The organism is Phycicoccus sp. CSK15P-2 (assembly GCF_016888005.1).
Lineage (GTDB): Bacteria > Actinomycetota > Actinomycetes > Actinomycetales > Dermatophilaceae > Phycicoccus.
The window spans coordinates 1-55,496 of sequence record NZ_JAFDVE010000001.1; the positions used below are offsets into that span (position 1 = coordinate 1).

General features: G+C 71.8%; 55 protein-coding genes, 1 tRNA gene and 1 pseudogene (1 of these 57 running past the window's edge). 32 read left to right on the top strand and 25 right to left on the bottom strand.

The window, feature by feature from the left end; genetic code table 11:
* Both JQN72_RS00005 and JQN72_RS00010 read left to right on the top strand, forming a co-directional pair.
* A partial coding sequence (locus JQN72_RS00005) for an RICIN domain-containing protein (RefSeq protein ID WP_204133229.1) occupies positions 1-164 on the top strand: 164 nt, incomplete at its 5' end.
* Between the two features lie 11 nt (positions 165-175).
* Positions 176-1,417, top strand: coding sequence for a carbohydrate-binding protein (locus JQN72_RS00010; RefSeq protein WP_204133102.1), 1,242 nt, complete (start codon positions 176-178; stop codon positions 1,415-1,417).
* 198 nt (positions 1,418-1,615) lie between these two features.
* On the opposite strand, the gene JQN72_RS00015 is transcribed toward JQN72_RS00010, so the two are convergent.
* Positions 1,616-2,185, bottom strand: a complete 570-nt coding sequence (locus tag JQN72_RS00015; RefSeq protein WP_204133103.1) for a TetR/AcrR family transcriptional regulator — start codon at positions 2,183-2,185, stop codon at positions 1,616-1,618.
* A gap of 81 nt (positions 2,186-2,266) precedes the next feature.
* On the opposite strand from JQN72_RS00015, the gene JQN72_RS00020 reads away from it, so the two are divergent.
* On the top strand, positions 2,267-3,154 hold the full coding sequence (locus JQN72_RS00020) for an SDR family oxidoreductase (RefSeq protein ID WP_204133104.1): 888 nt from the start codon (positions 2,267-2,269) through the stop codon (positions 3,152-3,154).
* A gap of 74 nt (positions 3,155-3,228) precedes the next feature.
* Here JQN72_RS00020 and JQN72_RS00025 read toward each other — a convergent pair whose 3' ends face one another.
* From JQN72_RS00025 to JQN72_RS00035, 3 genes are all read right to left on the bottom strand, one after another.
* A complete protein-coding gene (locus JQN72_RS00025; protein ID WP_204133105.1) occupies positions 3,229-4,056 on the bottom strand; it encodes an ABC transporter permease in 828 nt (275 codons plus the stop codon).
* Complete coding sequence (locus JQN72_RS00030) at positions 4,053-4,952, bottom strand: ABC transporter ATP-binding protein (RefSeq protein ID WP_204133106.1); 900 nt, start codon at positions 4,950-4,952, stop codon at positions 4,053-4,055. The genes JQN72_RS00025 and JQN72_RS00030 overlap by 4 nt, the downstream gene beginning before the upstream one ends.
* A 163-nt stretch (positions 4,953-5,115) precedes the next feature.
* On the bottom strand, positions 5,116-6,660 hold the full coding sequence (locus tag JQN72_RS00035) for a potassium/proton antiporter (protein WP_204133107.1): 1,545 nt from the start codon (positions 6,658-6,660) through the stop codon (positions 5,116-5,118).
* A gap of 46 nt (positions 6,661-6,706) precedes the next feature.
* On the opposite strand from JQN72_RS00035, the gene JQN72_RS00040 reads away from it, so the two are divergent.
* Complete coding sequence (locus tag JQN72_RS00040) at positions 6,707-9,376, top strand: penicillin acylase family protein (protein ID WP_307812295.1); 2,670 nt, start codon at positions 6,707-6,709, stop codon at positions 9,374-9,376.
* A 74-nt stretch (positions 9,377-9,450) separates the two neighbouring features.
* Here JQN72_RS00040 and JQN72_RS00045 read toward each other — a convergent pair whose 3' ends face one another.
* On the bottom strand, positions 9,451-10,023 hold the full coding sequence (locus tag JQN72_RS00045; protein ID WP_239099884.1) for a 5-formyltetrahydrofolate cyclo-ligase: 573 nt from the start codon (positions 10,021-10,023) through the stop codon (positions 9,451-9,453).
* A 17-nt stretch (positions 10,024-10,040) separates the two neighbouring features.
* On the opposite strand from JQN72_RS00045, the gene JQN72_RS00050 reads away from it, so the two are divergent.
* The 6 genes from JQN72_RS00050 to JQN72_RS00075 all read left to right on the top strand — a co-directional run bounded on the left by JQN72_RS00050 (position 10,041) and on the right by JQN72_RS00075 (position 15,371).
* Positions 10,041-11,426 carry a UTP--glucose-1-phosphate uridylyltransferase gene (locus JQN72_RS00050; protein WP_204133109.1) on the top strand — a complete coding sequence of 462 codons (1,386 nt, stop codon included), beginning with the start codon at positions 10,041-10,043 and terminating at the stop codon, positions 11,424-11,426.
* Positions 11,426-12,643, top strand: coding sequence for a gephyrin-like molybdotransferase Glp (gene glp / locus JQN72_RS00055; protein WP_204133110.1), 1,218 nt, complete (start codon positions 11,426-11,428; stop codon positions 12,641-12,643). The genes JQN72_RS00050 and glp overlap by 1 nt, the downstream gene beginning before the upstream one ends.
* The gene (gene moaC / locus JQN72_RS00060; RefSeq protein ID WP_307812296.1) at positions 12,636-13,130 is read left to right on the top strand and encodes a cyclic pyranopterin monophosphate synthase MoaC; all 495 of its coding nucleotides are present in this window, start codon (positions 12,636-12,638) and stop codon (positions 13,128-13,130) included. Before glp ends, moaC begins: the two co-directional genes overlap by 8 nt.
* Positions 13,127-13,621, top strand: coding sequence for a molybdenum cofactor biosynthesis protein B (locus JQN72_RS00065; protein ID WP_204133111.1), 495 nt, complete (start codon positions 13,127-13,129; stop codon positions 13,619-13,621). The genes moaC and JQN72_RS00065 overlap by 4 nt, the downstream gene beginning before the upstream one ends.
* Before the next feature lie 65 nt (positions 13,622-13,686).
* Positions 13,687-14,292, top strand: a complete 606-nt coding sequence (locus JQN72_RS00070; RefSeq protein ID WP_307812297.1) for a GNAT family protein — start codon at positions 13,687-13,689, stop codon at positions 14,290-14,292.
* Positions 14,293-14,384: 92 nt separating this feature from the next.
* Positions 14,385-15,371, top strand: a complete 987-nt coding sequence (locus tag JQN72_RS00075; protein WP_204133113.1) for a hypothetical protein — start codon at positions 14,385-14,387, stop codon at positions 15,369-15,371.
* Between the two features lie 47 nt (positions 15,372-15,418).
* On the opposite strand, the gene JQN72_RS00080 is transcribed toward JQN72_RS00075, so the two are convergent.
* On the bottom strand, positions 15,419-16,711 hold the full coding sequence (locus tag JQN72_RS00080; protein ID WP_204133114.1) for an AI-2E family transporter: 1,293 nt from the start codon (positions 16,709-16,711) through the stop codon (positions 15,419-15,421).
* Between the two features lie 228 nt (positions 16,712-16,939).
* Between JQN72_RS00080 and JQN72_RS00085 the strand changes: the two genes are divergently transcribed.
* Positions 16,940-17,012, top strand: a tRNA-Ala gene (locus tag JQN72_RS00085).
* A 61-nt stretch (positions 17,013-17,073) separates the two neighbouring features.
* On the opposite strand, the gene JQN72_RS00090 is transcribed toward JQN72_RS00085, so the two are convergent.
* The 5 genes from JQN72_RS00090 to JQN72_RS00110 all read right to left on the bottom strand — a co-directional run bounded on the left by JQN72_RS00090 (position 17,074) and on the right by JQN72_RS00110 (position 20,877).
* Entirely contained in the window at positions 17,074-18,156 is a 1,083-nt protein-coding gene (locus JQN72_RS00090) for a tyrosine-type recombinase/integrase (RefSeq protein ID WP_204133115.1), read from the bottom strand.
* Entirely contained in the window at positions 18,153-18,368 is a 216-nt protein-coding gene (locus tag JQN72_RS00095) for an AlpA family transcriptional regulator (protein ID WP_204133116.1), read from the bottom strand. The genes JQN72_RS00090 and JQN72_RS00095 overlap by 4 nt, the downstream gene beginning before the upstream one ends.
* 38 nt (positions 18,369-18,406) lie before the next feature.
* Positions 18,407-19,900, bottom strand: coding sequence for a replication initiator (locus JQN72_RS00100; protein WP_204133117.1), 1,494 nt, complete (start codon positions 19,898-19,900; stop codon positions 18,407-18,409).
* Positions 19,901-20,284: 384 nt separating this feature from the next.
* Positions 20,285-20,569, bottom strand: coding sequence for a hypothetical protein (locus JQN72_RS00105; RefSeq protein ID WP_204133118.1), 285 nt, complete (start codon positions 20,567-20,569; stop codon positions 20,285-20,287).
* A gap of 47 nt (positions 20,570-20,616) precedes the next feature.
* Positions 20,617-20,877 (bottom strand): hypothetical protein, encoded by a 261-nt coding sequence (locus JQN72_RS00110; RefSeq protein WP_204133119.1) that lies wholly within the window; start codon positions 20,875-20,877, stop codon positions 20,617-20,619.
* A 114-nt stretch (positions 20,878-20,991) separates the two neighbouring features.
* Here JQN72_RS00110 and JQN72_RS00115 point away from each other — a divergent pair, with 114 nt between their 5' ends.
* Positions 20,992-21,321: a hypothetical protein gene (locus tag JQN72_RS00115; protein WP_204133120.1), complete on the top strand. Its 330-nt coding sequence runs from the start codon at positions 20,992-20,994 to the stop codon at positions 21,319-21,321.
* Positions 21,322-21,337: 16 nt separating this feature from the next.
* Here the strand turns inward: JQN72_RS00115 and JQN72_RS00120 are convergent, their stop codons facing one another.
* A complete protein-coding gene (locus JQN72_RS00120; protein ID WP_204133121.1) occupies positions 21,338-22,171 on the bottom strand; it encodes a hypothetical protein in 834 nt (277 codons plus the stop codon).
* 591 nt (positions 22,172-22,762) lie between these two features.
* On the opposite strand from JQN72_RS00120, the gene JQN72_RS00125 reads away from it, so the two are divergent.
* A complete protein-coding gene (locus tag JQN72_RS00125) occupies positions 22,763-23,206 on the top strand; it encodes an AlpA family transcriptional regulator (RefSeq protein WP_204133122.1) in 444 nt (147 codons plus the stop codon).
* 179 nt (positions 23,207-23,385) lie between these two features.
* Here the strand turns inward: JQN72_RS00125 and JQN72_RS00130 are convergent.
* The 4 genes and pseudogenes from JQN72_RS00130 to JQN72_RS00145 form a co-directional block, all read right to left on the bottom strand.
* Positions 23,386-23,946 (bottom strand): annotated as a pseudogene (locus JQN72_RS00130) (CaiB/BaiF CoA transferase family protein); the annotation flags it as partial.
* 146 nt (positions 23,947-24,092) lie between these two features.
* On the bottom strand, positions 24,093-24,770 hold the full coding sequence (locus JQN72_RS00135) for an SDR family NAD(P)-dependent oxidoreductase (RefSeq protein ID WP_204133123.1): 678 nt from the start codon (positions 24,768-24,770) through the stop codon (positions 24,093-24,095).
* A 107-nt stretch (positions 24,771-24,877) separates the two neighbouring features.
* Positions 24,878-25,513, bottom strand: a complete 636-nt coding sequence (locus JQN72_RS00140) for an NAD(P)-dependent oxidoreductase (RefSeq protein WP_204133124.1) — start codon at positions 25,511-25,513, stop codon at positions 24,878-24,880.
* A gap of 20 nt (positions 25,514-25,533) precedes the next feature.
* On the bottom strand, positions 25,534-26,571 hold the full coding sequence (locus tag JQN72_RS00145; protein WP_204133125.1) for a zinc-binding dehydrogenase: 1,038 nt from the start codon (positions 26,569-26,571) through the stop codon (positions 25,534-25,536).
* Between the two features lie 106 nt (positions 26,572-26,677).
* Between JQN72_RS00145 and JQN72_RS00150 the strand changes: the two genes are divergently transcribed.
* The 6 genes from JQN72_RS00150 to JQN72_RS00175 all read left to right on the top strand — a co-directional run bounded on the left by JQN72_RS00150 (position 26,678) and on the right by JQN72_RS00175 (position 30,160).
* Positions 26,678-27,172 carry a MarR family transcriptional regulator gene (locus tag JQN72_RS00150; RefSeq protein ID WP_307812301.1) on the top strand — a complete coding sequence of 165 codons (495 nt, stop codon included), beginning with the start codon at positions 26,678-26,680 and terminating at the stop codon, positions 27,170-27,172.
* Between the two features lie 81 nt (positions 27,173-27,253).
* Complete coding sequence (locus tag JQN72_RS00155) at positions 27,254-27,772, top strand: isochorismatase family protein (protein WP_204133127.1); 519 nt, start codon at positions 27,254-27,256, stop codon at positions 27,770-27,772.
* A 190-nt stretch (positions 27,773-27,962) separates the two neighbouring features.
* Entirely contained in the window at positions 27,963-28,472 is a 510-nt protein-coding gene (locus JQN72_RS00160; RefSeq protein ID WP_204133128.1) for an LLM class flavin-dependent oxidoreductase, read from the top strand.
* A gap of 183 nt (positions 28,473-28,655) precedes the next feature.
* On the top strand, positions 28,656-28,934 hold the full coding sequence (locus JQN72_RS00165; RefSeq protein WP_204133129.1) for a hypothetical protein: 279 nt from the start codon (positions 28,656-28,658) through the stop codon (positions 28,932-28,934).
* Complete coding sequence (locus JQN72_RS00170; protein WP_204133130.1) at positions 28,931-29,473, top strand: NADPH-dependent F420 reductase; 543 nt, start codon at positions 28,931-28,933, stop codon at positions 29,471-29,473. The genes JQN72_RS00165 and JQN72_RS00170 overlap by 4 nt, the downstream gene beginning before the upstream one ends.
* 165 nt (positions 29,474-29,638) lie before the next feature.
* Positions 29,639-30,160 carry an NAD(P)H-dependent oxidoreductase gene (locus tag JQN72_RS00175; RefSeq protein WP_204133131.1) on the top strand — a complete coding sequence of 174 codons (522 nt, stop codon included), beginning with the start codon at positions 29,639-29,641 and terminating at the stop codon, positions 30,158-30,160.
* Between the two features lie 112 nt (positions 30,161-30,272).
* Here JQN72_RS00175 and JQN72_RS00180 read toward each other — a convergent pair whose 3' ends face one another.
* The 3 genes from JQN72_RS00180 to JQN72_RS00190 all read right to left on the bottom strand — a co-directional run bounded on the left by JQN72_RS00180 (position 30,273) and on the right by JQN72_RS00190 (position 32,203).
* Positions 30,273-30,602 carry a type II toxin-antitoxin system PemK/MazF family toxin gene (locus tag JQN72_RS00180; RefSeq protein ID WP_307812303.1) on the bottom strand — a complete coding sequence of 110 codons (330 nt, stop codon included), beginning with the start codon at positions 30,600-30,602 and terminating at the stop codon, positions 30,273-30,275.
* Complete coding sequence (locus JQN72_RS00185; RefSeq protein ID WP_204133132.1) at positions 30,599-30,832, bottom strand: antitoxin MazE5; 234 nt, start codon at positions 30,830-30,832, stop codon at positions 30,599-30,601. The genes JQN72_RS00180 and JQN72_RS00185 overlap by 4 nt, the downstream gene beginning before the upstream one ends.
* Positions 30,833-30,958: 126 nt before the next feature.
* Positions 30,959-32,203: a D-arabinono-1,4-lactone oxidase gene (locus JQN72_RS00190; RefSeq protein WP_204133133.1), complete on the bottom strand. Its 1,245-nt coding sequence runs from the start codon at positions 32,201-32,203 to the stop codon at positions 30,959-30,961.
* Between the two features lie 111 nt (positions 32,204-32,314).
* Here JQN72_RS00190 and JQN72_RS00195 point away from each other — a divergent pair, with 111 nt between their 5' ends.
* On the top strand, positions 32,315-32,851 hold the full coding sequence (locus tag JQN72_RS00195) for a DinB family protein (RefSeq protein ID WP_307812304.1): 537 nt from the start codon (positions 32,315-32,317) through the stop codon (positions 32,849-32,851).
* A gap of 113 nt (positions 32,852-32,964) precedes the next feature.
* On the opposite strand, the gene JQN72_RS00200 is transcribed toward JQN72_RS00195, so the two are convergent.
* The 3 genes from JQN72_RS00200 to JQN72_RS00210 form a co-directional block, all read right to left on the bottom strand.
* Positions 32,965-33,645: a hypothetical protein gene (locus JQN72_RS00200; protein WP_204133134.1), complete on the bottom strand. Its 681-nt coding sequence runs from the start codon at positions 33,643-33,645 to the stop codon at positions 32,965-32,967.
* 105 nt (positions 33,646-33,750) lie between these two features.
* Positions 33,751-37,356 (bottom strand): bifunctional RecB family nuclease/DEAD/DEAH box helicase, encoded by a 3,606-nt coding sequence (locus JQN72_RS00205; protein WP_204133135.1) that lies wholly within the window; start codon positions 37,354-37,356, stop codon positions 33,751-33,753.
* Positions 37,357-37,397: 41 nt separating this feature from the next.
* Positions 37,398-38,966: a dolichyl-phosphate-mannose--protein mannosyltransferase gene (locus JQN72_RS00210; RefSeq protein WP_239099885.1), complete on the bottom strand. Its 1,569-nt coding sequence runs from the start codon at positions 38,964-38,966 to the stop codon at positions 37,398-37,400.
* A gap of 48 nt (positions 38,967-39,014) precedes the next feature.
* Between JQN72_RS00210 and rsmI the strand changes: the two genes are divergently transcribed.
* From rsmI to JQN72_RS00230, 4 genes are all read left to right on the top strand, one after another.
* The gene (gene rsmI, locus JQN72_RS00215) at positions 39,015-39,848 is read left to right on the top strand and encodes a 16S rRNA (cytidine(1402)-2'-O)-methyltransferase (protein WP_239099886.1); all 834 of its coding nucleotides are present in this window, start codon (positions 39,015-39,017) and stop codon (positions 39,846-39,848) included.
* A gap of 106 nt (positions 39,849-39,954) precedes the next feature.
* Positions 39,955-40,659: a succinate dehydrogenase cytochrome b subunit gene (locus JQN72_RS00220; protein WP_204133138.1), complete on the top strand. Its 705-nt coding sequence runs from the start codon at positions 39,955-39,957 to the stop codon at positions 40,657-40,659.
* Between the two features lie 11 nt (positions 40,660-40,670).
* Positions 40,671-42,680: a fumarate reductase/succinate dehydrogenase flavoprotein subunit gene (locus tag JQN72_RS00225; protein WP_204133139.1), complete on the top strand. Its 2,010-nt coding sequence runs from the start codon at positions 40,671-40,673 to the stop codon at positions 42,678-42,680.
* An 82-nt stretch (positions 42,681-42,762) separates the two neighbouring features.
* Positions 42,763-43,500 carry a succinate dehydrogenase/fumarate reductase iron-sulfur subunit gene (locus JQN72_RS00230; RefSeq protein ID WP_204133140.1) on the top strand — a complete coding sequence of 246 codons (738 nt, stop codon included), beginning with the start codon at positions 42,763-42,765 and terminating at the stop codon, positions 43,498-43,500.
* A gap of 156 nt (positions 43,501-43,656) precedes the next feature.
* Here the strand turns inward: JQN72_RS00230 and JQN72_RS00235 are convergent, their stop codons facing one another.
* A complete protein-coding gene (locus JQN72_RS00235; protein WP_239099887.1) occupies positions 43,657-44,400 on the bottom strand; it encodes a CPBP family intramembrane glutamic endopeptidase in 744 nt (247 codons plus the stop codon).
* Positions 44,401-44,749: 349 nt separating this feature from the next.
* Between JQN72_RS00235 and JQN72_RS00240 the strand changes: the two genes are divergently transcribed.
* Positions 44,750-45,325, top strand: coding sequence for a hypothetical protein (locus JQN72_RS00240; RefSeq protein WP_204133142.1), 576 nt, complete (start codon positions 44,750-44,752; stop codon positions 45,323-45,325).
* Positions 45,326-45,359: 34 nt separating this feature from the next.
* Here JQN72_RS00240 and JQN72_RS00245 read toward each other — a convergent pair whose 3' ends face one another.
* Positions 45,360-45,962 (bottom strand): DUF4126 domain-containing protein, encoded by a 603-nt coding sequence (locus JQN72_RS00245; RefSeq protein WP_204133143.1) that lies wholly within the window; start codon positions 45,960-45,962, stop codon positions 45,360-45,362.
* Between the two features lie 160 nt (positions 45,963-46,122).
* A complete protein-coding gene (locus tag JQN72_RS00250; protein ID WP_239099888.1) occupies positions 46,123-47,190 on the bottom strand; it encodes an RtcB family protein in 1,068 nt (355 codons plus the stop codon).
* 6 nt (positions 47,191-47,196) lie between these two features.
* Here JQN72_RS00250 and JQN72_RS00255 point away from each other — a divergent pair, with 6 nt between their 5' ends.
* From JQN72_RS00255 to JQN72_RS00285, 7 genes are all read left to right on the top strand, one after another.
* Entirely contained in the window at positions 47,197-47,985 is a 789-nt protein-coding gene (locus tag JQN72_RS00255; protein WP_204133144.1) for a GNAT family N-acetyltransferase, read from the top strand.
* Positions 47,986-48,043: 58 nt separating this feature from the next.
* A complete protein-coding gene (metG, locus tag JQN72_RS00260) occupies positions 48,044-49,843 on the top strand; it encodes a methionine--tRNA ligase (RefSeq protein ID WP_204133145.1) in 1,800 nt (599 codons plus the stop codon).
* Positions 49,844-49,847: 4 nt separating this feature from the next.
* Positions 49,848-50,702 carry a TatD family hydrolase gene (locus tag JQN72_RS00265; protein ID WP_204133146.1) on the top strand — a complete coding sequence of 285 codons (855 nt, stop codon included), beginning with the start codon at positions 49,848-49,850 and terminating at the stop codon, positions 50,700-50,702.
* Between the two features lie 335 nt (positions 50,703-51,037).
* On the top strand, positions 51,038-52,162 hold the full coding sequence (locus JQN72_RS00270) for a resuscitation-promoting factor (RefSeq protein WP_204133147.1): 1,125 nt from the start codon (positions 51,038-51,040) through the stop codon (positions 52,160-52,162).
* A 119-nt stretch (positions 52,163-52,281) separates the two neighbouring features.
* Positions 52,282-53,163, top strand: coding sequence for a 16S rRNA (adenine(1518)-N(6)/adenine(1519)-N(6))-dimethyltransferase RsmA (rsmA, locus tag JQN72_RS00275; protein ID WP_204133148.1), 882 nt, complete (start codon positions 52,282-52,284; stop codon positions 53,161-53,163).
* Between the two features lie 9 nt (positions 53,164-53,172).
* Positions 53,173-54,102: a 4-(cytidine 5'-diphospho)-2-C-methyl-D-erythritol kinase gene (locus JQN72_RS00280; RefSeq protein WP_204133149.1), complete on the top strand. Its 930-nt coding sequence runs from the start codon at positions 53,173-53,175 to the stop codon at positions 54,100-54,102.
* Positions 54,102-55,496 carry the 5' portion of an ABC-F family ATP-binding cassette domain-containing protein gene (locus tag JQN72_RS00285; protein ID WP_204133150.1) on the top strand. The gene runs 432 nt beyond the window's last position, so 1,395 of the gene's 1,827 nt are visible here — the first part of the coding sequence; the start codon lies at positions 54,102-54,104; the stop codon falls past the right edge of the window. Before JQN72_RS00280 ends, JQN72_RS00285 begins: the two co-directional genes overlap by 1 nt.

The following is a 55,496-nucleotide window of genomic DNA, read 5'->3' on the forward strand; positions in this document are numbered from 1 at the left end:
CGTCGAACGCGGCGCAGAAGTGGGTGCTCTCGAGTGCGGGTGACCTGGTCAACCCGCAGGCGAACAAGTGCCTGGACATCAAGGACTGGGTCAACAACAACGGGGCCCAGCTGCAGATCTGGACCTGCGCAGGAACGGCCAACCAGAAGTGGCACAAGGGATGAGGAGAGATCGGATGACGATGACTCGCGAGACCCCCACGCACGAGAGCCGCCGGCGTCGGCGGGCGGCGCGCAGGACGGCCTCGGCCGTGTTCGCGGCCGTCCTCCTGTCGCTGGGGCTCACCTCCGTCACGGTGGTCGGGGCCTCCGCGGCCGAGGCCTGTGTGGCGGCCTGGTCCTCGAGTGCCGTGTACGTCGGCGGCGACCGCGCCTCCTACCAGGGGCACAACTACCGCGCGAAGTGGTGGACCCAGAACGAGAACCCCGCTCAGCGCAGCGGGCAGTGGGACGTCTGGGAGGACCAGGGCGCCTGCGGCGGTGGAGGCGGTGGCACGCCCACGCCCACGCCGACGCCCACGACCACGCCACCGCCCGGGGGCTCGGGCGGCCAGGCGGCCGCGCCGTACGTCTACCCGGGCTGGGGCAACCCGCCCGCACCGTCGACGGTGATGAACGCCACGGGCATCAAGACGTTCACGATGGCCTTCGTGCTCGCCAGCAACGGCTGCAACCCCGCGTGGGACGGTGAGAGCGGCCTGACCGGTGGGGTGCACGCGCAGTACATCCAGCAGGTCAAGGCGGCCGGCGGCACGATCATCCCGTCGATCGGCGGCTGGTCGGGCAACAAGCTCGGACCGAACTGCTCCACGCCCGAGGCGCTGGCCGGGGCCTACCAGAAGGTCATCGACGCCTTCGGCCTGACCGCGATCGACATCGACATCGAGAACTCCGACGAGTTCGAGAACGAGGCCGTGCAGGACCGGATCCTCGGCGCGCTGAAGATCGTCGAGCAGCGCAACCCCGGCATCACGACGATCATCACGTTCGGGACCTCCACCACCGGCCCGACGTACTACGGCAAGCGGCTCATCCAGCGGTCCAAGGACCTCGGGGTCCCGATCGACATCTACACCCAGATGCCCTTCGACTTCGGCGGCGGTGACATGTACCAGGCCACCGTCGGGGCCACCCAGGGCCTCAACGCCGAGCTGCGCCGGGTCTTCGGCTGGAGCGAGGCCGATGCCTACAAGCACATGGGCATCTCCGGCATGAACGGGCTCTCCGACCAGCGCGAGCTGACCACCCCGGAGACGTGGACGAAGATCAGGGACTGGGCCAAGGCCCGGAGCCTGGCCCGGTTCACCTTCTGGTCGGTCAACCGCGACCGGGGCTGCCCGAATGGCGGCGTCGTGTCGAACTGTTCCGGCATCGAGCAGGCCGAATGGCAGTTCACCCGCATCACTGCGGGCTACTGAACGAGGCCTCCACCGGCTCGCCGGGCGATCCTCGGCGGGACCACGAGCCCCCGGCGTCACTGCCGGGGGCTCGTGGTGTCGTGGGCGGCCGGGCGGACGCAGGGGTTCGCCCGGCCCCGGGGCCGGACGGCGGCGCGTGGCGCCGCTCCCACCTGCCCGGTCCAGGGCGGCGCCGGGAGCACGTCCGCGGAGTCGGGTCTACGCCTCCCCCGTCAGCGCGGTGAGCTCGCGCAGGACGTCGTCGGCGATGGCGTCCAGCGGCCGGGTCTCCCCGTCGGCGATCCACTGACCGAAGGCGACGCCGAACACGGTCGTCCCGGTCTGGGCGGCGAGGGTGGCGGCCGGCTCGGGCACGCCGCGGGCCCGCAGCGCCCCCGCCAGGGTGTCCGCGAGCCCGGCGAGCTTGTGCCGCTCGCGCTCCTGGAGCGGGGGGTTGGCGTCGATGACGCCCTGGCGCATCCGTGAGTGCGGGCGACGCTCGTCGTCGAACCACGACGCGCCGCCGCGCAGCGCCGTCATCACGGCCTTCATCGGGGTGACGCCGGGCGAGACGGTGTCCAGCGCGTCGACGAAGACCCGCTCGAACTCGTCCTGCCCACGGAACAGCACGTCGCGCTTGTCGGTGAAGTGCCGGAAGAAGGTGCGCTCGGTGACGCCGCACGCCGCGGCGATCTCGGCCGCCGTGGTGCGTTCGAAGCCCTGGGACGTGAACAGCTCCATCGCGGCCTGCTGCAGCCGCGCCGCCGTCCCGGGCTCCCACCGTGCCATGGCTCCATCCTAATGATGACAGTCGCTGACATCAGAATGTACAATGATGTCAGCCACCGACATCATCCGAAGGAGAACCCCATGCACGTCTTCGTCACCGGAGCCACGGGATGGATCGGTACCGCCGTCGTCGACGAGCTGCTCGCCGCCGGCCACGAGGTCACCGGCCTGGCGCGGTCCGACGCCTCCGCGACGACCCTCGAGGCCACGGGTGTGCGCGTCCGACGCGGGGATCTCGACGACCCGACAGGCATCGCCGCCGGTGCCGATGCCGCCGAGGCCACGATCCACCTCGCCAACCTCCACGACTTCTCCGACATGGCCCGATCGAACGCGGCCGAGCGCGGGGCCGTGCAGGCGGTCGCCGGGGTCTACCGGGGGAGCGGCCGTCCGTTCCTCATCGCCTCGGGCCTCGCGACGGTCGCCCGCGGACGTCCGGCGACCGAGGAGGACCCCTCGCCGGCCCGGGGCCCGGACAGCGCTCGGGGTGGCGCTGAGAACTACGTCCTCGACCTCGTCCCCGACGGGCTGCGCGCCGTCGCGCTCCGCTTCGCGCCGTCGGTGCACGGGATGGGCGACCACGGTTTCGTCGCCGAGCTGACGCGGGTCGCCCGCGAGCGCGGGGTCTCCGGGTACCCCGCCGACGGCACGAACCGCTGGGCGGCCGTCCACCGCTCCGACGCCGCTCGCCTCGCGGTGCTCGGGCTCGGGGCGCCGGCCGGCTCGCGGCTGCACGCCGTGGGGGAGGAGGGCATCCCGAGCCGTGAGATCGCCGAGGCCATCGGTCGCTCGGAGGGCCTGCCCGTCGTCGCCGTGGACCCCGGGGACGTCGCCGACCACTTCGGCTGGATCGGGATGTTCTTCGGCCTCGATCTGACCGGAGGCTCCGCCGCCACGCGGGAGCTGCTCGGCTGGACCCCGACCGGCCCGACGCTGCTCGAGGACATCGGCGCGGGCGCCTACCGCTGACGCCCGACAGCCGCACGCGGTGACCCGGACCCGGGTCACCGCGTGCGGCCGTGTCCGGCGTGTCGGTGCGCGAACTACTTCACCTCGACCCGGGTGATGAGCCACATCCCGACCGCGAGCGGCAGGGCGACCCAGGCGGCGACCGAGGTGCCGAGCTGGGCCCACTGCTCCCCGCTCAGGTCTCCGGTGAAGAGCGGCTCCATCGTCCGGTTCATGTCCAGCCAGCGTCCGGCCTTCTCCGCACCCGACCACAGCGCTCCCAGAGCCGACCACGCGGTCGGCAGGACGAAGTACAGGACGATCGCCGCTGGGGTGTTGCGCAGCAGCATCCCGAAGGCGATGCCGTTGAGCAGGCCCAGGAGCACGTAGCCGGCGGCCCCGAGCCAGACGGTGCCGGCGAGCTCCCAGTCCCCGGTGGCGCCCCGGAGGCCGATGGCGGCGGCGTGTGCGGCAGTCCCCAGAGCGAACGAGAACGCGACGGCGACGACCCCGACGAGCAGGCTCGCGGTGACCTTGGCCCACGCGACCCGCGACCGCCGCGCCTCGAGGGTGAAGGTCACCAGGGCGGTGCGCTGGGACCATTCGGAGGTGACGGCGAGGATGCCCACGACCGGCAGGAGGATCGCCATCGGCATCGTCGTCGCCTGCAGGTACTCGCTGAACGGGTGCTCCCCACCGTCCTGGACGAAGAGGATCGTCAGCGTGCCGGCGATGACGACGGCGATGGCGATGAGCAGCCAGCGGCCGGCCCGGGTGTCGAGCATCTTGCGCAGCTCGACGTGGACGAGCCGGGTGAACGGCAGACCCGCCGTGGGGCGGTTCCCGGGGATCTGCGCGGGCAGCGTCGCTCCTGCGGTGGGCGGATGCGCCCGAGCCGACGTCTCGCTGGTCGTCGTGCTCATGCCGCCACCCCCTCGCGGGCCGTGTCGCTCGTGAGGTCGAAGAACATCTCCTCGAGCCCCCGCTGGTCACCGGTCCGCAGCTCGAGCAGGACGACCGCGGCCTGGAGCGCCGCCCGGCCGACGACCTCGGGGGCCGCGTCCACGAGCATCCCGCCGGAGGCGATGGGGTTCACCCCGACGCCGGCGGACACCAGAGCGGCGCCGAGGCCGGCGTCGTCCGAGGACCGCACGACGGTCCCGGAGCCCATGAGCAGCTCGTCCGTGGTGCCCTGCGCGACGATCCGACCGTGGCCGATGACGACGATGTCGTCGGCCACCCGCTCGATCTCGTTCAACAGATGGCTGCTCAGCAGCACCGTCCCGCCCTGGGCGGCGAAGCCCTTGAGCAGGTCGCGCATCCATCGGATGCCCGCCGGGTCGAGCCCGTTGGCGGGCTCGTCGAGGATCAGCACCTCCGGGTCGGCGAGGAGAGCGTGCGCGATGCCGAGCCGCTGACGCATCCCGAGCGAGTAGTTGCGCACCCTCCGGTTCGCCTCCTTCTCGGTGAGGCCCACGAGGTCGACGAGCTCGTCGACCCGGCGGCGGTCCACCCCGGTGAGGATGGCGCCGAGGGTCAGCACCTCCCGTCCGGTGCGCCCGGCGTGCTGGGCCGAGGCGTCGAGGAGCAGCCCGACGTGCCGGCCCGGGTTGGGAAGGGTGGCGTACGGCCGGCCGAGCACGGTGGCTCGGCCGGACGTGGCTGGGGTCAGGCCGGCGACGACCCGCATCGCGGTCGTCTTGCCGGCCCCGTTCGGCCCGAGGAAGCCGGTGACGCGCCCGGGCCGGGCCTCGAACGAGACTCCGTCCAGAGCGGCGAACGCGCCGTAGCGCTTCGTGACGTTGTCGAGGGTGATCATGGGGACGAGCCTCCCGGTGTCGGCCGGGGTGCCGCCATGAGGGACGGTCCTGACCCGACCCTGAGCGGCCTCGGGGTGGCTCAGGGTGGCTGCTCCGAACCGGACGGGCCGAGGCGCCGCCCGTCGGCCGGGACGCCCGGCCGGTCCTCCCGGCCGGGAGGCCTCAGGTGTCGGTCCACTCCGCGAGCCGACCGCCGCGGCTCACGAGGTAGAGACGCTTCTCCGTCGCCTCGCGCGCGGCCGACGGGGTGACGACGAGCAGCTGGTCGCCGTGGCGCAGCATGTCGCTGTCGCGAGGGACGAACGAGCCGCCCTCGCGCACGACGAGCGCGACGTTGGCACCCCGCGGGAGGCGCAGCTCGAAGACCCGGACCCCGCCGATCCGCGACTCGGGGCCGACGTCGACCTCGAGGAGCTCCGCCCCGAGGTCGGCGAGCGGGGTGGCCTCGACGGCGAGGTCGAGGGTCTGGTGCGAGGTGTCCAGGCCCAGCCGCCGCGCCATCCAGGGCAGGGTCGGCGCCTGGATGACGGTGAAGACGACGACGAGGACGAACACGAGCTCGAACATCCACGTGACGCCGCTCGCCCCGGTGGTCACCGGGACGGTAGCGAGCACGACGGGCACCGCGCCGCGCAGCCCGGCCCAGGACAGGAACGCCTGGGTGCGCCAGCCCATCCCGAAGGGGGTGAGGGACACGACGACCGAGAGCGGCCGGGCGAGGAGCAGCACCGCGGCACCGATGACGAGGGCGGGCACGACCTGGTCGGCGAAGCCCGACGGGGAGGCGAGCAGCCCGAGGAGGACGAAGAGCCCGATCTGCGCGAGCCATCCGACGGCGGTCGCGAACCCGACGACGGACGGGCGGTGCGGGAGCTGGACGTTGCCGAGGACGAGCGCCGCCAGGTAGCAGGCGATGAACCCCGAGGTGTGCACCGAGTCGGCTGCGCCGTAGGCGAGGACGGCCACGGCGAGGGTGCCGATGGCGAAGAGCGCCGACGAGGCGGTGGCGACGACGCGCAGCAGCCGGGCCCCGAGCCACCCGACCGCCAGGCCCACGACGGTGCCCCCGGCGAGCTCGGCCACGGCGACGAGCAGGATGTGCCACCACGGCTCCGGCTCGCCGCTCGGCGCGACCGCCCCGGCGAGTGCGGTGACGAGGAGCACGACCGGCGCGTCGTTGAAGCCGGACTCGGCCTCGAGCATGCCCGAGACCCGGCGCGGCAGGGGGACCCGACGGAGCACCGAGAAGACCGCCGCGGCGTCCGTGGAGGCGACGACGGCGCCGATGAGGAACGAGACCTCCCAGGACCAGCCGAGGACGAACCGGGCGACGACCCCGACGACCACGACGCTCACCGCGACCCCGACCGTCGACAGCACCGCGGCGGGGGCGACCGAGCGCCGGATCCCCGACCACTGCGTCGTGATGCCGCCCTCGACGAGGATGAGGACCAGTGCGGCGTACCCGAGGACCTGCGTCAGCTGCTCGGAGTCGTAGCGGATGCCGATGCCCGACTCGCCGAGGACGAGCCCGATCCCGAGGTAGATGAGCAGCGACGGGAGCCCCGAGCGCAGCGAGAGACGGACCGCGACGACGGCGACGACGAGCACGAGACTGCCGACGAGCAGCGCGCTCGCGAGGTCGTCGAGGGTGAAGCCCGCGGAGGCACCGTCGGACGCCGCAGGGAGCGCCCATCTGGGTGTCACGGGGACCGTCCTCGTCTCGGCGGGAGAGGTGTCCTAGTCTCGCAGGGTGCCCCGCCTCGTCGTCGTCCGCCGCATCCTGCTGGGACTCGTCGCCGCCGTGGTCGTCGCGGCGGTGGTCGCCGGTGTCGTCGTGGTCTCGGCGGCCCGCGACTCGCTGCCCACCCGGTCGGGTGAGGCCTCGCTGCCGGGCCTCGGCGCGGACGTCGAGGTCCTCCGCGACGGCAGCGGCATCCCGCACATCTACGGCGACAGCATCACCGACCTCGCCCGCGCGCAGGGGTACGTGCACGCCCAGGAGCGGTTCTTCGAGATGGACCTCCGTCGGCACGTCACCGCCGGGCGGCTCTCGGAGCTCGTCGGGTCCGCCGGGTTCGAGACCGACAAGGTGATCCGGACCATGGGCTGGCGCCGCGTCGCGGAGCAGGAGCTGCCCACCCTCGAGCCCGAGACCCGCCAGGTGCTCCAGGCCTACGCGGACGGCGTCAACCGCTACCTGCGCGGTCGCAGCCCGGGCGACGTCTCCCTGGAGTACACCGTGCTCGGGCTCCAGCACCCGCTCGGCGACATCGAGGACTGGACGCCGGTCGACAGCCTCTCCTGGCTCAAGGCGATGGCCTGGGACCTGCGCGGCGACTACGACGACGAGCTCGCCCGGGCCCAGCTGAACGGTCGTCTCACCGCGAAGCAGATCGCCGAGATCTACCCTCCCTACGCTCCCGACCTGCGCCCGCCGATCCTCTCGGACGACGAGTGGCGTCCGGGGCGGGCACCGTCCGGCGCGGCGACGCCGAGCGCGCTCGTCACCGACGGTGACGGGGCGCAGGGGGTGGCCGACGCCGAGACCGTCGTCGCGGAGACGACCTCCCCCGCCGCGGTCAGCGCCTACGCCGCCGTGCAGCAGGCCATGGACGCGGTCCCCGAGCTCGTGGGCCGGGGAGACGGCATCGGCTCCAACTCGTGGGTCCTGTCGGGGACCCGGACGAGCACCGGCAGGCCGCTCCTCGCGAACGACCCGCACCTCGCGACGTCCCAGCCGGGCATCTGGATCCAGAACAGCCTGCACTGCCGCACCGTCGGGCCGTCCTGCGCCCTGGACGTCTCGGGCTTCTCGTTCGCCGGGGTGCCCGGCGTGATCATCGGCCACAACGCCGACATCGCCTGGGGGTTCACGAACCTCGGCCCGGACGTCACGGACTTCTACCTCGAGCGGATCGTCGGCGACACCTACGTCCGCGACGGCGAGGAGATCCCGCTGACCGTGCGGGAGGAGACGATCAAGGTGGCCGGTGCCGCCGACCAGAAGATCACGGTGCGGGCCACCGAGCACGGCCCCGTCATGTCGGACGTCGTCAAGGCTGCCCGCGATGCCGGGCAGCGGGCGCCCACGCCGGAGGAGGAGGACGAGACCGAGGACTACGCGGTGTCCCTCGCGTGGACGGGCCTGGAGACGGGCCGTACCGCCGACGCCATCCTCCGCCTCAACCTCGCGTCGACGTGGGCGGAGTTCCGTGAGGCGGCCCGCTCGTTCGCCGTCCCTGCCCAGAACCTCGTGTACGCCGACACCGCCGGGCACATCGGCTACCAGGCTCCCGGCCGTATCCCGATCCGGCGGGCCGCGATCCCGAAGAGCCCGCCCGGCTACTGGCCCGCACCGGGGTGGGACTCCCGCTACGACTGGAGCGGGTACGTCGAGTTCACCGACCTGCCGTGGACCCTCGACCCCGACGACGGGACGATCGTCGCGGCCAACCAGGCCGTCATGGCGGGCAGCTCGCCGTTCCTCACCACCGAGTGGTACGCGGGATGGCGCAGCACCCGCATCTCGCAGCGGCTCGCCGAGCTCGACACCGTGACCCCCGCCGACATGGCCGACATCCAGATGGACGACGAGGACCTCTTCGCCCAGGTGCTCGTGCCGTCCCTCCTCGGGGTGCCGCTCGAGGCGCCCGACAGCGAGCCCGAGCAGCAGGACCTGCTCGACTTCACCGAGGAGGCGCGCACGCTGCTGCGCGGGTGGGACCGGTCGACGCCGGCCTCGGACTCCGACTCGGACTCCTCGGCCGCGGCGGCCTACTACTACGCGGTGTGGAGCAACCTGTGCGAGCTGCTCTTCGACGACGAGCTCCCGACCGAGCTGAGGGCCGACGGCGGTGCGCGGTGGCGGGCGGCGGTGCAGAACCTCCTCGCGGACCCCGAGAGCGACTGGTGGGACAACAAGCTGACCCCGAACGTCACGGAGGGCAAGGACGAGATCCTGCGCCAGGCGCTCGTCCAGGCCCGCCTCGAGCTCACCCGCGAGCTCGGCAAGGACCCCAAGAGCTGGGAGTGGGGCAAGCTGCACCGCCTCACGATGGAGCACAAGGTGTTCGGCGACGAGAGCGTCCCCGGCCCGGTGCGCTGGCTGTTCAACGAAGGTCCGTTCGACCTCCCCGGAGGGTCGGCCGTCGTCAACGCCAACAGCTGGAACGCGGGTGAGGGCTACGAGGTGACCTCCACCCCGTCGATGCGGATGGTCGTCGACCTCTCCGACCTCGACGCCTCGACCTGGATCAACCAGACCGGTGTCAGCGGCCACGCGACCGACGAGCACTGGGACGACCAGACCGGTGACTGGATCGCCGGTCGCCAGCGTCCCTGGCCCTTCAGCCGGGAGGCCGTCGAGAGCACCGACCCGGACGTCATGACCCTGCGCCCGGACGCCCCCGACGGTTCCTGACGAGTACCCCGCACGTCCGGCGACACCGGAGGGCTCCGCCCCGGCGACCGCGTCCGGACGCCCGGCATCCACCGCTAGGCAGTCACCGGGAGCCCCACGTACCCGTCCGCGGTGAGGACACCGCTGACGGGGACGTCGTGGGGCTCCCGGGGCAGCGGCTGGTCCGCCGCGCCGAGGAGCTCACCGGGGTGTAGCAGCACCACGACAGGGACACCGGGAGCGCGCAGCAGCGCGCGGTCGTAGCAGCCACCGCCCTGGCCGAGCCGGGTGCCGGCCCCGTCCACCCCCAGGCCCGGGGCGAGGACGAGCGACGCGCTGCCGACGGCGTCGAGCCCGAGCGGTTCGCGGTCGGGGTCGCGGACGTCGGCCCAGTCGAGGTCGAAATCCGGCAGCGTGAGCGGCACGAGCACCCGCATCCCGGCGGCCACGAGCGCGGTGTTGAGCGCCTCGGTCGGGGGCTCGACCGGGAGCGACTCGTACGACGTGACCGTGTGCCCTGGGCCGAGCCCCAGGTCGTCGACGAGGGCCAGGCCGCCGCGCGCCAGGGCGGTGCTGTCGACGACGCGGTCCCGACGGCCCGCGAGCTCGCGCCGCCGGGCCCGCGCGGACGCTCGGCGAGACCTCTTCGGGATGCCCGGCACGGACATCATCGTAGGGTGGCGACATGACGAGCGAGGCGCTGCGGGCGGCGACCGGGACGATGCGTCGGGCTGGCGTGGACGACCTCGCGATCCGGGTCTTCGCGAGCTTCCACGAGCAGCTCGGCTCCGACACGACGGGGACCATCCCCGAGGACACCGTCGAGCCCCTCACCGAGGTCCCCGCCCTGGCCGACGTCCGCCCGGACGACGAGAACGCGGTCCGCGAGGCGCTGGGCCGCACGGTCGTCGTCAAGCTCAACGGCGGGCTCGGCACGGGCATGGGCGTGCAGGGGCCGAAGTCGGCTCTCGAGGTCCGGGAGGGGCGGACCTTCCTCGACGTCATCGCCGAGCAGGTGCTCGCCCTGCGGGAGCGCTACGGCGTCACGGTGCCGCTGCTGCTCATGAACTCGTTCCGCACCCGTGACGAGTCGCTCGCCGTCCTGCGCGGCCATCCCGGTCTCGAGGTCGAGGGTCTCCCGCTCGACTTCGTCCAGAGCAAGGAGCCGAAGGTCCGGGCCGACGACCTCTTCCCCGTCGAGTGGCCGGTCGACCCCGAGCTCGAGTGGTGCCCGCCCGGTCACGGCGACGTCTACGTCTCGCTCCGCACGAGCGGGCTGCTCGACACCCTGCGCGAGCGCGGCTACCGGTACCTGTTCCTCTCCAACGCCGACAACCTCGGCGCCACGTGCGACGGCGCGGTCCCCGCGTGGATGGCCGCCGAGGGCATCCCCTACGTCGCCGAGGTCTGCCCGCGCACCGCGAACGACCGCAAGGGCGGGCAGCTGGTCGTCCGCCGGGCGGACGGACGCCTGGTCCTGCGGGACAGCGCGATGGTCGCCGACGGCGAGGACCACTACTTCCAGGACATCGACCGGCACCGGTTCTTCCACACGAACAACCTCTGGGTCGACCTCGGCGCCCTCGCCGCCCGCCTCGACGAGCGTGACGGCGTCCTCGGGCTGCCGCTCATCGTCAACCGCAAGACCGTCGACCCCACGGACGCCACGTCCACACCCGTCATCCAGATCGAGTCGGCGATGGGGGCGGCGGTCGAGATCTTCGACGGCGCCCGGGCGGTCGCCGTGCCCCGCACCCGCTTCCGGCCGGTCAAGACGACGAACGAGCTGCTGCTCATCCGCAGCGACCTCTACCGCCTCGCCGCCGACGGCAGCGTCGAGGCCGTGTCGGACCGCCCGGAGCCCTTCGTCGACCTCGCCAAGCCGTACAAGCTCGTCGGGGGCTTCGAGGAGCGCTTCCCGGGCGGGGTCCCGAGCCTGCGGGAGTGCACGAGCCTGCGGGTGGAGGCCGACGCCACCTTCGGGACGGGTGTCGTGTGCATCGGGGACGTGCGCGTCACCGGGGACACCCGGGATATCCCCGACGGCGCGCGCCTCGAGGGCGACGTCTGATGCGCTCGGTCGAGGAGCACCGGGAGGCGGTGCTCGCACTCGTCACCCCACTGCCGGCCACCGCCGTCCCCGTCCGCGCGGCCCTCGGGCGGGTTCTCGCCGAGGACGCCGTCGCGGCCGTGGACCTGCCCGGGTTCGACAACTCGGCGATGGACGGCTACGCGGTCCGTGCCGCAGACCTCGCCACCGCCACCGAGGTCGCACCGGTGACCCTGGCCGTCGACGGCGACATCGCGGCCGGGGACATCCGGCGTCACGTGCTGGAGCCCGGACGGGCGCTGCGGATCATGACCGGTGCCCCGCTGCCGGACGGCTGCGACGCGGTCGTCCCCGTCGAGGCCACCGACGGAGGCGCCACCCGGGTCGGCGTGCGACTCGCACCGGAGGTCGGCCGGCACGTCCGGCGACAGGGCGAGGACGTCCGGGCGGGGCAGACCGTGCTGCGGGCCGGGACCCTCGTGGGTCCGGGCCACGTGGCGCTGCTGGCCGCCGCGAACATCGCCGAGGTGCCGGTGCACCGTCGGCCCCGGGTCGCGGTCGTCTCCACCGGCGACGAGCTCGTCCCGGTCGGTTCGCGGCTCGAGCACGGCCAGATCGTCGACTCCAACAACGCGATGCTGGGTGCGCTCGTCGAGGCGGCCGACGGGGAGGTCGTGGCCGCGGTCCACCTGCCCGACGACGCCGACGCGGTGCGGGCCTTCCTCACGGCACCCGAGGGTGACCCCGACCTCGTCATCACGAGCGGTGGGGTCTCGATGGGTGTCTACGACACCGTCAAGGAGGTGCTGAGCGAGGTCGGCGGGGTCGAGTTCGTCAAGGTCGCGATGCGCCCCGGCATGCCGCAGGGCTGCGGCGCCGTTCCTGGAGCGGCCGCCGTCGTGACCCTTCCCGGCAACCCGGTCAGCTCGTTCGCGTCGTTCCATGTGTTCGTCCTCCCGGCGCTGCGCCGGCTGGCCGGACGGGACGCGGGGGACGACGGTGGCTTCGACGCCGTGGCGGGGGAGGACTGGTCCACGGTGCGGGAGAAGCTCGAGCTGACCCGGGTCGTGGAGGACGGAGGCGTCGTCCGGCGCTCCGGTGGCCAGGGGTCGCACATGGTCGGCGCCCTCGGGCTCGCCACGGCGCTGGCGCTGGTGCCGGTCGGTGTCGAGCACGTCCGGGCCGGCGACACCGTCCGCTGCGTCCCGCTCCTCGGGCAGGATCGACACCGTGGCTGACGACTCTCCCCGCTCCGGGCTCACCCACGTCCGCGCCGACGGCACGGCGCACATGGTCGACGTCTCGGCCAAGCAGGTGACCGCCCGCCGCGCCGAGGCCCGGGGCCGGGTACTCCTCTCGGCCACGGCGGTCGGCGCGCTCCGGGACGGCACGGTGCCCAAGGGCGACGCGCTCGCCGTCGCGAGGGTCGCCGCCATCCAGGCCGTCAAGCGCACCCCCGACCTCGTCCCGCTCGCGCACCCCGTCGCGGTGCACGCCGTCGAGGTCGATCTCACCGTGGTCGACGACGGTGTCGACCTGCGCGCCGAGGTCCGCACCGCCGACCGCACCGGCATCGAGATGGAAGCACTCACCGCGGTCACGGTCGGGGCCCTGGCACTGGTCGACATGGTCAAGGCCGTCGACAAGCACGCCCGGATCACCGACGTCCGGGTCACGGCCAAGTCCGGTGGCCGCTCGGGCGACTGGGCCGAGGAGGCGCCGTGAGCGAGCGTCCGCTCGATGGGCTCCGGGCCGTCGTCGTCACCTGCTCGACCCGCGCGGCGCGCGGCGTCTACCCGGACCGCGGGGGTGCTGCGGTGGTCGAGCGGCTGCGCGCCTGGGGGTGCGAGGTCCCCGAGCCCACGGTCGTCCCGGACGGGCCGGAGGTCGCCGAGGCGCTCGCCGCCGCCGTGGCCTCAGGGGTCGAGCTCGTGCTGACGACCGGCGGCACCGGGATCACGCCGACGGACGGCACGCCCGAGGCGACCCGGCCGCTCCTCGACCGCGAGGTGCCGGGCATCGCCGAGGCCATCCGTGCTGCGGGGGTGTCCAAGGGCGTCCCGACGGCGATGCTCTCGCGCGGGCTCGCGGGGCTCGCCGGCCGGACGCTCGTGGTGAACCTCCCCGGCTCGTCCGGTGGGGTGAAGGATGCCCTCGACGTCCTCGCCGGCGTCCTGCCGCATGCCCTCGACCAGGCACGGGGTGGCGACCACTGATGCGGCTGCGGCGGCACCGCCCGAGCCGGCGCCGTTCCCCGGCACCCCCGGAGTGGGTGTGGCCGGTGCGCCTCACGGGTCTCACCCCCGTCGGGGTCGCGCTGACGCTCCGCCCCCTCGCCCTCGACGACGAGGCCGCCTTCCAGGACACTCGACGGGCGAACGCCGACTGGCTCCGGCCGTGGGACGCGACGAGCCCGGACCCGAACGACGTGCCTCGGCGGTTCGCGGAGCTCGTGCGGCAGTACGAGACGGAGGCCGAGGCGGGGCGGATGCTCCCGTTGGTCATCGAGGTGGGCGGACGGCTCGTCGGACAGCTGACCATCGGCACCGTCGTGTACGGGTCGTTCCGCTCGTGCACGGTCGGCTACTGGGTCAGCCGGTCCGAGGCGGGGCGCCTCGTGGTCCCGACGGCCGTCGCCCTCGTGGCGGACCATCTCTTCGGCCGGGTGGGCCTGCACCGGATCGAGATCAACATCCGTCCCGAGAACGTCGCGAGCCTCGCGGTCGTGCGCAAGCTGGGGTTCCGTCCCGAGGGACTCCGGCCGTGGTACCTGCACATCGACGGCGCGTGGCGCGACCACCTGGCGTTCGCGCTCACCGTCGAGGACTGTCGGGGCGAGCCGGTGCTCGACCGCCTGGTCCGGATGACGGGTCCGGCTGCACCGTAGCCCCGTCCGACACAGTCGTCACACACGTCACTTCCGCGACACACCGGGGCGGGTGCCACGGAGAGGGACCGGGCGCGCCTACCGTCGGTGCCGTGCGGTCCGAGTCCAGCCTGATCTTCCTCGTCGTCATCGGGGTGTGGGCTGCCTACTTCGTGCAGTACTGGATCCGCCGTCGCGACCATCTGGCCACCGCCCGCTCCGTCGAGCAGCTCAGCGCCGCGATGCGCGTCCTCGAACGGCGTACGCCGATCCCGAGCACCGACCTGTCCGACCCGGCGCCGCGCTCCTGGTCCGTGCACCCGAGGCGCCCAGCACGACCGCAGGTCGCGATGGAGCGGTCCGTCCCCGCCACCGCGCCACCCACACCGACGGTCACCGAGCCGCTCGCGCCCCGCTCGGCCCCGCGCCCGTCCGGTCCGCGGCCCGGCCGCCGGGTGCGTGCCGTCGTCCTCGTGGCCAAGCTGCTGACGACCATCCTCGTCGCCGCGCTCACGGTGCTCGGCGCGCTCGTCTGGTGGGCGCCTCTCGTGTCGTTCGCCGGCCTCGTCCTCGTGTTCACCTGGGTGCGCTCCGCGGTCCGTGCCGAGCAGGCGCTGCGGGCTGCTCGCCGGCGCCGCATGGTGCGTCGGACGCGTCATCGGCAGGAGGCCGCCCCGGCCAGGTCCGCGCGCCGCACGGCTGCGATGCGGCCCGCCTCCGCGACCACGGTCGGCGACCCGGCCGGCTCCGAGGAGGTCGTCGCGATGGCTGCGGCCACCGAGGCCGCGACCCCGGTGGAGCGCACGTCCGAACAGGTCGAGGCCGCGTCCGAGCCGGCCGAGCAGCCCGCGGCCGAGCAGGTGGCGGTCGAGCCGGAGCCCGAGCCGGTGGTCGTCGAGTACGTCCACCTCGTCGACGAGGACGACATCCCCCTGACCTGGGACCCGGTGCCCGTCCCGCGGCCGACGTACACGATGAAGGCCAAGGCGGAGCGTCCGACCGTGCCGCCGGCCGAGGTCACCCCGACGCCCGCCCCGGCGCAGGCGCCGGCCGCGGTGCACGAGCACGACCTGGCCGAGCGACGCGTCGCCGGGGCCTGACGGCTCGTCCCCTCGTCCGGCCCGGTGGCCGGCCGCCGGGGCCTGCCTCAGTCGCGGTCCTGGTCGGTGGTGGTCGCGTCGTTCGCGATCGGTGCGTCCGGGGAGTCCTCCGCAGCACTGGCCTCGGCCTTCTCCACTGCGGCCGGACCGAGCACGTCCCGCACGGTCGGGTCCTCGGTCTCGTGGGCTCCCGGGCCGTCCGGGGAGTCGAGCAGGTGGTGGCCGACGGCGTTGAGCACGGCGACGGTCGGCACCGCGATGAGACCCCCGATGATGCCGGCGAGGATGAGACCGGCGGCGATGGCGAGGATGACGGCGAGCGGGTGCAGCCGCATCGCACGGCCGATGAGCAGCGGCTGCAGCAGGTGACTCTCGAGCTGCTGCACGCCGATGACGATTCCGAGCATGATGAGTGCCTGGACAGGCCCCAGCGCGACGAGCGCCAGGAGGACCGCGACGCCCCCCGAGACGGCCGCCCCCACGATCGGGATGAAGGCACCGAAGAAGACGAGCAGGGCGATGCCCGAGGCGAACGGGACGCCGAGGATGGCGGCGCCGATGCCGATGCCGGTGGCGTCCGCGAGCGCCACGAAGATCGTCGCGCGGGTGAACGCCGCGAGCTGGCCCCACGCGATGAGCCCCGACGAGTGCACCTTGGTGCGCGCGCCTCGGGGGAAGACCCGGACCACCCACGCCCAGATGGCGGCGCCGTCGTAGAGGAAGAAGAAGAGGGTGAACAGCGCGAGGAAGAAGCCGGCGACGAGATGACCCACGGTGAGGCCCGCGGCGGCGAGGGAGTCGGTGAGGTTGCCCGAGCTGAACGCGTCCCGAGCGCGCGCGATGTAGTCGGTGAGCTGGGTGTCCGTGATGCCGAAGCTGTCCTGGGCCCACTGGCGGATCTGCTCGATGCCGTCGGTGACCCGGCTGGTGATGTCACCCAGCTGGCTCGTCAGCTGCGACCCGACGAACGAGAGCAGACCCGAGACGACGGCGATCGTCCCGATGACCGTGAGGCCCGCCGCGAGACCTCGCGGCAGGATGCGGGCCAGACGGTCGTAGACCGGGTGGAGCAGGGCCGAGAGCAGGAGCGCGACGAGCACCGGGATGACGACCTCGGACAGCAGGCTGGAGAGGTACAGGAATCCCACGAGCGCTGCCGCGATGACGACACTCCGCCAGGCCCACTCGCTGGCGGTGCGGACACCGCGGGGGACGGACCACTCCGCCGGGCGCAGGGCGTCGTCGCCGGTCGTCCACCCCTCGGGTCGGCCGGGGAGCGAGCGCGGCAGGTCCGCAGGGTCAGGACCGGACCGGGGGCCGCGGAGGAAGGGTGGTCGCATGACGCGACTCTAGGCGCTCCGAGCGACGACGTGCCGCGCCGCGACCTGCGCGGATGGGTGGACACCCTGGGGTGACCGGCGGTCATCAGGCGGAGCGTCCGGGGGACCGGAGGGCGCCATGGGAACGCTGCGAGCGTGCGTGTCCGGACGTCGGGTGGGGCCCGGTCCGTGGGAGCGGCGTCGGTTTCGGAGCGGCGCTCGCCGGGTGTTATCGTTTCTCCCGCACTCGGGGCTGTGGCGCAGTTGGTAGCGCGTCTCGTTCGCAATGAGAAGGTCAGGGGTTCGAATCCCCTCAGCTCCACCCACCGGAAACCCCGTCCGACCAGCACATACGTGCCGGCCCGGGCGGGGTTCTCCCATTGTCATTCACCGCCCACCCCCTTCCGTGCCCCCCTCGTGCCCCCCGGAGCCGCGTTCAGACGGTCCAGCCCCGCCAGGTCGGCCCCGGTCCCGAGGAAGTGGAGGTACCGGTTCGTCGTCGCGATCGACTCGTGACCCATCCACGCCTGGACCGTTCCCGGGTCGACCCCGCGGGCCAGCCAGAGGCACGCCGCGGTGTGCCGCAGGTCGTGGATCCTCCGGCCGTGACCGGTCGTCGCCCACTGCACGGAGCGCAGCACCGAGGTGCGGTGCAGGCGAGCGCCGCCAGCCGAGGTGAACAGCAGCTCGCTCGGATCCTTGCTCTCGCTGAACCGGAGGACGATCGGCAGGACCCGGTCAGCCAGCGGCACCCGGCGCGTCCGCCTGCCCTTCGTCGCCTTCACCGTCTGACCCTCCGGCTGGGATCGGCGCACGAGCAGGCCAGGAGTCGGCACCTGCATGACGTCCTCGACGCGCATCGACCGCGCCTCTGCCCACCGCAGCCCCGTCCAGCACAGCACGAGCAGAACGTCCGCCAGATGCGGCGACCGCTCGGCCCACTGTGCGTGCACCACCTCGACCTCGGCCTCAGTGAACGGGTCCATCTCGTCGACCTCCCGAGACTGCCTCGGTACCCGGACACCGAGAACGGGATTGGTCAGGATGACCTTCTCGCGGACGCACCAGGCAAAGAATGACGACAGGCTCGCCCGGTAGCGGACCACCGAGCTCTCGGCCATCCCCGCAGCCAGCAGCTGCTCGAACGCCCGAGCCACCTCGCGGCCAGACACGGCAGAAACGTGCACCGCCAGCAGGCTCGTCGGGCTCAACCGCAGCACGTCGAGATCCGCCCGGTAGGTCTTGGCCGCAACCGTCGTCCGGCGTACCGCCAGCCACCGGTGCATCAAGGATCGAACCCGCTCTCGGCCGGCACGAGGGTCGATCCCGCCGTCCAGAGCGGCGCGTTCGCGCGACAACCACGCCCTGGCCTCGCGCTGCGTGTCGAACACCCGGCTCGCGACGTCGACCCGCCCGCTCTTCAGCTTCGCCCGGAACCGACCGTTCGGAAGCTTGCGAACACTCACGCCGCGACCCTCGACAGCCACGCCTCCACGTCCTGACGTCGATAGCGCGGACATGATGGAGCAAGCCACACCACCCGCGGACCATGGCCGGTCTGCCGCCAGCGACACAGCGTCGACGGCGACACCCGCAGCGCCCGTGCCACCTCCGCCGACGTCAGCAGGCGCTGTAGCGCCTCTGGGCCGGCACCCGCCACCTGACTCTTCTGCTCCATGCCACGTTCCTCTCTCCCACGTCCTTCACGATGCTGAGCTACCGACTTCCCGATCGCCATTGGTCGTACTCCCGGGCCCGGGCCGCGGCAGCAAGGGCGAGCGCTTCCTCCGCGGCATCGCGCCAGCCGGTGCCGAGGTAGGTCCAGGACCCGACGACCAGCGTGGTCTCGTCTTGATCGTCGGCCAGGAGCCGGCACTCGAGGTCGCGGGTGTCGATGGGTTGGCCGGTGCGGCGGGACTCGGCGGCGAGGGTCTGCCAGCGGGTGCGGGCTCGTCTGAGAGCGCCGAGGGTGACGGAGTAACGGCGGGACTTGGTACCGAAGTGGCCGCGGAAGCCCAGCATGTGCACCCACTGGGTCATCCGCTGGTAGTCGTGGTCCTCGGGGTGGTGACGGGCGGCGCGGCCGGCCAGGTCGGCGCAGGCGGCACGCAGGGCCGCGATGTGGCGGCGATGTTGCCCTTCGCCGTGCAGGCCGGAGACGTCCTTGGTGGCGTACTTCGCGAGGTAGCCGGCGACCTGACCGGGGGTGAGGGCGGCGTCGGGGTCATCCAGCCGGCGGCCGGCGGTGACGACGCGGACGTCGAGCTGCGCGCCCCAGGCCAGGACACGCGGGATGTCGTCGGCGTCGACCGGTTCGGCCAACAGAGCTACGGTCCGCGCGGCGTCCCGCACGAGCGCGGCCAGAACCGGGCCGTCGAGAACCGCCGGGGCGGGCGCGCCGATCCCGGCCGCGGCAGGGCCGTCGAGCCGGATCAGGGCGTGGAAGTGGACCAGGCCACGGTCCTGGTACTCCGCGACCTTGGCGTACTGGATCGACGCGTGCTCACCGAGGGTCGCTTCGCTGACGCCGAGGTAGCAGGCGACCGCCCGGCGGAGGGCGATGGTCGTGCGGCGCCACAGCTCGGGGGCGTGCCACTGCCAGATCACGGCCGAGGCGGTGTCGTAGCAGTCCGCACAGAGCGGTGCGCCGGAGCGGGAGTCGCCGCGTTCGTGCACCTGCGTGCACCAGCGGGGTCGGCCGTGGGGGCAGCGGGTCCGGTCGTCCCGACGTCGGGGCCGGCAGGGTCTCCCGCTGCGGTGGCCGTGAACGAGGCCGAAGGAGGGAGCGGTGAAGGTGGCGAACAACAGCGGGTTGTCGGCGACCGTGGCGGGGACGGTCTTGCCGCCGGCGACGCCGGAGCGGATGAGGGCGAAGGTGTCCCGGGCGTAGGTGCGCGAGCACGCGGGACAGACGTGCGCGCGACGGTTGCCGCAGGGCCGGTACAGCACCCCGAGCGGCGCGTCCGTCGAGGAGAACGTCGAGAGGACTTCTCCGGTCGCGGCGTCGACAGTGGTGGAGGTGCCGGCGAGCCGGACCGGTCGGGCGCAGTTGTGCACCGCGGCGAGCGTGTCGAACAACGATTCGTCGGTGCCGTCCCTGAAGCGAGCGACGAGTCCAGAGAGGTCGAGTCCCGAGTCGAGCTCCAGCGGTGCGTCCTCGCCGAAGCCACGGAACCCTGACCGCGTGCACGGGTCGGTGGGGTGGGTCACGCGCGGCCACCCCTTCCCGAGGGTGTGCCGGGTGACTAGTGCGACCCGTCACCCGGCACACCCGGTCCAGGGCGGCCAGGTCGCCGAAACGTCTCTAAGCCCCTGGGGTCGCTCAGGAGACGAAGCAGCGGGCGCGAGAAGAAGTCATGTGCGGCGACGAAGTATGCGGCCACTGGCCAGGGTGGGGAGCCGACCCCCAGGCGATTGCCATCAAGTTTGGGTGTACGCCCGCTTGGTGCCCCCAATGTGACGCCCGGCCGAACACTCGTTCAAGGAGAAGCCGAAATCAATTGCTGCGCCCGGTTCCTTCGCAAGGGACGATGGGCGGCCCTGAACGTCCGCACATGCCGATGATGAGTGATCGACTCTGCCCACGATCGGGCTTCAGGTCAACGCCAGGCGGAGTTGTCCGTTTGGCGTTCTGCCCAACACCTTCAGCCGGAGGTGCGCCCCCACCGCGGGGTGGTCTACAAAGTCCTCCCGAATGTGCTCAAGGCCCATCGCAGTGACGTTGACGTGGCCCCAAACGTCCTGCGCGGGGACGTAGACGCCGACGCCGTAGACGTGCTGGCAGGCGACTACGCCTTCCACGATCGTGTCCGGGTCGATGGCGTCGGACTCTTGTTCCACGGGGGTGCGCGAGTGGAAACACCGATAGTCGTTGGCCACTTTGCGAGCCTATCGATCACCGCACACTCCGGCCGCGACACGCACGTTCAGCCTTGGGTGTGAACCTCGAAGCCCGCTGAGCGCCAGGCGCGCGTGATGTTGTTCTGAATCTCGAGTCGTCGCTCTTCGGGGATCGAGTCCACGTACACCACGAACGCTTTGTCGGACATAGCCTCTGAGTTCACGTGGAGCCTGCAGTCGCCGTCCAGGTACTCCATGCCTGCACGCCCGAGCGCACGGACCTCGAAGCCGAGAGAAGAGACCAGCCACGGGCCCCGCTTCGAGAACCGCTCTACTCCTGTGGCCACACATGAAGTTTGCCCCCTAGAAGAGGTCCGCACACGCCGCAATCCGTGCGGTCGTGTCGACGAGGTCGCGTCAGAACACCAGGCAGCGACAGCAAGCATCAGTACCGTCAGCCCATGGGCAACGAGTCAGCACTCGGATTCGAATCGAAGAGACACTTCCAACTGTGGCTCTACTCGGTTAGCCACGCCCAACTGCTTCTGCGTAGCACCAAGGGGCGCAACGCGGACTCCCGTGTGGACGTGCTGTTCAAGGGCGTCGCCGCGCTCAATCTCCCCACCTCGTTCGATGGGCTGCGGGTCCGGGAGGCAACGCCCGGGCACTTCGACGTCAGCGGAGCGAACTGGCAGGGAAGCATCGAGGCTCTGGCGTTCTTCGCTGCCGAGGACGACGGCGAGTACTACGACCTCAGCCCCTTCGCGGCCTCGCTTGGCGAGCAAGCCTGAACGTCCGCTCATGCCGCTAGGCGCTCGTCTCGGCATGCCTGACCTGGGGACGACGTGCGCGGAGTTGTGGAATCCGCGCCACCTGGTCGGTCGAGGACAGCCCGTCTGCGGTCGACAGCAAGCTGAGTAACTGCAATTGGCGGCCGCTGTTGGCTGCCGCCTCCAACTTGTGGTGGCCATCGAGGAGGAAGTGCGTGAGCGCCCAGTGGGCGTAGTAGTCACCTCCGATGGCATTGGCTGGTTGGCAGACGTCGAGGATGGAGACGGCGACCGCCGTCGGTCTGTTGCTCGACGTCAGGGCAGTCTCCAGCTCACGGACGCGGGCGCGCTCGTTCCACGAGGGCGGCACCATCGGAACGACGAACTCGTACAGGTGCGCCGCGGCGTCCACGGCTGTCTCGAAGGTCCGGTAATAGGGGGTGCGGGGATACTCCGGCAGGCCCCAGAACCCATCGACACCCCAGGTTTGAACCTGCTCGTGCGCGAAGTAGTCGCCTTCCAGCACTGGGCTCACCAACCGGGGATGGATGGCGAGAAGCAACGGGAGGTACTCGCCGCGCGCAAGCGCCGCACCAAATGGTTCGATGACGTCGTCGTCGAGTCCTCGTAGGCCGTCCCCCAATCGGTCCTGCAGCTCTTGGATCGAACCACCTTCGTTGGCGCCCTCAAGCCGGCGAAAGACGAACTGGCACGTGCCGCACCAGAAGGACAATTCGAAAGCTGGGCGCTCGTTGACCATAAGGACGCGTCGTCCCGCCCAGGTGCCTTCCTTCTTGGTCTCTTCCCCGAACCGCAACCATGGCTCGGAGGCCGCGCCCAGTACGCGTGGTGCTCCCGCTTCCAACAGCATGGCGAGACCCTATGCCTGCAGGGTCGGCCTGGGAGCCCGCTCGGAGGGCGCCGATCATCTGCAGATGCGACCGGACGTCTCGCTTCGACGGCGCAACGACACGGGGCGAGTCTCCCTCCGTGACCCTGGGGACAAGCCGCCCGGTTCGGCCTCGGGAGGACTTTCTCTACTGGCTCAAGGCGGCGCTCCGTGCCGCGGCGCCGCTCGGCGGCGGGGCCCCGCGACAGGGACCCCCGCGCTCCGGGCGCTTCGCGCCCTCCGCGCACCCCCGTCGCACCCCACCACCTCGCCGCGCACAACTTCGAGCGTGCCGGCTGACGTCGCAGAGACGTCCTCACCTCCGCGGCGCCGACCCTACGCAGAGCATCCGCCCGACTCCGGACCGCATCAAGGGCGGCTGCGCCGTCGCTCCGCGATGACCTACGGCCACCCTTGACCCGGCCACTCCGCCGAGCTCCAGTGCCCCGCTACGGGTCGGTGCCACTCCCTGCCGAAACCGTGCCCCCCCGATGCCCCCCGGGTTCGGCGCCGACCCCGTCTCGGGCAACTCCTGCAACGGGGAAACACCTATCGCGAAACGTCCACTACGGCATGAATCGCCTTCGCAATGAGAAGGTCAGGGGTTCGAATCCCCTCAGCTCCACCAAACCCGCTGGTCAGAGGCCATGCACGGATCCTGAACAAGGAGACGAGCATGGCCTTTTAGCATTTAGTCAGCACAGAGTCGGTCGACGGCGAAGGTCACTCGGCCCGTCTGGGCGGGCCTCGGCCGGTCGCGGCACGCTTCGCGCACCTGGTGTGTATGACGACTGCAACCCAGCCCGAGCCGACACTCGGCCCCGTCCTGACCCTCTCCCACTGGCCACCCAGCTCGGTGTCACTGTGCAGACCCTGTACGACCTCCGAAGCCAGGGCCGCGGTCCGCGCGGGTTCCGCGTCGGCCGTGAGCTCCGCTTCCGGGTGAGCGAGGTCGAAGCCTGGCTTGCCGAGCTGGAAGCCGATGACGCCGAGCGCCATCCACGGCAGGCCGGCTGATGCGCACCGGACGACCTCGGACCCCGATCGGCACCCACGGGGTGGTCAACACCCGCCGGGAGGCCGGTCGGGTCGTGGCGGAGACCCGCGTCCGTGACGTCGACGGCCGCTTGCGCCAGTCCGGGCCAGCGCCCCGACCGCGGCTGCGGCGCGGAACCGTCTGATGGAGCGCGTCCGTGAGCCCCCGTCGCTCCCGAGCGCCGGTGCCTGCCCGAGAGGAGGTCGGCGATTGGCACCCCGACCCGCTGCGGGTCGTCGGGTCCGGAGCCCGTCAGGGACATCAGGCCCGCCTCGCCGTGCGCGATCTGGTCGTAGCCCGCCCGTCCTCCCTCGGGACCGTCGTGGCCGAAACCGGTGATCGACAGGACGACGAGGCCGGGGTTGCGCTCCCGCAACTCGTCGACGCCCAGCCCGAGCCGCTCCAGGACGCCCGCGCGGAAGTTCTCCACGAGCACGTCGGCCCGATCGACGAGCGCGAGGAGCACCGCAGTATCCGACTCGTCCTTGAGGTCGAGGGCGATCGACTCCTTGTTGCGGTTGGTGCACAGGAAGTACGTCGACTGCCGGGCGTCCGGCTCCCCGACGAACGGCGGACCCCAGCCGCGGGTGTCGTCGCCCGTGCGTGGTGCCTCGACCTTGACCACGCGCGCGCCCAGGTCACCGAACATCTGTGTCGCGTGAGGCCCCGCGAGGGCCCGGGAGATGTCGACGACGAGGACTGCCTTGAGGGGTTCGGACACGTGTCACCCGCCTCGGACGAGAGCGGAGCAGAACTGCGGCGCCGAGGTCAAGCGCTTGTGATGCCTTCCGGCCGCTGCCACAGTGGCAACCAGTGCCACGGGACGGTGTGTCCCGAGGCTCTTGCTACTGCGGCCGGACATCCATGTCACCATGGGACCTGCTCGCCATGTCGGAAGAACCCCCCGCTGGGACCGTCTGGCGGGAGATCGACCGCCCACAGGACGCTGGCGGCGCCCTTCTGGACAGGTGCCCCACCGGGTCCGCCGAGGTCCGTGGCGACCCAGCCGGGGCAGACGGCGTTGACAAGGATCCCCCGGTCCCGCACGGCCGTGGCAAGCTTGACGGTGAACATGTCGAGAGCGGCCTTGGACACCGAGTAGGCCGGTGCGTTGGGCCCGTCGGTTTCGCCGAACGAGCCCGACTTGCTCGAGAGGTTGACGATCCGGGAGCCCGGTCGCATCAGGGGAAGCAGCGCGGCCGTGGTGGCCCACGCGCCCAACACGTTCGTCTGGAAGGCCTCGAGGACGACCCCGAGGTCCGCGTCGGTGGCGTCCTGCCAGGTGTCGAAGTGGATGCCGGCGTTGTTGATGAGCACGTCGACGGTGTTCAGGTCGTCGGCAAGGTTCCGTACGTCGGTGGGGTTTGTGACATCCAGCCGGCGGGGGAGCACTGTGCCGTCCAGTTCGGCGGCCGCTTCGATGCCTCTGTCAAGGTCGCGCGATCCGAGGATGACGGTCATGCCGCTGGCTGCGAGTTGGCGGACCAGTTCCAATCCGATGCCCCGGTTTCCACCGGTGACCACGGCGGTACCTGATCTCTCCATGGGTATCTCCTTGTCTCGGGACACTTGGCCGGTGAGGCCTTGCGTCCGACGGGTCTGTCTGGGGGCGGGTGCCCGGAAGCCGGCGGAGCAGCCGCGGGGCCCCGGCGCTAGTACCCGACTGTCAGCCAGTCGCGGTGAACGGTCGGGGTCAGAACTTCGTCTGCGTAGGCGATCGCGAAGTCGGCCACCCCGATGTGTGAGCGCCCGTCGGCGTCGTGGACCTGAGCGGTGGTACTGGTGCGGTACCGGCCCGTGCGCGTCCCCGGGGCGAACCTTCCGAACTCTCCGGCAACCGCGAGGTAGATCCAGTCGAGGGTTTCGGGAGTGCTGCGGAGCCAGTCGAGTGTCCGATCGTGCGCATCCACACGGTCGGCGAGGAAGTCAGGAAAGCCCGGCGTGTCGGCGTGCCGGGGTCCTCCGGGGCGGACCGGAAGGATCGCCGAGCTGCCGACGACTCCCAGTCGGGCTCCAGACTTCTCTGCAGCCTCGGCAAGAACCTGGGTGCTGCTCGGGAGCCCGCCCTGCTCGTCGACCGGAATCACGGCGTTGACGATCACGTCGATGCCTGCGGTCGCCTCGGCCACGGTGTCGGGGTCGTAGACGCTCCCGGTGACGGTGACGATGCAGGCGGGCAGGCCGGGGGCCGGATGGCGGGCGACGACCACGACCTCCTGGCCGCGCTCCGCGAGCTCGGAGGCCAGGGCACTACCCACGAAGCCGGTTCCGAAGATGGCAATCTTCATGTCGCTTCTCCTTCAGCTGCTCAGGCGTTCGGCCGGACGAGGATCTTGCAGTGCTTCTCGGGGTTGCCGAGCTCCTCGAACGCCTTGCCCACGTCCTCGAGCCCAACCTCGGCGGTAATCCAAGGCGCCACGTTCAGCTCACCATCCGCGATCTGACGCAGCGTCTCGGCGAACTCGTCTGGCGTGTAGGCCTGCACGAACCGGAACTCGGCCTCCTTGGCGATGCCGAAGTACGGGCGCAGCTGGTCGGGCTCCATGACGCCGCCCACGACGATGACTCGCGTGCTGAACGGTGTCTGACGCAGGATGCTGTCCAGCATTCCCGGTACCCCCACGGCTTCGAAGACCACTGGGACCCCCGAGCCGGTACGTCGCCAGACGTCGAAGATCTCCTCGGTGGCTGGATCGACAACCGCGTGGGCACCCATCGCCTCAGCGAGCTGGCGGCGTGCCGGGGAGAAGTCCGAAGCAACGATCGGGGCGACGCCGGCGGCAGCCAGCTCCGCGATGACCGCCAGCCCCGCTGGGCCAGACCCGATCACGATGGCGCCTGTGCCAGGCGTGATGTCGGCCTTGTTGACAGCGTGCAGGCCGACCGCCATCGGCTCGGTCAACGCGGCCAGCCTGGGGTCCAGGCCGTTGGGGACGGTGAGCACGAGTGGGGCGCTGAGCAGCATCTGCTCGGCATACCCGCCCGGAAGAGTGTTCGAGTACAGTCGGGGTTCCATACCGCGGTCGCTGATCAGCGCGGGCATCGACGTGACGATGGTGCCGGGCGCAGGTGCGTCGGTTCCCGGCCCGGCGGCAACGACCTCGCCCGTGTACTCGTGTCCCATGAACACGTCCTGCCCCAGGTCAAGACCGTCGGTGAGGCTCGGGGCACCACTCATCTGCCCGGCCAGTTCGACCAGGGTGGAGCTGTGCTGGGCGAAGTGCAGGTCGCCGCCGCAGACGCCGCAGGCATCGACCTCGATCAGGACCTGATCGGGCCCAGGCTCGGGCTCGGGGACATCGTCGCGGTACACCATCGAGCCGTTGCGCAGAACGGAGGCGCGCATCGTGGGCTCCTTCCAGCCGAAGGGTATGAATTTACTTCAAGCTAGGACTAACAACTTCATGCGTCAAGTGATTGGGATGTCCCTCACTCCGTGCGATGATGACCCCGTGAGCGCACAGGAGCCGCAGTGGCTGGATGAAGAAGAGCAGGAGGCGTGGCTGGCTCTTGCCTCGGTTTTCCTGACGCTTCCGGGATCGCTCGACAGCCAACTCCAAGCGGACTCGAACATGTCGTTCTACGAGTACATGGTGCTGGCGATGCTCAGCCATGCCCCCGATGAAACGCTGCGGCTCCGCAACCTGGCGGCCCTGACCAACGGCTCGTTGTCGCGCGTCTCGCAGGTCGCGACCAGGCTCGAGGTTCGTGGTTGGCTCAAGCGCCGCCAGGATCCCGAGGACGGGCGCACGACGCTGGCGACGCTGACGGCCGCTGGTCGCAGGAAGCTGGCCAAGGCCGCCCCGGGGCACGTTGCGACGGTACGGCGACTGGTGCTGGATCCGCTCACCAAGACGCAGGTGCGGCAGCTGCGTGACATCAACCGCCGCATCCGTGGCGCGATCGAGCCCGGTGGCCGGGCCATCTTCGGCGGCCACGGCAGCTGAGTCGGCGCCTCGGACGATCGCGCCAGCACCCCGGACTGAGCGGCATTCTGCGTTCCGTCCGCGCGACGCACAGTGGAAGTCATGAACCCCACGGACCACACTACTTTCGACATCGAGAACACGGCTCTCGTCCTCATCGACCACCAAGTCGGCACCATCGGTTTGGCCGGCGAACTGCTGCCGGAGGAGCGGGAGCAGCTGAAGATGTGGGTCCTCGTCGTGGCCCACTTCGCCCAGTACGCGGGCGTGCCTGTGGTCCTGACCAGCGGTCAGGAGGACCAGCAGCAGGGTCCCCTGCTGCCGGAGCTGGAGAAGATTGTGCCCGAGGCGTTCGCGGCCCGGGTCAAGCGCCAGGGCGTCATCAATGCTTGGGATGATGAGAACTTCGTGGCTGCTATCGAGGCCACCGGCAAGTGCAACCTCGTGATGGCGGGGGTGACGACCGACGTCTGCCTCGTGCCGCCGGCGCTGTCGGCCAGGAAGGCGGGCCATGAGGCCACCGCTCTGCTGGACATCTCCGCCGCCACGACGCGCACCGCGGCCCAGAACAGCCGCGAGCTCCTTCGTGACGCCGGGGCAGCCCTGCTCAGCATGCCGTGACTGGTGACGAGCATGCTCGGCAACTTCAACCGCCCGGAGGCCAATGGCCTGTACGAGGCCATGGGCACCTACGGTGTGTACGAGACCTTCGACCGTGGGGGGCTGCGCTGACACGGAGATCGGCATCGACAACTTCGTCTCCAAGACGCTGGACCCGGTCACGCGGAAGCCGGTCGCGGACCACGTCCGCATGAAGCAGTTCCTGGATGAGGTCGTGACCGCGGACCGCTCCGGGGTCGACACGTTCGGCATCGGCGAGCACCACCACAGCAACTTCCTTGACTCCTCGCCCGTGGTCATCCTGGCGGCTGCCGCCGACAAGACCGAGCGGATCCGGCTGCGCACGGCGGTCACGGTGCTCAGCGCCGACGACCCGGTCCGCCTCCTCGAGCAGTTCTCGACCCTGGACCTCGTGTCCGGTGGCCGCGCTGAGATGGTCCTCGGGAGGGGTTCGTTCACCGAGGCCTTTCCCCTGTTCGGCATCAACCTCGGCAACTACGACGCCCTCTTCGAGGAGAAGCTCGGACTGATCCTGCAGCTGCGGCAGGACCCTCACCCGCACTGGTCGGGCCGCTTCCGGCCCGCGCTCACCGGACAGGGTGTCTACCCACGTCCGGTCCAGGAGCAGTTGCCGATGTGGATCGGCGTGGGTGGGACGCCTTCGTTCTTCGTCCGCGCCGGACTTCTCGGCTGCCCCTGATGGTGGGAGTCATCGGCGGAGACCCCAGCCGATTCTTCCCACTGATCGAGCTCTACCGAGAGGCTGGCGCCAGAGCCGGTCACGCACCCGAGGACCTCAAGGTCGGGATCCACTGCTTCGGTTTCGTGGGTGACTCCGATCAGCAGGCCGCCGACGACTTCTGGCCCTGGCTACCACCACACCATGTCCGCCACCGGCCGCGAGCGCGGGCTGCCCGAACCCACGAGGGGTCGCTATGACCTTGAACTGGGAGAGTACGGCGCCTTCTTCATCGGCAGCCCCGAGACCGTGGCAACCAAGATCGCCTCGGTTGCAGAGGCCGTCGGGGACCTGTCCCGCTTCACCTTGCAGATGACCAACGCCATGCTGGCCCCGGAGACGATGCAGCACGCGATCGAGCTGCTGGGGACCAAGGTGAAGCCCACGGTGCACTCGATACTCGGCGAGGGGGTGCCGCGATGAGTACGACTTCCTTGCGACTTGGCATCATCGGCGCGGGAAAGCTGGGCATGACGGTCGCCAGGCTGGCCGTCGCTGCGGGTGTCGAGGTGACAGTCTCCAACTCCGGCAACGTCGAGGACCTGGCCTTCACCGCACAGTTCCTGGCACCCGGAGTCGAAGCAGGGACTCCCGCCGAAGCAGTCGCGCACACCGATCTCGTGCTCCTGGCCGTGCCGTTCCACCGCTTCCGCACGTTGCCGGCCGACATGCTGAGCGGGCGAATCGTGATCGACGCGATGAACTACTGGGAATCGGTCGACGGCACACTGCCCAACGCCGACGTGTCGACGGAGAGGTCCAGTCTTCTCGTCCAGCAGTGGTTCCAGGGGTCGAAGGTTGTCCGGACGCTGAACCAGCTGGGCTACCACGACCTGAATGAGCTGCCTCGGGCTGCCGGGGCGTCGGACCGGACTGGGGCCGGTGTTCGTGGGCGTGACCACAGCCGCGAACGCAGGCGTCCCGGCCGACAAGGCGGGGCTGGCCGCAGCTCTCATCAATAGCTCGATGTGGATCGGTGGCGCGCTCGGCCTAGCAGTCTTCTCGGCGGTCGCGACCGCGCGAACCAAATCACTCCTGCGCGATGGCGCGGGAAGCGCCGAGGCCCTCACCCGCGGCTTCGGACTCGCGCTGCTGGTGTCTGCAGCACCTTCTTGCTGGCTGCAGTCGTGATCGCGCTGCGCGCCAGCAACACCCACGGCGGCATCAACTCGCCGACCGCCACCCACCGGGCCGCACCTACGCCCGACCTCGAATCGCCCACCAAAGAAATCAACACCACAAGGAGAAGTGTCATGAACCTGTTCCGACTTGATGGAAGTTTCCGCGAGGAGGGCTCGCAGAGCCGCGCCATCGCCGACATCGTCGAGAACCAGTGGACCGCCACGGGCGGAGGCGACGTGACACGGCGTCACATCGGCGCCGAGCCGATCCCTTCGACCTACTGGGCGGCCGCGGCGAGTTTCGGCTACACCCCGGAGGAGTACCGCACCGAGCTTCAGCACACTGCAGTGGCGCTGGCGACCGAGCTCGTCGACGAGCTAGTGGCCGCTGACGCGCTCCTGTTCGCTGTGCCGCTGTACAACTTCGGCGTCTCCCAGCACTTCAAGGCCTACATCGACCTCGTTCTCACCGAGGAGCGGATGGCTCCCACGGCCCCGGGACAGATCCTGGGCGGCAAGCCGGTGTGATGTCTCAGGACATCGGAAACCCCCGAACCGTCAGGTTCGGGGGTTTCGTGGTGTCTGGGGTTGGTACGTGTGGGTGGTGTCGAGGGTGAGCCGGCGGAGGATCCGGCTGCGCTCAGTCCGTGCAGTCGACGGCGACACCGAGAGCTGCGCAGACCTGCCTCATCCGGTCGTCGGCCAGTCGGCCGATGCGCTCCACCAGGATCGCGACCGAGACCGACTCGACCGAGTCCAGGTTGACCGCCGAACGAAGGGGCACCGGGTCCTCGCCGGGTTCGAGGTGGACCTCGCTCGGGAGATTCCGGAGGGTGGTCGTGCACGGGGCGACCAGTGCACGACCATGGCGCGGGATGACGACGTCACGCGACAGGACCACGACCGGCCGGCGCCCGGCCTCGGCCATCTCGCACCACCAGACCTCCCCGCGCGTGGGCAGGTCGGTCACGAGGCCGCGACCCCGCGACGGAACGAGGCAAGGTCTCCCCACGCGTCGGGCTCGTCGAGCGGGTGTGCGTCATAGGCGGCGTAGCTGGCGTCGACCTCTGCCGAGCGGTGCCGGGCGAGCAGGGCGGCAAGTGCTTCGTCGACGAGGGCGGAGTCCTGTTTGCCCGATGCCTTGCGGGCGCTCTGCAGGAGGTCGGCGTCCACCGTGGTGCTCAGCCGTATGCGACTCATGCCACGATAATGCCACACAGGGCAGGGATGTCGAGGTTCCTGGTACCGGATGTTTCCGGGGCCTTCGACGCATCGAGGCGTCGGCGTGGCGTCCTCGCGGCCACATCTGCTGACCGGAGTGTGGAGTCAGTCGCCCAGGGTGCGCTCGAGGAAGCCGTTGCCGAAGCGGCGGTCCGGGTCCACGCGGTCGCGGAGCGTGCGGAAGTCCGCGAACCGGGGATAGAGCGGCGCGAGCTCGGCGGCGCCGGCCCGGAACACCTTGCCCCAGTGGGGGCGTCCGCCCAGCGGCAGGAGTACCTCCTCCATGGGGGCGAGGGCCTCGCGCACCTCGTCGATCGCGAGGTCCCAGGTGAAGTGCAGTCCCACGGTGTCGCGCCCGTACGCGCCGCTCAGCCAGAGGTCGTCGGCGGCGACCGTCCGGATCTCGCACACCTGGAGCAGGTCGCGGAACGCGTCGGCGGTTCGACGCAGACCGGCCAGTGCCTCCAGCGCACGGTCCCGTGGGACGAGGTACTCGCTCTGCAGCTCGGCGCCGCGGCTCGGGGTCACGTCCGTCCGGAAGTGCGGGAGCCGGTCGAGCCACGGGCCGGGAACCCCGCCCTGCGGCGTGACCGCGTCCTCGGGGGCTCCGTCGAGCATGTGCAGCGTCCGCGTGGCCGGCAGGGTCCCGATGACCGCCTCGACCGGCGGGGCGTCGGCCCGGGCCTTGACCCACAGCTGGCGCAGTTCGCGCTCGTCGAAGCTCGTGAACACGCTGACGCTGTGGCCGAGCGCCGTGACGTCGTCGAAGTGCTCCTCGAGCGTGGTCCACGTGAGCCCGGTGTACGCCGTCTGGCTCACGAGGTAGGACGGCTCGACGTCGAGCTCGAGGCGGGTGACGACACCGAGGGCCCCGAGCCCGACGACGGAACCCGCGAAGTCGGGCTCACCCCGCCGGAGGGTGCGGAGCGTGCCGTCCGGGCCGACGACGTCGAGCGTGGCCACGGCTGCGGAGAGGGTGCGCGAGCCGTCCCCCGAGCCGTGCGTGCCGGTGGAGACGGCCCCGGCGACCGCGATGTGGGGGAGCGAGGCCATCGCACCGAGCGCCCAGCCCTTCTCCTCGAGTGTCGCGGCGAGCTGCCCGTAGGTCGTGCCGGCGGACACGGACACCGTGCGTGCCGTCTCGTCGACGAGCACCTCGCGGGGGAGGTCGTCGAGCGAGACGAGCGTCCCCGCCGTGTCGGCGATGTCGGTGAACGAGTGCCGGCTGCCCAGCGCGCGGACCCGCTCGGTCGTGGCCAGGAGGTCCTGGACCTCCGCCACGCTGCGCGGCCGGGCCAGCCGCTCCGCTCCGAACGTGTGGCTGCCCGCCCAGGTCCGTCCAGGTCGCATGTGCTCATCCTGGCGGTCAGGTGGTCCGGGCGGGAGGTCGGGTGAACCTCGGCGCACGAGGTGCGTGTGCCCCCTTGCCCCGGGGGCGTCGTTCCGGTTGGCTGACGGACCGTGACCGACCGCTGGATGGACCCCGACGACGACCCCCGACCGATCGGCTCACCCGAGGGTGAGCTCGCGACGTTGCGGCAGTACCTGACCCACTACCGGATGACGCTCCGGCTCAAGTGCGACGGGCTCGACGCCGAGCAGCTGGCGCGGCGGTCGGTGCCGCCGAGCGCGCTCAGCCTGCTCGGCCTGGTCCGGCACATGGCCGTCGTCGAGCAGTACTGGTTCCAGCGCGTGCTGCAGGGGCGGACCGTCGACCCCGTCTACAGCGACCCGGCCGACCGGGACGTCGAGTTCACGAGCGCGGTCGCCGAGCAGGCCGTCGTCGATGACTCGTTCGCGACGTGGCAGCATCAGGTCGACGCGGCGGACGCCTGGCTGGACACCCTGCCCGAGGGCGACCTCGGCGCGACCGTCACACGGCGTGACGAGGAGCTGCCGGTCCGCGACGTCCTCGTCCACATGATCGAGGAGTATGCGCGCCACGTCGGCCATGCCGACCTGCTGCGCGAGTGCATCGACGGACGCACGGGCCAGTAGGCCCCGGGCACTGACGTCCCGGCCGGACGGCTCACTGTCCGGCCGGGACGCGTCCCTACACCCGGACGCATCCTCCGGGGGGACGTGGTGTCGGACGCCGTGAGGCGCCCTCGTCAGTGCCGACCGCGGCCGGACCCGGCTCGCGGCGTCGCCTTCTGGGTGGACCGACCGGGCTTCGTCGCCCCGGCCCCCTTCGTGTTCTCCCGGCGCGTGGCCTTGTCGGCCTTCTTCGCGGCCCTCTTCTCCGCCTTCGCCGGGCGCTCGCCGGCCTTCTTCCCCGCCTTCGCGAAGTGCTTCGGGGCGGGACTGCCGATCTCGTCGCCCACCTCGTCGTCCGCAGCGGTCCCGTCCTTGCCGTCGACGTCCGAGCAGTCGGCCCCCTGGACGTTGCGGAAGGCCGTGGACCTCTCGGCGGCGTGCCCCGAGGAATGCTGCACGTGCGACCAGGCGGTGCACAGGCCGTGGTGCGCCGGTCCGTCGGCGTCCGGGCCGACCCCGCCCGTGCGGTCCTCGCCGGCACCGTGCTCGTCGGACTCGTCGGACTCGTCGGACTCGTCGGACTCGTCGGGGGTCTCGTTCTCGGACTCCTCGGAGGCGTCGTCCTCCGGGCTCTCGTCGTCCTGGTCGTGGGCGTCCGGGTCGTCGGCCGACGGCGTGGCGTCGGGCGTCTCGGTCGCGTCGTCCTCGACGAAGGTGGCCGGGGCGGACCCGGCGGCAGCGACCGCGGCGACCCCGCCCCCGAGCACGACGACGGCCGCGGCGGTGAGCGCAGCGCCGAAACGTCGCACTGACATCGAGGACCTCCGGGTCGAGATGACTGAGCGGCCAGGATGTCGGGGCCACGGGAGCCTCCACCCGGGAATGGCGGCCCTATCGGCCGAACGGACGATGGCGGCGCCTCAGCCCGTGTCCCCGACGGGGTGCGGGCGGGGCTGTCCGACCGGCCGCGGCCGACCACCCGGGTGCCGGATACCGGGGGGCGAGTCCGGCTCGCCGAGGCGTAGGAAGGCCCCGAGCGCCACGAGCTCGTCGGCGCTGCGTGGGGCGAAATCGGTGAGCACCCGGGACCGCACGAGGTACGTGGCGTACTGGGCACGGGAGATGGCGACGTTGAGCCGGTGGCGGTCGAGCAGGAACCCCATCCCGCGGGAGACGTCGGTGTGCGACGACGCGGCCATCGACAGGATCGCGACGGGCGCCTCCTGCCCCTGGAACCGGTCGACCGTGCCGACCCGGTCGGCCAGCTCGACGAGGCCGGCGTCGAGCAGTGCCCGCTGGATCGTCGAGACCTGGTGGTTGTACGGCGTGATGACGACGACGTCGCGCTCGGTGAGCACACGCGGCCCGACAGGGCGCCCCGAGGTGTCGGTCTCGGACGGGTCCTCCCAGGTGCGGCCGAGCAGGTCGCGCACGAGCCGGACGACCTCGGCGGCCTCCTCGGGGGAGTGTGTCGAGTTGTCCAGGTGGTCGACGAGCCGGACGTGCAGCCCGGGGTCGACGCCGCCCAGCGTGCGCGCGGCCGTGACCTGCGCGTGGGACTCCAGCCGACCCGCGTAGGCGAGGTCGGACACGACCTCGGTGAGTGCCGGGTGCATCCGCCAGGTCGTCGCGAGGAAGTAGCCCAGCGCGGGCGGCAGGACCGGGGCGTCGTCCGCGAGCCAGACCAGGGCAGCCCGGTCGACCGGCTCGGCGTGCACCCCGGTGGTGACCCCCGGCAGCTGCTGGGGGTCACCGAGCAGCAGCAGCCGTCGCGCCGCCACCGACACCGCGAGCGTCTTGGCGAGGGAGAGCTGGCCGGCCTCGTCGACGACGAGGAGGTCGAGCTGTCCGCGCTCGACCCGGCGCGGGTTCGTGAGGTCCCACGCCGTGCCGCCGATGACGTAGCCCCGGCCGGCGGCGCGGTGCTCGGCCGCGAAGCCCGCGAGCTCGTCGGCCTTGGCCAGCGCGGTCCACGCGGCGTCGGGCGTGCGGGCACCCGCCTTGCCCACCTGCCCGGCCGGCGCGCCGGCGGACGCGACGAGCGTCGACAGGACGTTCTCGACGGCGGCGTGGCTCTGCGCCGTGACGCCGACCGCCCATCCCTCGTCCACGAGCCGGGCGACGACGTGCGCCCCGACGTAGGTCTTGCCCGTGCCGGGCGGGCCCTGCACCGCGAGGTAGGAGTCGTCCATGGCGCGCAGCGCCTCGGTGATGGCGTCGACGTAGCCCCGCGGCCCGCCGGGTACGGGCAGCGTCTCACCACCGCGCAGCCGTGGGGTGTGCCGGAGGAGCAGGTCACCACCGGCCGACTCGGGGACTCGGCCCGTGGCGAGCACCTGCTCCGCGATCTCGGCGAGCGCGTCGTCGAGATTGTCGGTACGGACATGGTCGTCCGGGACGAGCGCGACCGGGCCCATGTCGAAGGCCGCGGCTCCGGGCTGGAGCTCCTCGACGTCGAGCACCTGGCGGACCCAGCCGCTGTCGGTGACGGTGTCCTCGGCGTCCAGGACGGTGACCGTCGCCGGGTTCTTCGCGTGGGCGTGCAGGGGGTCGGCCTCCATGCCGTCCGGCGCGGGCACCGCGTAGACGGCCGCGACCTTCGCGCCCGCGGGGAGCGCGACGTTGCGGGCCGGCTCGCCGTGCAGCCGCAGCCGGCGCCTCGGCTTCCGGGCCCGGGGCGGCAGGTGCCAGTCGTCGACGACCTCGACGCGGTCGACGACGAACACGCCGTCGGCCGGCCGCCACTCGCCGACCGGGAGCCGCAGCCGCTCGAAGTGCTCCTGCCACGCGGGCTTGTCCTCGCGGGCGTGGAACAGCACCGAGGAACCGACGAGCGCGACCGCCTGCTCCTCGGGCGTCCGGTCGGCCACCGGGACGGAGTCGACCTCCGAGCGGACCGCGGCCTCGAGGGCGAGTGCGGCGAGCCGGCGCTCGCCGAGCTCGGGCTCCACGGGCTCCGGCGGCGGGGGCGTCGGCTCGTCACCCCACTCCTCGCGGCGGCGGGCCAGGAGCCAGTCGCGCAGGAGCAGCGTGGACCGGCAGTCCTTCTCGTTGTACGCGGCGATGTCCCCCAACCGGGCGTCGGCGGTGTCGGCCCGACCGTCGACGACGGCCTGCTCGTACTCGTGGTAGGCCACGATGCTCTCGGCGCCGCCCTGCACCTCCTCCTCGCGGGCGTCCATGTACAGGGGCTCGAGCTTCTTGATCGAGTACGAGCGCTGGGACACCCGCAGCGCCGACCGCACGACGGCGTAGAGGTCGACGAAGACCTCGTCGCGGAGCAGCTGGTCGACGTCGTCCTCGCAGACCCCGTGCCGGGCCGCGAGGCGCAGCAGCGCCGAGGTCTCGTACGGGGCGTAGTGGTAGATGTGCAGCCCGGGCCAGCGCCGTCGCCGTGCCCGGACGTGCTCGACGAAGTCGACGAGGGCCTGCCGCTCCTGGGCCCGGTCGTGCGCCCAGAAGGCGCGGAACCGCGGAGACCCGGAGTCGACCTCGAGCATGCCGAACAGGTACTCCAGGCCCCAGTCGCCGGACCCGCGCTCGTGCCACAGGGGGTCGCCCTCGAAGTCGAAGAAGAGGTCGCCGTCGCTCGGCGGTGGCATCCGCCGCAGCGTCTCGGTGTCGACGAGCTCGTAGGACACCGTGCCCCCGGGGTCGGCGTCCTGGACCAGCTGCAGCCGCGCCTGGGCGGCGAGCCGCTCGAGTGTGGCCGGCCGGACGTCCGGCACGGGCGCCGTACGTGCCGCGAGGTCGTCGATGGTCGTGACGCCCGCCTCGAGCAGCCGCGCGCGGGTGGGCCCGCGCATCCCGGCGACGAGCAGCAGGTCGCGTGCGGCCTTGACCTCCGGCTCGCACACCTCGCACCGCCCGCACGCCAGCCAACGCGGGTCGCCCCACACCGCCGCCGTGCGGTCGGCGTCGTGCTCGGCGAGCACGGACTCCAGATGTGCCCGGCGCCGCGCGTAGACCGCGACGACCTCCTCGAGGGGTCGGTCGACGACCTCGCCGTCGCCCAGCACCAGCCGTGCGACGGGCGCGACCGGGACCCCGGCGTCGGCGAGCACGGAGGCGTAGGCGCCGACCTGCAGGAGCGCGGCGACGTCCTCGGAGCGGGCGAGCTTGGTGTCGCTGACGACCCAGCCGTGCAAAGTGTGCTCGAGGAAGTCGACGTGACCCACGAACCCGCCGTCGAACACCGTGGCCTGGTAGACGACCCGTGCCCCGCCCGAGGTCGCCGTCACCGTCTCGGCCATCGCCGCGGCGAGCGCGTCCGGGGTGTACCCGGGCCGGGCGAGCTGGACGACCTGCCCCGGGTGGGCCGTGGTCAGCCGCCGGAGCTCGGCCTGCTCGTGGGCGACACCCAGCTCGGCCACGCGGGCGTGCACCGGGTCGTCGACGACCTCGGCACGGGGCCGTCGCCCGCGCAGGACGTCGAGCCCGGCGACGACGGCGAACTCGCACGTGGCGGCCCGGCGCAGGTCGCCGGCACTGAGCACGACCCGCTGGTCGTCACCGAGGAGGAGCATCCCCCGAACCTACGCGGAGGCACCGACGACCGTGGGCGACGTCAGATCCAGCTGGGGAACCACATCCGCCAGTGCCAGTGCTCGTACGGGATGGTGTCGGCCACGTAGATCGGGTGGAAGAACGCGAACAGGGCGAGGGTGAGCGCCAGGTAGCCGCCGACCACGAGCACCCGGAAGCGCCAGCGCACGGGGTCCGAGCCCCGCGTGCCAAGCCAGAGGCCGATGACGAACGTGACCGCGAGGACGACCCACGGCTCGAACGCGACGGCGTAGAACGTGTAGATCGTGCGGTCCTGGAAGAGGAACCACGGCAGGTACCCGCCGACGACCCCGGCGGCGATGGCACCGGCGCGCCAGTCGCGGCGGGCGAGCCACCACCAGGCGACGAGGAGCAGCGCGAGGATGCCGAGCCACCACACCGAGACGGTCCCGACCGGGTTGACGGCCGAGGAGCACTGCTCGACGGTGCAGCCGTCCACCCCCTGGGTAGGCCCCTCGTAGTAGAAGGAGGTCGGCCGCGACTGGACCAGCCACGACCACGGGTTCGACTGGTACGGGTGCGGCTCGGCGAGCGTGGTGTTGAAGGCGAGCTGGTCCTGGTGGTACTTGAGCCAGTTGCGCAGCACCGGAGGCAGCCACAGGACACCCTCGCCGGGGTGGTACTGGTCCCAGTTCCGGTGGTAGCCGATCGAGGTGAGGAACCAGCCGCTCCACGACAGCGTGTAGACGACCGCGGTGGTGACGACGGTCTGGACGACCGCGAACGGGGCGTCCGTGAGCAGCGTGCCCCGCGCCCAGTGCCGCACCCCGGCGGCCCGGCGGGCACCCATGTCCCACCACACCGTCATCAGCCCGAACGCCGCGAGGAAGAACAGCCCGGAGATCTTCGTGCCGGTGCACAGCCCCAGCGAGACGCCCGCCATCCAGCGCCACGGCCGCCAGCCCAGCCACGGCCCGGCTCCCCGAGGCCACTCCCCGCGCCCGAGCGCGCCGACCTTCTGCGCCAGCACCTCGCGGCTGCGGTCGCGGTCGACGAGCAGCGCCGCGAACCCGCAGAGCGCGAAGAACATGACGATGATGTCGAGGATCCCGGTGCGCGACATGACGAAGTGCAGGCCCTCGAAGGCGAGCAGGAACGACGCGACGCAGCCGAGCATCGTCGAGCCGAACATCCGGCGGGCCACGCGGCCCACGACGAGGACGGACAGCGTGCCGAGCAGCGCCACCGAGAAGCGCCACCCCCATCCGGAGTCGGCGCCGAACAGCCACTCGCCGAAGCCGATCACCCACTTGCCCACCGGCGGATGGACGACGAGGTCGCCCGCGGTGTCGGAGAAGATCTCCGGGTTGCCGTCGACGAACGCCGCGTTCGGGTCCTTGAGAGACTCCAGCACCTGCATCTCGACGCCGTATCGGATCATCGAGTAGCCCTGCTTGACGTAGTACGTCTCGTCGAACACCAGGGCGTGCGGCCGGTCGAGGGTCCAGAACCGCAGCACGCCACCGACGAGCGCGATGAGGCCGGGGCCGAGCCACCCCCAGAGCCGGTCGGTGGGCCGGTACCCGAGCAGGCGGGATCGCAGCTCGTCGGTCCGGGTCACGCGGGCCATCGTAGGTGGGCCGTCTGCACGCCCTCGGAGGCGTGCGAGGATCGCGGCATGAGCGGTGTCCTCGTCCTCGCGGCCACCCCGATCGGCGACCCCCGGGACGCCGCGCCCCGGTTGGCCGACGAGCTGGCGGGAGCGGACGTCGTCGCCGCCGAGGACACCCGGCGGCTGCGCCGGCTGTGCGCCGACCTCGGGGTGACGCCACGGGGCCGCGTCGTGTCGTTCCACGAGCACAACGAGTCCGGGCGTTCGCACACCCTCGTCGACGAGCTCCGGTCCGGCGCACGGGTCGTCGTCGTCACCGACGCCGGCATGCCGTCCGTCTCCGACCCCGGGTACCGGCTCGTCGCCGCCGCGGTGGAGGAAGGGGTCAGGGTCACCGCCGTGCCGGGTCCGTCGGCGGTGCTCACCGCCCTGGCCGTGTCCGGGCTGCCGGTCGACCGCTTCTGCTTCGAGGGCTTCCTTCCCCGCAAGGACGGCGAGCGGGAGCGCGCCCTCGCCGCGCTGGCGCCCGAGCGGCGCACGATGGTCTTCTTCGAGGCACCGCACCGGCTCGAGCGCACGCTCGCGTCGATGGCGGGCGCCTTCGGCCCGGAGCGTCCGGCCGCGGTGTGCCGCGAGCTCACGAAGACCTACGAGGAGGTCCGCCGCGGTCCGCTCGCAGAGCTCGTCCCGTGGGCGGCCGAGGGCGTACGCGGCGAGGTCACCGTCGTCGTGGGCGGCTCGGTCGGCCCTGCGGTGAGCCTCGAGGCCGCCGTGCCCGAGGTCCTCGACCGCGTCGCGGCGGGGGAGCGGCTCAAGGACGTGTGCGGCGAGGTCGCCGCGACGACCGGGCTGTCGAAGAAGTCCCTCTACGACGCCGTGCTGGAGGCCCGGCACGGATGACCCGCGGGCCGCGTCCAGTACCGCCCGGTAACCGGGGGAATGTCACACCCCGGCAGGCCTCGACACCTCTCGAATCGGTCGGAGCCGGGGACTAGGGTGCAGGTTCGTGGCCACAACGACTTCCTCGCGTCCCGCGGCGGCCCGACGGACCACGATCGGCCTGAAGATCCTCATGGCGGGGACCGGCCTCGTGTTCGTCGGGTACGTCCTGCTCCACATGTACGGCAACCTCAAGCTGCTCGCCGGCGAGGAGGCCTTCAACACCTACGCCGAGCACCTGCGGACGATCGGCGAGCCGATGCTTCCGCACGGCGGCCTGCTGTGGGCCATCCGTGTGGTCCTCGTCCTCAGCCTCGTGGGGCACGCGTACGCGGCCTACTCGCTGTGGAGCCGGGCCGGCTCGGCCCGCCGCACCAAGTACGCCGCGGTGAAGACCGCGTCGCGGACCGCGTGGATGCGCTGGGGCGGCACCTTCATCCTGCTCTTCGTCGTGTGGCACCTCCTGCAGTTCACCATCCTCAAGTTCTCGGTGAACGGCGACAAGCAGGGTGCGGACGTCACGCAGAACCCCTACGAGCTCGTCGTCGCGAGCTTCCAGGTCCCGTGGAACACGCTGATCTACGTGCTCGCGCTCGTCGCCCTGGCCTTCCACCTGTCGCACGGCACCTTCAGCGCCCAGCAGACCCTGGGCCTGACGGGGGACGCCGGCGCGTACCGCCGGGCGAAGGTCGTCGGTCACGCGCTCGCCGCCGTCGTCGTCGTCGGCTTCCTCATCCCGCCCCTGTCCATCCTCTTCGGCCTGATCACGTGAGGCAGACATCGATGACCACCACGAACGACACCGTGAACGCGGGCATCGCCCACGGCCTCTACACCGAGGGCGAGGGCCTCGCCGACACCAAGGCCCCCGAGGGCCCGATCGCCGGCAAGTGGACGCAGCGGCAGTTCGACGCCGCGCTGGTCAACCCGGCCAACCGCCGCAAGCTCGACGTCATCATCGTCGGCACCGGGCTCGCCGGGGGCTCGGCCGCCGCGACCCTCGGCGAGGCCGGCTACAACGTCAAGGTCTTCTGCTTCCAGGACACCCCGCGCCGGGCGCACTCCATCGCGGCCCAGGGCGGCATTAACGCCGCGAAGAACTACAAGGAGGACGGAGACTCGGTCCACCGCCTCTTCTACGACACCGTCAAGGGCGGTGACTACCGCTCCCGCGAGACCAACGTCTACCGGCTCGCCGAGGTCAGCGCGAACATCATCGACCAGTGCGTCGCGCAGGGCGTCCCGTTCGCGCGCGAGTACGGCGGCCTGCTCGACAACCGCTCCTTCGGCGGCGTCCAGGTGTCCCGCACCTTCTACGCCCGCGGCCAGACCGGCCAGCAGCTCCTCATCGGTGCCTACCAGGCGCTCGAGCGGCAGGTGGCGGCGGGCACGGTCCAGCAGTTCACCCGGCACGAGATGCTCGAGCTCGTCGTCTCCGACGGCCGGGCCCGCGGCATCGTGGCCCGTGACCTCGTCACCGGGGACATCGAGACGCACACCGCGGACGCCGTCGTCCTCGCCTCGGGCGGTTACGGCAACGTCTTCTTCCTCTCGACCAACGCGATGGGCAGCAACGTCACCGCGTCGTGGCGGGCGCACCGCAAGGGCGCCTACATGGCCAACCCCTGCTACACGCAGATCCACCCCACGTGCATCCCGGTGTCCGGCGAGCACCAGTCGAAGCTCACGCTGATGTCCGAGTCGCTGCGCAACGACGGCCGGATCTGGGTGCCGAAGGACCGCGACGACTGCGACAAGGACCCCCGCCAGATCCCGGAGGAGGACCGCGACTACTACCTCGAGCGGATCTACCCCTCGTTCGGCAACCTCGTCCCGCGCGACATCGCCTCCCGGCAGGCGAAGAACGTCTGCGACGAGGGCCGCGGCGTCGGCCCGCTGGTCGGCGACTTCCGCCGCGGCGTCTACCTCGACTTCACCGACGCCATCTCCCGGATGGGTCGCGCGGCGGTCGAGGCCAAGTACGGCAACCTCTTCGACATGTACGAGCGGATCACGGGCGAGAACCCGTACGAGATGCCGATGCGCATCTACCCCGCCGTGCACTACGTCATGGGCGGGCTGTGGGTCGACTACGACCTGCAGTCGACGATCCCCGGGCTCTTCGTGACGGGCGAGGCCAACTTCTCCGACCACGGCGCGAACCGGCTCGGTGCCTCGGCGCTCATGCAGGGCCTCGCGGACGGCTACTTCGTCCTGCCCAACACGATCCGCGACTACCTCGCGAAGGGGCCGTTCGAGCCGCTGCAGCCGGACGACCCGGCCGTCGCCGACGCCCAGCGGTCGGTCGAGGAGCGCACCGAGCGCCTGCTCGCGATCAACGGTGAGCGGTCGGTCGACTCCTTCCACCGCGAGCTCGGCAACATCATGTGGGAGTACTGCGGGATGGAGCGCTCCGAGGAGGGGCTGCTCAAGGCCATCGACCTCATCCGCGGGCTGCGCGAGGAGTTCTGGCGCAACGTGCGGGTGCTCGGCGCCGCGGACACCCTCAACCAGAGCCTCGAGAAGGCCGGCCGCGTCGCCGACTTTCTCGAGCTCGGCGAGCTCATGTGCATCGACGCCCTGCACCGGCGCGAGTCCTGCGGCGGCCACTTCCGCGCCGAGTCGCAGACCGAGGACGGCGAGGCGCTGCGCCACGACGACGAGTTCCTCTACGTCGCCGCCTGGGAGTTCGGCGGCGACGAGGGCGAGCCGGGCGAGGTCGGGCAGCCGGTCCTGCACAAGGAGGACCTCGTCTACGAAGCCATCGAGCTCAAGCAGCGGAGCTACAAGTGACGCGCGGAGCGCGCCCGCGCACGGCGTGCGCCCCGAGCCGACCGTCGACCCCGCGAGGGTCCGCGACCCGAAGGACGACCGCATGAACCTCACCCTGAAGATCTGGCGTCAGGCCGGGCCTCGCCACCGGGGCGAGCTCAAGACCTACAAGGTCTCCGACATCAGCCCGGACATGAGCTTCCTCGAGATGCTCGACGTCCTCAACGAGCAGCTCAACGCGGCCGGCGAGGAGCCGGTGGCCTTCGACTCCGACTGCCGCGAGGGGATCTGCGGCATGTGCGGGCTGATGATCTCCGGGCACGCACACGGTCCGGAGAAGACCACGACGTGCCAGCTGCACATGCGCAGCTTCAGCGACGGTGACGTCATCACGGTGGAGCCGTGGCGGGCCGACGCCTTCCCGGTCATCAAGGACCTCGTCGTCGACCGTGGGTCCTTCGACCGGATCATCCAGGCGGGAGGGTACGTGTCCGTCAACACCGGTGCCGCCCCGGACGCGCACGCGACCCCGGTCCCGAAGGCGAACGCGGACCGCGCCTTCGTCGCCGCGGAGTGCATCGGCTGCGGGGCGTGCGTCGCCGCCTGCCCGAACGCCTCCGCGATGCTCTTCATGGGGGCCAAGGTCACCCACCTCTCCGAGCTGCCCCAGGGCCAGCCCGAGCGGATGGCCCGGGTCGTGTCGATGGTCGAGCAGCACGACGAGGAGGGCTTCGGCGGCTGCACGAACGTCGGTGCGTGCTCGCAGGCATGCCCGAAGGGCATCCCGCAGGACGTCATCTCGACGCTCAACAAGGACCTGCGCAGCGCCCTCCGCGCCTGACCGCATCTTTTTCGCCTGATGCCGGAACCTCCGGTCACGCACCCCGAAGTTCGCGGTGTGTGACCGGAGGTTCCGGTGCGAAGGGGTGCCCCGACGTCCGCGGTCAGCCGTGTGGGCGAGAGGGCCGTGCCGGGTGCGGGGCGGTTGGGCGGGGCTTCAGAGCCAGGAGACGTGCGGCTCGACGAGGGCGTAGCCGACGAACGCCACGACGTCGAGGATCGTGTGGGCGACGACGAGCGGCATGACCCGCTTGGTCCGGGTGTAGAGCCAGCCGAAGAGCAGCCCCATGACGGCGTTGCCGATGAAGCCGCCGAAGCCCTGGTAGAGGTGGTAGCTGCCTCGGATGAGCGCGCTCGTGACGATGACCCGCCACGGGGTCCATCCGGCCTGGGCCCAGCGGCGGAAGAGGTAGCCGACCATGACGACCTCCTCCAGCACAGCGTTCTGCGCGGCGGCCAGGACGAGGACGGGGACGGTGAACCAGGCGGCGCCCTCGAGGTTCGCCGCCGCGACCGTCGTGTTGATCCCGGCCGCCTTGGCCGCGAGGTAGAACCCCAGCCCGGGGATGCCGACGAGCGCCGCGAGGCCGGCGCCGCGGAGCACGTCCTGCAGCGGTCGGCGCAGGTCGAAGCCCATCGTGTGCGGCTCGTCCGGGTCGTCCCGGCGCAGCAGGTGGAGCGCGAGCAGGACGGGGACGAGCGCGAGCCCGATGCCGACGAGCTGGTAGGTGACGTCGAGCCACGGCCGGTCCGGCGTGACGGACGAGTTCATCGTCGCCGTCTGCTGGGACAGCGCCTCGCGGCGGGTGAGGCGGTCGACGATCCTCAGCAGCGCGTAGACCGCCGACGACCCGAGCGAGACGCCGAGGACGAGCCAGGTCTCGGTGAGGTGTCGCCGCATGGCGTCAGGGTAGGCGTCGGCCGGGTCCACCACGGCCGCGCCTCGACATCCAGGGCTGGGTGAGTGGGGCACGTACCCACCCGGTCGAGGTCGATCGGGCAAAGCGCCTGCGGCGGTGGGCGGTAGCCCGCTAGCCTTCTTCCGCGTCCGACGGGCGCCGCCGATGTCTTCCGGGGGGAGCCGATCCATGACCCGACCACGCCCGACCCGCGCTGTCCGGCACGCCCTGCTCGCGGCTCTCGCAGTGGTGCTCCTCATGAGCAGCACCGGATGCGGGGCCCTGATGGGTGGGTCGAACGGGACCGCCCCGGACGGCACCCCGCTGCCGAGCGTCCAGGAGCTGTACGGCATGGCACGGCAGTCCTCACTCGACGCCTCATGGGTGCACATCGAGGGCGTCCTGCTCGAGACGGAGGACGAGGATCTCGAAGACATCGGCATCGATCTCGAGGGGAGTATCGACGGGACGACCTCCCGCATTGTTCTTCGGACCGACCAGGGGGCCGTGACCATGCTCAAGGCCGAGGAGACGGTCCTGATGAAGGGGGACTGGGACTTCTGGGCCGTGGCTGCGGACGAGGACGCAGCAGATGCGCTGAAAGGCCGCTGGGTGAAGGTACCTCCGGATGAGGCATCAGATTTCGAGGACGCGTCGGTGGCATTCGTCATCGGGGAGTTCTTCGGCGAGGAACAGATGTCGGCCAAGGACCTGCTCGGCTCATCGGTGAAGGTTCGCACCCACGCCGACCGGGAGATCTGGGTCGCGCGGCTGTGGAACGGCTCCGAGCTCTGGTACGACCCGAGGGCCGAGCACGTCGTCAAGGCCACCGAACCTCGGGTCGGTGAGCTGACCTTCGACCATTGGGACGAGCCCCAGGAACTCAAGTGGCCGCCCAAGGGCAAGATCGTCGCCTTCGACGGCTGAGGCCGAGGCCGCGTGCACGACCGGTGCGGCGCGGTCAGCCGCTCGCGTAGGCGCGTTCCCGTCGTCCGCGGCGCCAGTCGCGCACGCGCAGTGACATCCAGACGAGCAGCCAGGCGAGCAGCCCGAGGGCCACGACGACGAACACCGGAGCGAGCAGGGCGACCAAGGACAGCCCGATCGAGGCGCCGTCCTCCACGGTGGAGACGACCGGCCCACCGGCGCCGACCGTCGCGCCGTTGACGACGGGGCGGGCAGCCATCTTCCCGGTGTGCACCAGCCCGGAGACGATGATCCCGAGCACGACCGACACCCAGGGGTGCTCGGCCATCCACGTGCTGTTGTCGATCTCGGACGCGGCCGTGGTCGCGGCGAAGATCAGCCCGCCCATGCTCGGGCGGATGAAGGTCTGGATCGTGTCGTTGAGGGTGTCGACGGCCGGCACCTTGTCGAGGACGACCTCGGTGAGGAGCAGCACCGTGCCGATGCCGATGGCCCAGTCGCCGGCCATCCACTCGTAGCCGGAGGGCAGCGTGACGAGGTCGGTGAAGCGCGCCATGAGCGCGACGACGAGGAACGGGATGTAGGCGTTCAGGCCCGCTGCAGCGGACAGGCCCATCCCGGTGAGGGCTGCCAGCACGGCGACCTCCTGACTGCGGCGGCCACCGTTCGTGGCCGTTTCGGCGGGACAACGCTGGTCCGACGTCAGGGTAGTCCCGCCCGGTTCCCTCGTGACCGAACCGTTGCCTCCCGAGGGCTCAGGCCCCGGCACGGGGAGTCGCCGTGCCGGGGCCTGCGGGTCAGTCGCCCTTGACGTTGACGACCTGCCGGAGCGTGTGCCGGACCCGGACGAGGTCGGCCGCGTCGGCCATGACCTGGTCGATGTCCTTGTAGGCCGCCGGGATCTCGTCCAGGAACGCGTCGGTGTCCCGGTACTCGATGCCGGCCATGGCGGCCCGCAGCTCGTCGTGCGTGAACCGCTTCCGGGCCGCCGACCGCGAGTACATCCGCCCCGCACCGTGCGGCGCGGAGCAGAGGGAGACCGCGTTGCCGAGCCCCTCGACGACGTAGGACCGGGTCCCCATCGACCCCGGGACGAGGCCGGCCTGGCCCTCCCGGGCCTCGATCGCGCCCTTGCGGGTCACCCACAGCGTCCTCCCCCAGTGCGTCTCCTGCTGGGTGAAGTTGTGGTGGCAGTTGACCCGCTCGAGCTCGTCCACCTCGGTCCCGAGGAACTCGCCGAGCTGCCGCAGCGTCCGGTCCATCATCTCGTCCCGGCCCCGCAGCGCGTAGTGCTGCGCCCACCGGAGCTCGCGGATGTAGGTCCAGAACTCGTCCGTGCCCTCGACGAGGTACGCGAGGTCCCGGTCGGGCAGGTCGATCCAGTACCGCTCCATGAGCCGCCGGGCGACCGCGATGTGGCGCTGCGCGATCTTGTTGCCGACGCCCCGGGAGCCGGAGTGCAGGAAGGCCCACACCCGGTCCTGCTCGTCCAGGCTCACCTCGATGAAGTGGTTCCCGGACCCGAGCGTCCCGAGCTGCAGCCGCCAGCGGCCCGCCCGGGCGTCCGGGTCGAACCCGGCGTCCGCGGCCAGCGCCTCGAGCTCGGTGACCCGCGGCTGCGCGGTCGCGACGACCTTCCGGTTCGCCGCGCCGGCCGACAGCGGGACGGCCCGCTCGACCGCCTGCCGCAGCGGGCCGAGGTCCCGGCCGGCGAGGTCGTCGACGGGTGGCCCGGACCGTCCGGGCCGCGGACGAGGATGGCAGTCGGGCCCGCCTCCCCACCAGCGCTTTTCGGATGTCCGGGCCGCGGGTCGTCGGCGGGGGGCGGGAAACCGGTCGCGGTACAGGGCCGGGCGCGGGAGCATCGGCGCGTGTCGCCCGACCCCGCCGCCCTCCTGCGGATCTACTACGAGAACCTGCGTGACTTCTCCGCGCCCACCGCGGTGTCGAGCGTCCGTCTCGGCCCACTGCACCTGGTCACGTTCGCCGGGGGCTTCGGTTTCGTGGCCTACCGTGACCTCGCCGGCGCCGACGCCGGGACCCTCCGCGAGTGGGTGGCTGCCGTCCGGGAGCACTTCGCCGCGGACCGGGCGGTCCACACCGCCGAGTGGAAGACCTTCGGGCATGACGATGCCCCCGGGCTGTACGAGGCCCTCGTCGAGCACGGCTTCGAACGCGGCGAGGAGGAGACGGTGATGATGGGCCCGGCAGCCGGGCTCGTGACCGCCGTCGCCCTGCCGGTCGGGGTCGTCGTGCGGAGGGTCACCGAGGAGGCCGACGTGCGGGCCGTCAGCGCCATGGCCGACACCGCCTTCGGCGACCCCGTCTCGGCCGGGCGCGCCGACGACCTGGTCCGGCGGCTCGCCGCCGACCCGGACGTCGAGCTGTGGGTCGCCGAGGCCGACGGCGTCCCCGTGGGCTCCGGGAGGCTCGAACCGGTGGCGGGAACCGAGGTGGCCGGGATCTGGGGTGGCGCCACACTGCCCGGGTGGCGCGGCCTCGGGATCTACCGGGCGTTGACGGCGGCGCGCGCCCGCTCGGCGCTGCGCCTCGGCAAGAGCGTGCTGCAGAGCGACTCGACTCCGTACTCCCGGCCCATCCTCGAGCGGTCGGGCCTGGTGAGGGTCACGACGACGACCCCCTACGAGTGGCGGCGCTGACCGGACCCCCTCGGCGGCGGCCGAAAGCGGGTTGCGGTGCACGCCTAGGATTCACCGCATGAAGGTGCTCTCCGCCGTCGCCTGGCCGTACGCCAACGGTCCCCGCCACCTCGGCCACGTCGCCGGGTTCGGCGTGCCGTCCGACGTCTTCAGCCGGTACATGCGGATGGCGGGGCACGACGTCCTCATGGTCAGCGGCTCCGACGAGCACGGCACGCCCATCCTCGTCCTCGCCGACCAGGCCGGTGTCACCCCGCGCGAGTTCGTCGACCGCAACCACGCGCTCATCGCCGGCGAGCTCGCCGACCTCGGCTGCTCCTACGACCTGTACACGCGCACGACCACGGCCAACCACTACGCCGTCGCCCAGGAGCTCTTCACCCAGGTGTGGCAGAACGGCTACATGGTCGAGCGCACCCAGCAGGGCGCGATCTCGCCGTCCACCGGCCGCACCCTGCCCGACCGCTTCATCGAGGGTGAGTGTCCGATCTGCCACTACCCGGACGCCCGCGGCGACCAGTGCGACAACTGCGGCAACCAGCTCGAGCCCGAGGAGCTCATCGACCCCCGGAGCAAGATCAACGGCGAGACCCCGGAGTTCGTCGAGACTCAGCACTTCTTCCTCGACCTGCCGGCCCTCGCCGACGCCCTACGCGACTGGCTCGCCGGCCGGGAGGCCTCGGGCACCTGGCGGCCCAACGTCATCCGGTTCAGCCTCAACATCCTCGACGACATCAAGCCGCGCGCGATGACCCGCGACATCGACTGGGGCATCCCCGTGCCGCTCGACGGCTGGCGGGACAACCCGGCCAAGCGCCTCTACGTGTGGTTCGACGCCGTCATCGGCTATCTCTCGGCATCCGTCGAGTGGGCCCGGCGGCAGGGCGAGCCGGAGCGGTGGCGCGAGTGGTGGAACGACCCCGAGGCGCTGTCGTACTACTTCATGGGCAAGGACAACATCACCTTCCACAGCCAGATCTGGCCGGCCGAGCTCCTCGGCTACGCAGGCAAGGGCGACAAGGGGGGTGAGCCGGGCGCCTTCGGCGAGCTCAACCTGCCCACCGAGGTCGTCTCGAGCGAGTTCCTGACGATGGAGGGCAAGCAGTTCTCCACCTCGCGCGGGTACACGGTCCTCGTGCGGGACGTCCTCGACCGCTACGGGCCCGACGGCATCCGCTACTTCATCTGCGCGGCCGGCCCGGAGAGCCAGGACGCGAACTTCACCTGGCGGGAGTTCGTGCAGCGCAACAACTCCGAGCTCGTGGCCGGCTGGGGAAACCTCGTCTCCCGGACCGCCGCGATGGTCGCGAAGAGCTTCGGCGAGATCCCTCGCCCCGGTCCACTCGAGGCGATCGACGACGAGGTGCGCGCCACGGTCCTCGCCGGCTTCGACACGGTGGGCGACCTCATCGGGCGGCACCGGCAGAAGGCGGCGATCGCCGAGGCCATGCGGGTGGTGGGCGAGGTCAACGCCTACGTGTCGCGCACCGAGCCGTTCAAGCTCAAGGGCGAGGACGAGCGTGACCGTCTCGCGACCGTCCTGCACACCCTCGTCCAGTGCGTGTCCGACCTCAACACGATGCTCGCGCCGTTCCTCCCGCACGCCGCCAACCGGGTGCACACCGTGCTCGGTGGCGAGGGCGAGCTCGTCCCCATGCCTCGCCTCGAGACCGTCACCGGGCTCGACCCCGATGACGAGGGTCGCTCCTGGCCGGTCATCACCGGGGAGTACACGACCACCCCGGCCTGGGAGTCGCGGCCGGTCGTCGTCGGCACCCCGGTCGGCAAGCCGGCGCCGGTGTTCACCAAGCTCGACGAGTCGGTCGTCGACGACGAGCTGGCGCGGGCCGGGGCCTGACCCGATGACGTCCCAGCCGAGCCGGCGCGGGGAGCCGGAGCCGCCGGACCCGCTGCCCATCCCCGTCGTCGACAACCACACCCACCTCGACATCAGCCGCGAGGGCGGGACGGTGGGCGTCGACGACCTCGGGCCGGCCCTGCGCGCCGCCGCCGCGGTGGGCGTCGACCGTGTCGTCCAGATCGGCTGCGACCCTGCGGGCAACGAGTTCGCGGTCGCGGCCGCGGAGGCGCACCCGGCGGTCCTCGCCGGTGTCGCCGTCCACCCGAACGAGGCGCCGGGGCTGGCCGCCGCCGGGTCCCTCGACACCGCGCTCGCGCGGGTCGAGGAGCTCGCGGGGCATCCGCGGGTCCGGGTCGTCGGCGAGACCGGGCTCGACCACTACCGCACCGGGCCCGAGGGCCATGCCGCGCAGGAGGAGTCCTTCCGCCGGCACGTCGACATCGCCAAGCGCACCGGCCGGGCGCTGCAGATCCACGACCGCGACGCCCACGCCGACGTCCTGCGGGTCCTCGCCGAGGAGGGTGCTCCGGAGCGGACCGTCATGCACTGCTTCTCCGGCGACCTCGACCTGGCCCGGGAGTGCGTGGCGCGCGGCTACCACCTGTCGTTCAGCGGGACGGTGACGTTCAAGAACGCGAAAGGTCTGCGGGACGCGCTCTCGGTGACCCCGCTCGAGCTCGTGCTCGTCGAGACCGACGCCCCGTACCTCACGCCGCACCCGTGGCGAGGCGCCTCGAACAGCCCGATGCTCGTCCCGCTCACGGTGCGAGCAATGGCTGCGACCCTGGGGGTCGCGGTGGCGACCCTCTGCGAGGCCGTGAGCGAGAACTCCGAGCGGCTGTACGGCCCGTGGTGACCCCACGCCGTCCGGTGTCCGCCGGGGTGCCGGGGTCCCGCCGAGCGGGATGAAGGATGTGACGGGTGAGACGAGTGGGACGGATGTGACGGGATATCACTCGTCCGATCGGCCCTTCCTGAGAGGAGGCCGTTACCGAAACTTGACCGTCGTCCCGCTGGTCCTGCACGGTGGAGGGAAGAAGGCCGGGGCCGGACCGCCCCGGACGACTCACGTGAGCGCCCTCCCGGCGACGAGGCCGGCGGGCGCGTTCTCGTGCTCGACACCCCTGGTCGAGGCCCTCGCGGCAGCGTCCGGACGCCGGTGCCCGGGACGCCCCACCTCTGGAGATCTCGTTGCTCAACCGCCCCCTCCGCCACGTCGCCCAAGGCTCCGCGGCCCTCGTCGTCGCGCTCGGCTCGGTCGGTGTGGCCCACCTCGACAAGGCCGTCGCCCTGACCGTCGACGGCTCGCCCAGCTCGGTCCACGTGTTCGGCTCCACGGTCCGCGACGCGCTGGAGAAGAAGGGCATCACGGTCGGCGAGCACGACGTCGTCGTCCCGTCCCTCGACTCCCCGATCGCCGACGGCGACCGCATCTCGGTGCGTTTCGGCCGCCAGCTCCGGCTCACGGTGGACGGTGAGACGCGCGAGTACTGGACCACCGCGACGACCGTCGGCGACGCTCTCCGGGACCTCGGCCTGCGGGCCGAGGGTGCCGTGCTCAGCGCCTCCCGGTCCCAGCGCCTCGGCCGCGAGGGTCTCGCGATGACGATGACCACCCCGAAGCAGGTCTCTCTGGTCGTCGGCGGTGACGAGCGCAGCGCGAGCACCGTCGCCGCCACCGTCGGGGACGTCCTGGCCGAGGTCGGCGTGACGCCGGACGGCGACGACATCGTCCGCCCGAAGGCCGGCACGGCCGTCGAGGACGGGATGAGCATCGTCGTCCAGGTCGTCACGAAGAAGACCCGCACCGTCACCGTGGACATCCCGCACGAGACCGTCGAGAAGAGCGACTCGTCGATGCGCAAGGGCGAGCGCAAGACGGTGACGAAGGGGCGGGACGGCTCCAAGGAGCAGGTGCGCGTCGCCACGTACATCGACGGCAAGTACGACAGCCGCGTCGTGAAGTCCGAGAAGGTCGTGCGCAAGCCGGTCACCGAGGTCGTCAAGGTGGGTACGAAGTCCGCGCCGTCCGCGAAGCGTGACGCCGGCAACACCTCGGGCGCGGGCATCAACCTCGCGAACGCCGCGATGTGGGACCGCATCGCCCAGTGCGAGTCCGGCGGCAACTGGTCCATCAACACCGGCAACGGTTACTACGGCGGCCTCCAGTTCGCCACGGCCTCCTGGCTGGCGAACGGTGGCGACGACTTCGCGCCGCGCGCCGACCTCGCGTCGCGGGCCGAGCAGATCACGGTCGCGAACCGGTACTACGCCAAGGCGGGTCTGTCGCCCTGGGGCTGCGCGCACGCCGCCTGACCTCTCCGGGGTGCGCGACACCCCGCTTCGTCCGCCAGACCCCGGCTCCGAGCCGGGGTCTGGCGGACATTTCGGGGTGACCCCGAAATGTCCGGGTCGGGCGTGGCTAGGGTGACCGCGTGACGGACGCCCCCGACCCCGCCGCCTCGGCGCTGCTCGGAGCTGCGGACGTCCGGGAGCTCGCCGCCCGGTACGGCATCCGGCCCACGAAACAGTGGGGGCAGAACTTCGTCGTCGACGGCAACACCGTGCGCCGCATCGTGCGCGTCTCCGGGGTCGGGGCGGACGACGTCGTCGTCGAGGTCGGTCCCGGGCTGGGCAGCCTCACCCTCGCCCTGCTGCCGGTGACGCGCCGGGTCGTCGCGCTCGAGGTGGACCCGGCCCTGGCCGCGGCGCTCCCGGCCACCGTCGCGGCCCGGGCGCCCGGTCTCGCCGACCGGCTCGACGTCGTCCCCGCGGACGCGCTCGCCGTCACCGGGCTGCCCGGCCCGCCACCCACGGCGCTCGTCGCCAACCTGCCGTACAACGTGTCGGTCCCGGTCGTCCTGCGGATGCTCGAGTGCTTCCCGTCCATCGCGTCGGTGCTCGTCATGGTCCAGCTCGAGGTGGCCGAGCGGCTCGCCGCCCCGCCCGGCTCGCGCACCTACGGCGTCCCGAGCGTGAAGGCCGCCTGGCACGCCGACGTCCGCCTCGCCGGGACGGTGTCGCGCAGCGTCTTCTGGCCCGTGCCGAACGTCGACTCCGGGCTCGTCGCGATGACCCGCCGGGAGCCGCCGGACGTCCCGGTCTCCCGCGAGGAGGTCTTCCGGGTCGTCGACGCGGCCTTCGCGCAGCGTCGCAAGACGCTGCGCGCCGCGCTCGCCGGATGGGCCGGCTCGCCCGCGGCGGCGGAGGCGGTCCTCGTCGCGGCGAGGGTCGAGCCCCGCACGCGCGGTGAGCAGCTCGGCGTCGAGCAGTTCGCCCGGATCGCCGCCGCGAGGACGGCTCCGGCGTCTGGCTAGGGTGAGGTCATGACCGCAGCCCCGCTCGTGCCCGGCCCCGTGACCGTGCGCGTCCCGGCGAAGGTCAACCTCGAGCTCCTCGTCGGCCCCTGCCGGTCGGACGGCTACCACTCGCTCGCCACCGTCTACCAGGCCGTGGGGCTCTACGACGACATCACCGTCGCGGCGGCCGACGACTTCGGCGTCAGCGTCGGCGGCCCGCTCGCCGACGGCGTCCCCACCGACGACGACAACATCGCGCTCCGCGCCGCCCGGCTGCTCGCCGACCGGCACGAGGGGTCCCCGGTGCACGTGAGCATCCGCAAGGGCATCCCCGTCGCGGGAGGGATGGCGGGTGGCTCCGCCGACGCCGCGGGGACCCTCGTCGCGCTCGACCACCTGTGGGGGCTCGACCTCGTCCGTGAGGAGATCGAGGAGATCGGGTCCGAGCTCGGCAGCGACGTCCCGTTCCTCGTCGCGGGCGGGACCGCGATGGGCAGCGGACGGGGGGAGCGGCTCGCGCCGGTGCTCGCCCGGGGGACGTACCACTGGGTGCTCGCCCTCGCCGACGGCGGGCTCCCCACGCCCGAGGTCTACGCCGAGTGCGACCGGCTGCGAGGCGCCCACGACGTGCCCGAGCCCGTCGCGACGCCGACCCTCATGGCGGCACTGCGCACCGGCGACCCGCACGAGCTCGCGACCCAGCTGACGAACGACCTCCAGGAGGCCGCGGTCTCGCTACGCCCCGACCTGGGCGAGACGCTCGCGGCCGGCATGGAGTACGGCGCCCTCGGAGGCATCGTGTCCGGCTCCGGACCCACGTGCGCGTTCCTCGTCGAGACCACCGAGGCCGGTATCGACCTCGCCGTCGCCCTGACCGCGAGCGGGGTGGCCGCCGACGTGCGGCGGGCGAGCGGCCCGGTGCACGGCGCGCACGTCATCCACCACCGGGTCGACTAGTGCCCAACCTCGTCTCGGTCGAGCGCGCGTCCCTCGCGCTCGGCACCACCCAGGTGCTCGACGCCGTCTCCCTCGGCGTGAACGGTGGCGACCGGATCGGCGTCGTCGGCCGCAACGGTGGCGGCAAGACGACCCTCCTGCGGGTGCTCGCCGGCACCCGCGTGCCGGACGACGGCCGGGTCGCCCGGACCCGCGGGCTGCGGGTCGGCGTCCTCACCCAGGACGACTCCCTGGACCCGGGCTCCACCGTGCGCACCGCCGTCCTCGGTGGGCTGGCCGAGCACGAGTGGGCCGCCGACCCGAGGGTCCGTGACGTCCTCACCGGGCTGCTCGGCGGGCTCGACGCACCGGTGGTCGGTGGGCTCGGCGCCTCCGTCGGTCCGCTGTCCGGTGGGGAACGGCGCAGGGTCGCGCTCGCGGCGCTGCTCGTCGACGCCCCCGACCTGCTGCTGCTCGACGAGCCCACGAACCACCTCGACGTCGAGGGCGTCGCCTGGCTCGCCGAGCACCTCGCCGGCACCCTCGCCCGCCCGGACACCGGGCTCCTCGTCATCACCCACGACCGGTGGTTCCTCGACGCCGTCGCCACGCAGACCTGGGAGGTCGGCAGCGGTGCGGTGCACCAGTACGACGGTGGCTACGCGGCCTACGTCCTCGCCCGTGCCGAGCGCGAGCGGATGGCGGGAGTGCTCGCCGAGCGGCGCGACAACCTGCTGCGCAAGGAGCTCGCCTGGCTGCGCCGGGGCGCACCGGCCCGGACGAGCAAGCCGAGGTTCCGCGTCGAGGCAGCCACCGCGCTCATCGCGGACGAGCCCCCGCCGCGCGACGACGTCGAGCTCCTGCGCTTCGCGTCCACACGCCTGGGCAAGGACGTCGTCGACCTCCTCGACGCGCAGCTGACGGTGGGGGAGCGGGTGCTCCTCGACCGCTTCACCTGGCGGCTCGGGCCGGGGGACCGGATCGGTCTGGTCGGGGTCAACGGGGCGGGCAAGTCGACCCTGCTGCGGGCCGTCGCCGGCGAGGCGCCGCTCGCCGCGGGAAAGCGCAAGGTCGGCGTCACGGTGCGCCTGGCGTTCCTCACCCAGGAGGTCCGCGAGCTCGACGCGTACCGCGACCGCCGGGTCATCGAGGCGGTGGAGAACGTCCGGTCCGTGGTCCGGCTCGGGAGGAAGGAGCTCTCCGCGTCCCAGCTGGCGCAGCGGCTCGGCTTCAGCGGGCCACAGCAGCAGGCCCGGGTGGGCGACCTCTCGGGCGGTGAGCGGCGGCGCCTCCAGCTGACCCGCCTGCTCATGGACGAGCCGAACGTGCTGCTCCTCGACGAGCCCACCAATGACCTCGACATCGACACCCTCACCTCGCTCGAGGACGTCCTCGACGGCTGGGCGGGCACGCTC

Coding starts and splice junctions, on each gene's coding strand:
- JQN72_RS00205 (WP_204133135.1), bottom strand. CDS start 37,356: ATGCTCCTCCTCGGTGACGACCAGCGGGTCGTGCTCAGTGCCGGCGAC.
- JQN72_RS00050 (WP_204133109.1), top strand. CDS start 10,041: ATGACGAGCGAGGCGCTGCGGGCGGCGACCGGGACGATGCGTCGGGCT.
- JQN72_RS00155 (WP_204133127.1), top strand. CDS start 27,254: ATGAACCCCACGGACCACACTACTTTCGACATCGAGAACACGGCTCTC.
- rsmI (WP_239099886.1), top strand. CDS start 39,015: ATGAGCGGTGTCCTCGTCCTCGCGGCCACCCCGATCGGCGACCCCCGG.
- JQN72_RS00165 (WP_204133129.1), top strand. CDS start 28,656: ATGTCCGCCACCGGCCGCGAGCGCGGGCTGCCCGAACCCACGAGGGGT.
- JQN72_RS00015 (WP_204133103.1), bottom strand. CDS start 2,185: ATGGCACGGTGGGAGCCCGGGACGGCGGCGCGGCTGCAGCAGGCCGCG.
- JQN72_RS00115 (WP_204133120.1), top strand. CDS start 20,992: ATGGGCAACGAGTCAGCACTCGGATTCGAATCGAAGAGACACTTCCAA.
- JQN72_RS00045 (WP_239099884.1), bottom strand. CDS start 10,023: ATGTCCGTGCCGGGCATCCCGAAGAGGTCTCGCCGAGCGTCCGCGCGG.
- JQN72_RS00170 (WP_204133130.1), top strand. CDS start 28,931: ATGAGTACGACTTCCTTGCGACTTGGCATCATCGGCGCGGGAAAGCTG.
- JQN72_RS00280 (WP_204133149.1), top strand. CDS start 53,173: ATGACCGCAGCCCCGCTCGTGCCCGGCCCCGTGACCGTGCGCGTCCCG.
- JQN72_RS00230 (WP_204133140.1), top strand. CDS start 42,763: ATGAACCTCACCCTGAAGATCTGGCGTCAGGCCGGGCCTCGCCACCGG.
- JQN72_RS00145 (WP_204133125.1), bottom strand. CDS start 26,571: ATGCGCGCCTCCGTTCTGCGCAACGGCTCGATGGTGTACCGCGACGAT.
- JQN72_RS00135 (WP_204133123.1), bottom strand. CDS start 24,770: ATGGAGAGATCAGGTACCGCCGTGGTCACCGGTGGAAACCGGGGCATC.
- JQN72_RS00225 (WP_204133139.1), top strand. CDS start 40,671: ATGACCACCACGAACGACACCGTGAACGCGGGCATCGCCCACGGCCTC.
- JQN72_RS00080 (WP_204133114.1), bottom strand. CDS start 16,711: ATGCGACCACCCTTCCTCCGCGGCCCCCGGTCCGGTCCTGACCCTGCG.
- JQN72_RS00030 (WP_204133106.1), bottom strand. CDS start 4,952: ATGATCACCCTCGACAACGTCACGAAGCGCTACGGCGCGTTCGCCGCT.
- JQN72_RS00025 (WP_204133105.1), bottom strand. CDS start 4,056: ATGAGCACGACGACCAGCGAGACGTCGGCTCGGGCGCATCCGCCCACC.
- JQN72_RS00250 (WP_239099888.1), bottom strand. CDS start 47,190: ATGCTCCCGCGCCCGGCCCTGTACCGCGACCGGTTTCCCGCCCCCCGC.
- JQN72_RS00265 (WP_204133146.1), top strand. CDS start 49,848: ATGACGTCCCAGCCGAGCCGGCGCGGGGAGCCGGAGCCGCCGGACCCG.
- JQN72_RS00010 (WP_204133102.1), top strand. CDS start 176: ATGACGATGACTCGCGAGACCCCCACGCACGAGAGCCGCCGGCGTCGG.
- glp (WP_204133110.1), top strand. CDS start 11,426: ATGCGCTCGGTCGAGGAGCACCGGGAGGCGGTGCTCGCACTCGTCACC.
- JQN72_RS00235 (WP_239099887.1), bottom strand. CDS start 44,400: ATGCGGCGACACCTCACCGAGACCTGGCTCGTCCTCGGCGTCTCGCTC.
- JQN72_RS00240 (WP_204133142.1), top strand. CDS start 44,750: ATGGCACGGCAGTCCTCACTCGACGCCTCATGGGTGCACATCGAGGGC.
- JQN72_RS00185 (WP_204133132.1), bottom strand. CDS start 30,832: ATGAGTCGCATACGGCTGAGCACCACGGTGGACGCCGACCTCCTGCAG.
- JQN72_RS00210 (WP_239099885.1), bottom strand. CDS start 38,966: ATGGCCCGCGTGACCCGGACCGACGAGCTGCGATCCCGCCTGCTCGGG.
- JQN72_RS00095 (WP_204133116.1), bottom strand. CDS start 18,368: ATGGAGCAGAAGAGTCAGGTGGCGGGTGCCGGCCCAGAGGCGCTACAG.
- JQN72_RS00190 (WP_204133133.1), bottom strand. CDS start 32,203: ATGCGACCTGGACGGACCTGGGCGGGCAGCCACACGTTCGGAGCGGAG.
- JQN72_RS00200 (WP_204133134.1), bottom strand. CDS start 33,645: ATGTCAGTGCGACGTTTCGGCGCTGCGCTCACCGCCGCGGCCGTCGTC.
- JQN72_RS00160 (WP_204133128.1), top strand. CDS start 27,963: ATGAAGCAGTTCCTGGATGAGGTCGTGACCGCGGACCGCTCCGGGGTC.
- JQN72_RS00125 (WP_204133122.1), top strand. CDS start 22,763: ATGAATCGCCTTCGCAATGAGAAGGTCAGGGGTTCGAATCCCCTCAGC.
- metG (WP_204133145.1), top strand. CDS start 48,044: ATGAAGGTGCTCTCCGCCGTCGCCTGGCCGTACGCCAACGGTCCCCGC.
- JQN72_RS00020 (WP_204133104.1), top strand. CDS start 2,267: ATGCACGTCTTCGTCACCGGAGCCACGGGATGGATCGGTACCGCCGTC.
- JQN72_RS00140 (WP_204133124.1), bottom strand. CDS start 25,513: ATGAAGATTGCCATCTTCGGAACCGGCTTCGTGGGTAGTGCCCTGGCC.
- JQN72_RS00120 (WP_204133121.1), bottom strand. CDS start 22,171: ATGCTGTTGGAAGCGGGAGCACCACGCGTACTGGGCGCGGCCTCCGAG.